Source organism: Streptomyces sp. NPDC020490 (genome assembly GCF_044335305.1).
GTDB lineage: Bacteria > Actinomycetota > Actinomycetes > Streptomycetales > Streptomycetaceae > Streptomyces.
The window spans coordinates 28,571-86,241 of sequence record NZ_JBIRUY010000014.1 but is presented as its reverse complement, the minus strand read 5'-3'; the positions used below and the strand labels follow the sequence as shown (position 1 = coordinate 86,241).

Below are 57,671 nucleotides of genomic sequence, written 5' to 3'. Positions count from 1 at the left end.
CGACATCGTCGGCCAGGTCACCGAGTCGGGCGCCCGCGGCAAGTCGAAGGGGGCCCTCTCCGGAGCGGCGGAGACCATATCCGGCGCCTTCAAGCAGGCCCGTGAGGAGAGCCAGAGCGAATCCAGGCCGCGCCGCAAGTCGACGGCCGCGCGCCGGAGGGAGGAAGAGGAGTGAGCACGTACGTCTACGGCATCACGGCCGCTTCCCACCCGTCGCTGCCCGACGGCATGGGCGGCGTCGGGGACCCGCCGCGGCCGGTGCGCATCCTCCGGGCCGGCGAGCTGGCGGCCGTCGTCAGCGACGCCCCCGAAGGGCTGCGGCCCAAGCGCAAGGACCTGCTCGCCCACCAGAACGTGCTGAGCGAGGCGGGCGCCGGCGGCTGCGTGCTGCCCATGCGGTTCGGCAGCATCGCGCAGGACGACGACACGGTCACGAGTGTGCTCGCCGAGCGCGCGGACCACTACAAGGAGCGCCTGCAGGCGCTGGACGGCAAGGTCGAGTACAACGTCAAGGCCGTCCACGACGAAGAGGCCGTGCTGCACCGGGTGATGTCCGAGAACGCGGAACTCCGTGGCATGGCCGAGGCCAACCGGCAGGCGGGCGGCGGAAGTTACGAGGACCGGCTGCGGCTCGGCGAGATGGTCGCGGACGCCGTCAAGGCCCGCGAGGGCGAGGACGCGGAAGCGGTCCGCAGCGCCCTGGAGCCGGTGGCCGACACGATCAGCGTGGGCCCGGAGTCCACCGGCTGGCTGGCCAACATCTCCTTCCTGGTGGAGCGGGGGTCCGCCGAGGACTTCCTCGCCGCGGTGGAGGAGGTCCGCCGGAGCCAGCCGCACCTGGACCTGCGCCTCAACGGCCCGCTGCCGCCGTACAGCTTCGTGGAGCCGGGGCCGGGCAAGCCCGCGGCCGCCGCGCTCGGCACGGAAAGCCAGGAGGAGTGAGTCCCCATGGGACTGATCTCAGAGGTCCTCCTGCTGCCGTTCGCCCCGGTGCGCGGCAGCGCGTGGGCGATCAAACAGGTGCTCAGCGAGGCGGAGCGCATCTACTACGACCCGGCCACGGTCCGGGCTGAACTCGCGCAGCTGGAGGCACGGCTGGAAGCGGGCGAGATGGACGAGGAGGAGTTCGACCGGATGGAGGACGAACTCCTCGACCGGCTGGAGATCGGCCTGCGCAACGGCGTGGGAAGTGGGGACGGGACGGCACGATGAACCGAGTAGGACTGGGCCTCGCGGTAGGGGCCGGATATCTCCTGGGACGCACGAAGAAACTCAAAATGGCGTTCGCCATCGGCTCGATCGTGGCCGGCAAGCGCATGAACATCACCCCGCGGGCGGTCGCGGACCTGGTCTCCCAGCAACTGCTGAAGAACCCGCAGTTCAAGGAGATCGGGGACCAACTGCGCACCGACCTGCGGGGCGTGGGCAAAGCGGCCTCGGGCGCGATGGTGGAGCGGCAGATCGACGCGCTCGCCGACCGACTGCACGGCCGTACCACGCAGGTCCGCGACCAGCTCGCGGGCGTGGTGCCGGGCGGCGGCCGGGGCGGCGAGGACGAGGAGCCGACGGACGAGGAGGAACCGGAGGCCGAGGAAGAACCGGAGGCCGAGGAGGGGCCGGAGGCCGAGGAGGAACCCGAGCCCGAGGAATCCGAGGAACACGAGGAACACGAGGAGCCGGAAGCCGAGGAGGAGTCCGAGGAGCCGGAAGCCGAGGAGGAGTTCGAGCCGAGCGGCAGGAAGGCACCGGCGAAGCGGGCACCGGCGAAGCAGGCCGCCAAGAGGGCGCCCGCGAAGAAGGCGCCCGCCAAGAAGACGCCCGCGAAGAAGATCGCGGCGAAGAAGACAGCCCCGGCCAAGAAGGCGGCGGCCAAGAAGACGGCAGCCGCCAAGAAGACCGCGGGGAAGAAGACGGCCGCGGCCAGGGGTGCCGCGCGCGGCGCCCGGGGCCGGATGCGGAAGGGCGGCGGTGACCGATGACCGAGACTCTCTCAGGCGCGGCGGGCAAGGCGGCCGGCAAGGCGGCCGGCAAGGCCACGGACAACCCGCTCACCGGCGTCGCCCGCAGTGAGGCCGCCGACCGGCTGAAAGCCGAGGTGCAGGAGTACCTGGCCGCGCAGGCCGAACGCCTGCTGGTCGGCGTCGGCCGCAAGCTGGGCGAGACCACCGGCAAGCTGAACGACATCGCCGAGGGCAACAGCCCGGGCTTCGCCAAGCTCGCCCTCGAAGGGGGGCGCAAGCTCGCCGAGGGCAAGGGGCCGCTGCGCTCCGCACTCGAACTCGGGGCCTCCCGTGCCAAGGACAACGTGATGGGCGCTCTGAAGAACCTCGGGGGCGGCAAGGGCAAGGGCAAGAAGAAGGGCGGCTCGGGCCAGAAGCCGACCGTCATCATCGAGAGCATCGATGTCGGCGTGCCGCTGCGCACCGCGTACGACCAGTGGACGAAGTACCAGGACTTCAGCACCTTCGCCAAGGGTGTCAAGAGCGCGAGCCGCGCCGACGACACGCACTCCGACTGGCAGTTGAAGGTCTGGTGGTCCAACCGCAGCTGGAAGGCGACGACCACCGAGCAGGTGCCGGACGACCGGATCGCCTGGACCTCGGAGGGCGCCAAGGGCACCACGAAGGGCGTCGTCTCCTTCCACCGGCTCGCCGACAGCCTCACCCGTGTCCTGCTGGTGATCGAGTACTACCCCTCGGGCCTGTTCGAGAAGACCGGCAACATCTGGCGCGCCCAGGGCCGCCGGGCCCGGCTCGACCTCAAGAACTACGTCCGCTTCATCACGCTCAAGGGCGAGGCCGAGGACGGCTGGCGCGGTGAGATCCGCGACGCCGAGGTCGTCCGCAGCCATGAGGACGCCCTTGCCGAGGAGGAGCGGGAAGAGCAGGAGGGCGAGGAGTCCTACGAGGGCGAGGAGGAGAACGGGGAGTACGAGGAGGGCGAGGAGCCCACCGGGGAGGAAGAGGAAGAAGAGGAAGAGGAAGAGGAGGAGCCGGAGGAGTACGACGAGGAGGAAGAGGGCGAGGAGCCCCGGGCGGAGGAGGAAGAAGAGGACGAGGAGCCTGAGGAGTACGACGAGGAGGAAGAGGAAGAAGAGCCCGAGTACGAGTACGCCGGCGGGAGCCGTCGATGACCATGTCCAGCCGGATGCCCGAACCCTACGCCGGAGGCGGCGGGTCCAACCTGGCCGACATCCTGGAGCGCGTGCTCGACAAGGGCGTCGTCATCGCCGGCGACATCCGGATCAACCTGCTCGACATCGAACTCCTCACCATCAAGCTCCGGTTGATCGTCGCGTCGGTCGACAAGGCGAAGGAGATGGGCATCGACTGGTGGGAGGACGACCCCGAGTTGTCCTCCCGCGCCCGCCGCAAGCAACTCGCTCGCGAGAACGCGGAGTTGCGTGAGCGGCTGGCTCAACTGGAGCTGTACGCAGAGCCCGTCGGGGAGGGCCGGGGGGTCGGGGAAGGCCGGGGAGAGGAAGAGAAGAAGAAGGAGGCACCGTGACCGGACTGCGGTACGTCTACGCCGTCTGCCGCCCCTTCGACACGCCCCTTCAGGCCCAGCTGACGGGCGTGGCGGACGACCCGCCCAGAGTGGTGCCTCACCACGGCCTGGTCGCCGTGGTGAGCCACGTGCCGGAGCGGGACTTCGCCGAGGAACCGCTCCGCAGGCATCTGGAGGACCTGGACTGGCTGACCGCCGTGGCCCGGGCCCACCAGGGAGTGATCGACGCGCTCACCGTCGTCACCACGCCGCTGCCGCTGAGGCTCGGCACCGTCTTCCGGGACGACAGCGGGGTCCGCGTGATGATCGAGGAGCGCGAGGAGGACTTCCGGCGCACCCTCGCACGGCTGGAGGGCCGCGTGGAGTGGGGCGTCAAGGTGTACGCCGAGATCGAGGCCCCCCGGCAGGCGCCCGCGCCCGCCGGGAAACCGGCGTCGGGCCGGGACTATCTGCGGCAGCGGCGGATGCGGGTGCAGTCGAACGAGGAGACGTGGCAGAAGTGCGAGGAGTTCGCGAGCCGCCTCCACGCGACGCTTTCCGCGCACGCCGAGGATTTCCGGCTGCATGCCCCGCAGAATCCGAAACTCTCCGGGGTCTCCGGGCGCAACGTCCTCAATGCCGCGTATCTGGTGCCACGCAGCAGTTCCGAGGAATTCGTGGAACTGGTGGACCGGACGAAGGACGAGAAGATGATGGTGGACGACGCCGGAATCAGGGTGGAACTCACCGGGCCGTGGGCGGCGTACTCCTTCGCCGGGGAGGAGCAGTGACCGTAGTCGAACGCCGTGAGGTGGCGCTGGTCGACCTGCTCGACCGGCTGCTGGCCGGCGGCGTGGTCATCACGGGGGACATCACCCTGCGCATCGCGGACGTCGACCTGGTACGCATCGACCTGAACGCACTGATCAGCTCCGTGAACGAGCAAGTACCTTCGCCTTGGGGAGAGCTGACGTGACCGCCCCCCGCCGCAACCGGCTGGACCTGGAGCCCGACACCGTAGAGCGCGACCTCGTCAAGCTCGTTCTGACCGTCGTGGAGCTGCTGCGGCAGCTCATGGAACGTCAGGCCCTGCGCCGGTTCGACACCGGCGACCTGAGCGAGGACCAGGAGGAGCGGATCGGGCTCACGCTGATGCTCCTCGACGACCGTATGACCGAGTTGCGGGAGCGCTACGGACTGCGGCCCGAGGACCTGAACCTGGACCTCGGGCCGCTGGGACCGCTGCTTCCCCGGGAATGAATCCCATCGGGACAACCCGGTTGTCACCTCACCACCGATACCAGCGCCCCCTGCCGCCGGTCGCCGTCGTGCTGCGCATCATGAATCCGAGAAGCCACACGACGAGAAGAGCGAGCGCTATCCACCACAGGGCCTTCACCGCGAATCCCGCGCCGAAAAGGATCAGCACCAGAAGCAGTACGAGCAGGATGGGAACCATAATGAACCTCCTGCTGGGCCGGGTTTCCCGAAAACCGTGTTTCAGGCGTCCTTGCGGCAGAGGATTTCTCCGTGCAGGACGCAGAACCAGCCGTCATCCCGGGCGCCCCACTCCCGCCACGCGTCCGCCGCGGCGCGCAGCTGCTCCGCGGTGGCGTGACCGCCCGCGGTGGCCTGCCCGGCGTACGCCGACGCCACCGTCCGGTCCGCCCACAGGCCGCTCCACCACGCCCGCTCCTCGGCGGTGGAGAACGTCCAGGTCGAGGAGGTCGCGGTGATGTCGGTCAGCCCCGCCCGCACCGCCCATGCCTTGAGCCGGCGTCCGGCGTCCGGCTCACCGCCGTTGGCGCGGGCCACCCGGTGGTAGAGGTCCAGCCAGTCGTCCATCCCGGCGGACGCCGGATACCAGGTCATGGCCGCGTAGTCGGAGTCGCGGACGGCGATGAAGCCACCCGGCCTGGTCACCCGCCGCATCTCCCGCAGCGCCCGCACCGGATCGCCCACGTGCTGCAGCACCTGGTGGGCGTGCACGACGCAGAACGTGTCGTCCGGGTAGTCCAGCGCGTGGACGTCGGCGACGGCGAAGTCGACGTTGCCCAGGCCGCGCCCGGCGGCCGTGGCGCGGGCCCGCTCCAGCACCTCCGGCGCCATGTCGACGCCGGTGACGTGCCCGTCCGGGACCAGTTCCGCCAGGTCGGCGGTGATGGTGCCGGGTCCGCAGCCGATGTCCAGGATCTTCATGTGAGGCTTGAGCGAGCCGAGGAGGTAGGCCGCGGAGTTGGCGGCGGTCCGCCAGGTGTGCGAGCGCAGCACGGACTCGTGGTGCCCGTGCGTGTAGACGGCGGTCTCCCGCGGCTTCGGCATGGCTGATCCCCTCTCGTCGTACGGCCCTCGGGGCTTCGGGCCCCGGCGGCCGGTGCCTGTCACGGTACGCGCGTATGCCGAATGATGAGACCCAGGTTTTGCCATGTGGACTGACGGCTCGTCAGCGCGGTTCGGGCACCGGCCGGGGCTGGTCCCGTGCGGGTACGCTGAGCAGGCCGTTGCCGCGCACGGCGGGCGGTGACCGACACGCGGAGGTCCCTGGATGCGTCTGCTCCTCATCCGGCACGGCCAGACCCCCACCAACGTCCGGGCGCTGCTGGACACCGCCGCCCCGGGCCCCGGCCTGACCGCGCTCGGCGAGCGGCAGGCCGCCGCGCTGCCGACGGCGCTCGCCGGCGAGGAGATCGACGTCCTGTACGCCTCCACCCTGGTCCGCACCCAGCTCACCGCCGCCCCGCTGGCCGCCGTGCGCGGCCTCGGCGTGGTCGTCCGGGAGGGCATCCGGGAGCTGTCCGCCGGCGACCTGGAGATGCTGCCCGGCGACTCCGAGCAGGGGGCGCTGTACCTGAGGACGGTGTTCGCCTGGGCGGCCGGGGAGACGCGGCTGCGGATGCCGGGCGGCGAGACCGGAGCCGATGCGCTCGCGCGGTACGACGCCGTCGTCGCGGAGGCCGCCCGCAGCGGGGCGGCCACGGTGGCCATGGTCAGCCACGGCGCGGCGATCCGGGTGTGGACCGCGGCCCGCGCGGGCAACGTCGACGTCTCCTTCGCCGCCGCCCGCCCCCTCGCCAACACGGGCGTCGTGGTCCTGGAGGGCTCCCCGTCCGACGGCTGGACGGCGCTGCGGTGGGCGGGCGCGACGGTGTCCCCGGCCGGCGAGGGCGGCCCGGCGGGACGGCCGGTCACCGAGGCCGGATGAGGGTGGGCCCGGATGAGGGTGGGCCCGGACAAGCCTGCGGCCGGACAAGCCTGCGGCCGGACAAGCCTGCGGCCGGACAAGCCTGCGGCCGGACAAGCGTGCGGCCGGACAAGCGTGCGGCCGGACATGGGTTTGCCCGGATAAGCGTTTGCCCCGGTGAGCGCACCACCCGCACAATGCCCTCCCATGGGACATCTGGAAGCCGCGCACCTCGAGTACCACCTCCCCGATGGCAGGACGCTGCTCGGTGACGTGTCCTTCCGGGTGGGCGAGGGGGCCGTCGTCGCCCTCGTCGGACCGAACGGCGCCGGCAAGACGACCCTGCTGCGGCTGATCTCCGGCGAGCTGAAGCCGCACGGCGGGAGCGTCACCGTCAGCGGCGGCCTCGGCGTGATGCGCCAGTTCGTGGGCTCCGTACGGGACGAGACAACCGTGCGCGACCTGCTGGTGTCGGTCGCGCCGCCCCGCGTCCGCGAAGCCGCGCGGGCCGTCGACGAGGCCGAGCACGCCATCATGACCGTCGACGACGAGGCCGCCCAGATGCGGTACGCGCAGGCCCTCGCCGACTGGGCCGAGGCCCGCGGGTACGAGGCGGAGACGCTGTGGGACATGTGCACCACGGCCGCGCTCGGCGTGCCGTACGAGAAGGCGCAGTGGCGGCTGGTGCGCACCCTCTCCGGCGGCGAGCAGAAACGGCTCGTGCTGGAGGCGCTGCTGCGCGGCACCGACGAGGTGCTGCTGCTCGACGAGCCCGACAACTACCTCGACGTGCCCGGCAAACGCTGGCTGGAGGAGCGGCTGGCGGAGACCCGCAAGACGGTTCTGTTCGTCTCCCACGACCGCGAACTCCTCGCCCGCGCCGCCCAGAAGATCGTGTCCGTGGAACCCGGCCCGGCGGGCGCCGACGCCTGTGTGCACGGCGGCGGCTTCGCCACCTACCACGAGGCCCGGCGCGAACGCTTCGCCCGTTTCGAGGAGTTGCGCAGGCGCTGGGACGAGAAGCACGCCCAGCTGAAGAAGCTCGTGCTGAACCTGCGTCAGGCGGCCACCGTCAGCCACGAGCTGGCGTCCCGCTACCAGGCGGCCCAGACCCGTCTGCGCAAGTTCGAGGAGGCCGGGCCGCCGCCGGAGCCGCCGCGCGAGCAGGACATCACCATGCGCCTGAAGGGCGGCCGCACCGGCATCCGCGCCGTCACCTGCGAGCAGCTCGAACTCACCGGCCTGATGAAACCCTTCGACCTGGAGGTCTTCTACGGCGAACGGGTGGCCGTCCTCGGCTCCAACGGCTCCGGCAAGTCGCACTTCCTGCGCCTGCTGGCCGGCGAGGACGTGGCGCACACCGGCCGCTGGAAGCTCGGGGCGCGCGTCGTGCCCGGCCACTTCGCGCAGACCCACGTCCACCCCGAGCTGCGGGGCCGTCCGCTGCTGGACATCCTGTGGCAGGAGCACTCGCAGGACCGCGGCGCCGCCATGTCGCGGCTGCGCCGCTACGAACTGACCGCCCAGGCCGAGCAGCCCTTCGACAAGCTCTCCGGCGGCCAGCAGGCCCGCTTCCAGATCCTGCTGCTGGAACTGGCGGGCGTCACCGCCCTGCTGCTCGACGAGCCGACCGACAACCTGGACCTGGAGTCCGCGGAGGCGCTCCAGGAGGGCCTGGAGGCCTTCGAGGGCACGGTCCTCGCGGTCACCCACGACCGCTGGTTCGCCCGCTCCTTCGACCGCTACCTGGTCTTCGGCAGCGACGGCCGGGTCCGGGAGACCCCGGAACCGGTGTGGGACGAACGGCGGGTCGAACGGGTGAGGTGACAGGCGGTGACGCGGCGGGCCGAGGGGTGAGGGGTGAGGTGACGGCCGACGGGCCGAGGAGGCCCGGTACCCGCCGACCGCCGTCTGCGGGGCTCGGAGCCCTAGGACCAGCGCAGCAGCGCGCCCAGGCCGCCCACCGGGGCCTCCTCCCGGGCCGCCCCGGCAGCCGGGGTGACCGACAGCGCGGGGGCTCCCGTGGCCACCGCGGACCGGATCAGCGCGTCGTCCGCACGCGCGGGCCAGGAGTGCTGCCCGCCGAGGATCCTCAGGTCCGTACGGCGCACCGCCAGCTGGTCCGGGTCCTCGCCGATCCACACCTCGCGGTGCGCGTCCGGACCGTCGGGGAGGATCAGCAGCTCGTCGATGCGGTGCTCGCGGGCGGCCTCGACCAGCGCCGGCACGCCCTCCACCGCCGAGCCGCGCCCCTCGGCGTCCGGGCGGCGGGCCGCGCGGAAGCGCTCCAGCTCGCGGGTGGCCCGCCGCCGGACGTGCTCGGCGCGCGCCTGCTCGACGTCCTCGTCCAGCAGCCGGCTGCCGATGCCGTGCGGGGCGTCGACGACCAGATCAGCGAGCCGCCCGGGCAGCCGCTCGCGCACGGCCCGCCGCGCCCGGTCGTCGCCCACCAGGATCAGCAGGTCGGCCAGCGTCTCCTCCTGCGCGACGGCGAGCGCGTCGGCGATCTCGCCCGCGTTGTGCTCCCAGGTGTTCTCCACCTTCAGCTGGAACTGCCGCTCCGACCAGTCGACCGTGCCCGTACGGCGCACCGGCCACTGGCGTCCGGAGACCGGACCGGCGTCCCGCCGGTCCAGCGCGCCGCGCAGCTCGAAGTCGGCGCCCTTGCGGTCGATGTACGCCACCACGCACACCGGGTCCTCGCCGGCCAGCTCCAGCAGCGGCGCGGTGTGCGGCAGCGGCGCCCAGTGGGCGCTGTCGCGCCGCGGGGGCCGGGCCAGCGGCGGGTCCAGGACCACCCTGCCCGCGCGTGCGAACAGGGCCCGCCCGGGCGGCTCCGGGAAGAGCCGGAGTTCCTCCAGCGCCTCCCGCACCGCCCGGCAGGTCGCATCGTCCGCCCCCTGTCCGGACAGCTCCCGGGACAGGGCCTCGGCCGTCAGCCGCCGCTCGTGGGAGGCGTCCTCCGGGTGCCGTGAGGTGTCGACGTACACGGAGGCCCAGGGCCCGGGATGTTCGTACAGTGGGTGCAGAAACGCGAGGTCCATGGCTCCCTCCCGGACATCGCTCGCGGGTAGTGCTCACCGGGCGGGTACCCGGACCTCATGGACGAACACGACGAGCGGGTGGCCACCATGACCGGAGTCGAACCCAGTCGGCTGGACGACCAGCAGCTCATGAAGGAGCTGGAGACGATCCACCGCACGCGTCACGACACCCTGCTGTACGGCTCGAACGACGCGCTGCGCACCCACAACGAACGCATGGCCCAGCTGGAGGGCGAGTACCTGCGCCGCAACCCGCGGCGTCCGGTCGCCGCCGGCCGCACGCGGGAAGGGGCCCGGGAACGCAAGGGCGGGGAGTCCGCGACTCCCCGCGCCTGAACAGCCGGCACCGCCGGACCCGGACGACAGCCCGGACACCCGGATCGCCGTCGGCCGGACACCCGATTCGCCGCCCGGCCGGACACCCGGATCGCCGCCGGCCGGGCAGCGGCCGACGGCGATCCGGGGCGGTTCGGGCTGTCGTCCGGGCCGGCCGGCGTCCAGGTGTCGTTCCTGGCCGGCGTCCGGGCCGTCCGTCAGCCCGCGCCTTCCGGGAACACCCGCAGGAACGCGTCGCAGAACGCCTTCAGGTCGCCCGGCTTACGGCTGGTGACCAGCTTGTTGGGGCCGTGGTCACAGATCTCGACCTGCTCGTCGACCCAGGTGCCGCCCGCGTTGCGGACGTCCGTCCGCAGGCTCGGCCAGGACGTCAGCACCCGGCCGCGCACGACGTCCGCCTCGATCAGCGTCCAGGGGGCGTGGCAGATCGCCGCGACCGGACGGCCCTGGTCGAAGAAGTCCCGGACGAACGCCACCGCCTTCCCGTCCATGCGCAGGAAGTCCGGGTTGGCGACGCCGCCCGGCAGCACGAGGGCGCCGAAGGAGCCGGCCGAGGTCTCACCCACCACCTCGTCCACGGGGAACGTGTCCGCCTTGTCGAGATGGTGGAACGCCCGCACCTTCCCGGACCTCGTCGACACGAGCACGGGCTCGTGGCCCGCGTCGCGCGCCGCCTGCCAAGGGTCGGTGAGCTCGATCTGCTCGACGCCCTCGGGTGCGGTCAGGAATGCGATGCGCATGGTGAATCAGGTTCCTTTCGTCGCGGGTCTCGTGCCCGTCAGGTGCCCGTCAGGCGGTTCCCCGGCCGTCCGGCTCGGCGCGGCTGATGTCGGCGAGGGCCGAACCGGGGTCCTCGGCCTCGGCCAGGTCGCCGAGGCTGATCACGCCCACCGGCAGCCCGTCCTCGACGACCGGCAGCCGCCGCACGGCATGCGCCCGCATCAGCGCGACGGCCGCCGACACGGGATCGTCCGGCCCGACCACCACCGGGTCCGGCGTGCACACGGACTGCGCGCTCACCGTCAGCGGGTCGGCGCCGTCGGCGACCGCCCGCACCGTGATGTCACGGTCGGTGAGGACACCGACCACGCGCTGCCCGTCGGCCACCAGGACGTCACCGATGTCCTGCGTGCGCATCAGCTGCGCCGCCTCGACGAGTGAGGCGTCGGGCCGGACAGCCACCGCGCCCGGCCGCATGACCTCCCTCACGAAATCAGCCATCTGGCCCTTTCCTCCGTTTCCCGGCCGTCGGGGTGGAGCGGCCGACTCCTGCACGACGCCGCCCTCGGTACCCCCGGCCCGGGTGCCTATGCGTTCTCCTCGCGCCCGCTCGAGACCACGGCCTCGGCCAGCTGCTGGACGGTGGTGAACCGCGCGGTGCGCGGCAGCCGTTCCACCGCCTCGACCACGGTCTCCGGCGCGTACACCCGGCGCAGCGCGCGGGCGAGCTTGTGGGCGTCCGCGGGGAACACCTGACGGCCCAGGAGGCGGGCCAGCTCCAGACGGACGGCGCTCAGGGAGGCCGTCGAGCCGCCGGGCACCACGGGCCCGCCCGCGACCTCCGGGTCGTCGTCGGCGGTCGGTTCGGGGTCCTGCCACTCCTCGGTCCGGGTGGGGCGCCCGGACCTGAGCAGACCCTGCAGTTCGTGCTTCATCTCGTCGTCGCGGTGGACGCTCAGCCGGTCACTGCCTCGTTGCATGGCTCCCTCCACATCTTCGGGGGTCAGCTCCGCGTACCCGCGCACCGGAGGCCGACACCGGGTTCCCGCGGCCGGTACCCGTTCGGCGCGGGTCCGCGCCGAACGGGTCGCACTACGGCGCCTCCGTCTCCGTCACGGCGGGGGAGCCAGGGAGGACGAGACGTGGCGCAGCTGGAGGAGCGGGCGCTGCAGCGAAGGATCGACGGAGGAGTGCAGGGTGATGCGGAACGCCCAGGCGCCGTCGTCCTCGGCCGGCTGCTCGCGCAGCCGCCAGGCGTCCAGCGCGGCGGTCAGGTCCGTGGGCGTCGCCGCCTCGTCGTAGGTGCCCAGGGTCGACTGCACGACCGGCAGGAGCGCGGTCAGCGGCGGCTCGCCGGGCACGAGCGTGTAGGCGTAGCGGGCGCCCACGGCGATCGGCCGGCCGGCCGGGTCGCCGTCGAAGAGGGCCTCGAACAGCGCGCCCAGCGGCTGCTCCGGCCAGGGGGCGATCGGCACGGTGTCGCTGATGTCGATGTAGGGCACGACCGGCTCGGGACAACCCGTCTCCGGGGTGCGGTACACGAAATCCGGCGCTGTCCCGGGCCACTCCTCGCCCAGGAGACCGGCGTTGCGCGTGACCCGGACACTGGCCGAGGCGTTCTGGTACCTCGCGATGTGCACGCGGGGAAACGTCAACTCCAGGGTGATCGGCCCCGAAGCGGGTACCTTCCGCGCCGGGATCGCGTAGGTACGGGCGGCCACGCCGTCGGCGGTGTCCGGGTCCGTTCCGCCCGCGGCCTCCCGTCGCAGGGGGATGCGCTCGCCGTCTCCGGTCACGCAGACCAGGTCGGGCCAGCCCACCTCGGCCGGGCCGGGTTCGGCCGGCCGGGTGAGCCGCAGGCCCGTGTACCAGCCCGCCTCGGCGGTCAGGCGCAGCGCGTACCGGTGCGTCTCGGTGGCCGGCGACGCCTCGGCCGTCGTGCGGGAAGCCGCCCCGGCGCGGTACCGGCCGCTCCAGTGGGTCTGCCAGGCGCCGGCGACCTCGGACGCGAGCCCGGCGAGCGTCCCGAGAGCCTCAGCCAGCACCGTCTCCTCGTCGGAGGGAGTGCCGTCGGGCGAGGGCTGCCAGTCCCGCAGGCCGGTGAGCAGGCCCAGCAGGGGCGCCGACACGGCGCTGTAGCGCGCCAGGGCGGTGAACAGCCCGTCGTCCGCCGCGGCGAGGGCCACGGTCGCCGTCCGGTTGAAGACCACCGTGAGGTCGATGGTGTCCTGTTCGGCCGGGTGGTGCCGCACCGCGCACCGGTACTGCCAGTGCAGCGCGTCCGCGAGGCCGGCGGCGGAGACGGGGACGAGTGCCTGGTGGTCGAGGAGGGTCGGCATCGCCGGATAGCCGCGCAGCGGGATCGGGACCCGCGGTGTGCCGAGATCGATGCTGATCCCAGCGGGGTCGTGGTCGGCCGGCGGGGAGAGGAAGGTGAGCCAGTCCGACCGCTCGTAGCCGTCGACGCCGGGCGCGATGCCGAACTCGATCTCCGGCAGCCGAAGGTGCGGCGCGAGGTCGACGACGGCGTGTTCGGCGGGGTCGGGCAGGGACAGCAGGAGGCTGAGCCGCCCGGGGCTCTCGCCGGGGTCACCGGAGTCGGCGAGCGAGATCTTCCCGCCCGACAGCGTGACCGACCCCGGGCCCGACGGGTCCACGCCTGCGCCGAGGACGGGAGAGGCGGTCAGCCGGGCGGAGGCGTCCGGCCAGACCGAGGTCACCCTGGTGTCGTACTGGAGGACGGCGGCGGTGTCGTAGCCGCGGGTGAGCGAGCGCAGCAGTTCCTGCCGCAGCGTTTCCACGGCCGCCGTCCGCGCGTCGGTGTCCTCGGCTCCGGGGACGTCGAGCACGGGGGCGAGGCCCTCGGCGACGGCCCCGGCCAGTCGCTCCTTGACGGCCACCAGGCCGTCCAGCGCGCCGGGGGCCAGCGCGTGGGCCGCGCGCACGTACGCGGGCGACAGGACGTCCTCGACGTCGGAGAGGAACGAGCGGGCCCACACCTCCGCGTCGGCTCCCTGGTAGTCGCGTTCCTCGTGCGTCGGAGTCGTTCCGCTCGCCGGGTCGAACACCGGCGTGCTCACCCGCGTCAGGCTGACGAGTGTCGTGGCCAGGGGCCGCAGGGCGAAGGTGCGGGGCTGCACGGTCCCGCGGATCGGCAGGGGTGCGCTGACCGCCACCGATCCGATGCCGCCCGTGCCGAACACCACCGCCCACACATCGGTGCCCGATGCCTGGCCGGTGGCCAGTCGGAGCGGCGGTACGGCGCTCTGCAGATCCTCGGCGAACGCCGCCGGCCCGCGGGCCCCGCCCTGCGCCGGGTCGGCGGTCCGGGAGGCCGGGACGGTGGTCCGGGCCCGGGTCGCCGACTCGGCGAGCGCCGGGTCGACCAGGGCGGGGTCGCGGGAGACCTCGACCGCCACGGTGACCGGGAAGACCGGCCCGGGGAAAGCCCAGCCCGCCGCACCGAGCCGCGCGGTCAGGCGGGCGGTGGCCGGGGGTACGAGCAGCAGGGCGCCAGGGCGTAGCACCGGGGCCGTGGCGTTGGCTTCGGCGACGGTGCCGAGGTCGGTGATGACGCCGCGGCGGTGCAGGCGTTCGACCACGGCGGTCAGCGTGTCGGACGGCGCGGTGACCTCGACGGGGTCGCTCCCGTCCGCTCCGGTCGTACCGGCGCGCAGCGGCCGGCCGGGCAGCAACAGGTCCGGTGTGCCCGCGTTGGCGGCCAGCAGTGCCGCCGCCGGGACGCCGAACGCGTCCGCGGCGGCCTCCGGGGTGACGCCGGTCTCCCCGGGCGACGCGGCGGGCACCACGCCGGGCGGGCAGATCAGCAGCGCACCGGGCGCCAGGACATGGGGGTCCTCGGCGAGCGCGGCGGCGAGCGCGTCCAGCGACACCGGCGGCGTGAACAGCGCGCGGACCTCGTCGAACGAGGCGGCCGCGGTCGTGGTCACCGAGGCGTCGCCGACGGTGACGGTGACCCCGGGCGCCACCGTTCCCGGCACGTCCGCGTTGACCCGTACCAGATCCGCGCCGGGGAACCGCTCGGCGAGGGCGGCGAGGGTGTCGTCCGCCCGCACCGTGTACGGCACCCGCAGCTCCTCCGGCGCGTCCGGCCAGGCCCACCGTCCGGGCACGACCGGCGCCGCGCCGGGCGGAAGCGGCGCGGACCCGTTGTGCCGCAGCAGCGCGCCCGGCGTGGTGCCGTGGGCCTCGGCGAAGCGGGCGAGCGTCTCGTCGGCCGGCAGGGGCGTGGGCTCGGTGGTGAGGAACACCGGGGTGCCGGGCGGGAACAGATCGGGTGTGCCGGTGTTCAGCGGCGCCAGGTCCGACGGCGTGCGGTGGGCGCCGTTGGCGGCCAGGGTGTCGCCGCTGACGGCCAGGTAGCCGTCGACGACGACGGAGGCGCCGGTGCGGAACATCCCCGGCCGGCCTGCGTTGAGCGCCACGATCTCCACCGCGGCGAGCGGCACGCCGTTGTCGTGGAAGACGCCGGTGACCCCGGCCAGGGTCGCCTCGCTCGCCGGGGGCTCGGTCGCGACGGCCACCTGGAGGCCGTCGACCTCGAACACGAAGCCGGGCGTGAGCAGCCCCGGCCGTGTCAGGTTGGCCGTGACCAGCCGGGCCACGGAGCAGCCGAGGGCGGCCGCCAGCACCGCCGCGGACGGGGAGCCGTCCGGCACGGTCTCCTCGTGCGGCGGCACGGTCAGTTCGGTGCCGGGGGCCAGCGGCAGGACGGTGTTGTCCTCGTCCAGCAGCACACCGACCGGGTCCGGCGGCGAGGGGAGCGCGGCGCACAGTGCCGTGACCGTGTCGCCGTGCCGGAAGGCGGCGGTCACCGGCACCGCCGCGCTGCCGCCGCCGACGAGCCGGCCCACCGGCGTGTCGGCGTTGGCGGCCGCCAGCGCGTCGAAGCCGGTCCCGTACCGCAGGCACACCTCGTCCGGAGTCGCGGCACCGGTCGCGACGGCGGAACCGACGGCGGCGAGGCAGCCGAGCAGCGTACCGGCCCCGGCGAGGTACCGGCGCAGCACCTCGACGTCGGCCGGCAGCGGGTCGGGGTCGGAGCCGGGGGACTGCTGCAGGGAGGTGAACAGCCGGGCGGTGACGTCCGGTTGCGCCAACTGCCAGTAGGCGGTGGCGAACCGCTCCCGGCCGTCGGCCGCCGCCGCGGCCGCGCTCGCGCCGGTGCCGGCGGGGCCGGGCTGATGGGCGACGGCCTGCAGGTCTACGGCGACCTCCAGGACGGCCCCTCCGTCACCGGCCTTCTGCACGGAATACCGGGTGGTCGTCGACGGCCACGCGCCGACGCCGAGGACCGGGTCGGTGTAGCGCACCGGCACGGACACCGGGCAGGGGTCGCCGGACCGGTTGCCGAACACGTCCCCGAACCACACCGCGAGCGTCGCCGGGGCGTCGGCGGTGACACCGGCGTACGGGTCGCCGTCGGCCGGCGGCACGCCCGGCACCCACCGGACGCGGGAGGCGGCGAAACGGCTGATGTCGACGGCCCGGGTGAACTCCCACACCGCCTCGGCGTCCTCCGTCGCCACCGGGAGCCCGAAGGCGTCGGCGGGGTCGGCGGGGCGTGGCGGGACCGGCCGACCCTCGCCGCTGCCGCGCAGGCCGGCCGTGGGCAGGACCTGGTAGCCCAGCAGCCCGTACAGGTGGCGCAACTGCCCCTGCGGGGTGGTGTCCTGGTCGTCCGGCCGGGCCAGTCGCGCGGTGAGACCGATCCGGCCGGGATCGACGCCGGCCGCCGACCGCGGTTCGGGTGGGTCCGAGCGCACCGACAGCGCCACCGTCGCCGGATCGACGCCGTCGCCGACGACGGCCACATTGGTGAAGGGCCGCAGATGCAGGTCGGGCGGTGACGCGTCCTGCGCGTCCTGCGCGGAGAGTCGCACGATCAGCGACAGCCCGGCGTTCCCGTCCTGGTCGAACAGCGCGTCGGGTACGTCGCCGGCCAGGTGCAGCCAGTACCCGCCGCCGCCCACCACGCTGCACTCCCACAGCAGGGTGAGGAACCCCTCGGCGTCACCGAGGGCGGCCGTGTGCCGCACGGTGCCGGCCCGAGCGGTGGCCGGGCCGCTGCGGGTCACGGTCGAGAGGTTGGTGCGGGCGAGGAACGTCGAGGTGGGGCTCAGCGGGGAGGAGGTCAGCCCGTCGGGCCGGCCGGGCGCCGGTGGCAGCCGCCAGGCCAGGGTGAGTTCCGCCCGCTGCCCGGTCGCGGGCGCGTGCAGGTGCTCCAGCAGCAGCGCGAGGAGCTGCCGGTCGGCGGTGTCGGCGCCCAGCACCTCCACCGTCCCGGGCAGGCCGGGAACGCGCCGGACGGCGAACGGCACCAGCGTCGCCCACGCGTAGGAGACGAGTGCGGTGTACGTGGCGTGCGTGCCGGACCGCGGAACCGTCTGCTCCAGCACGTACGGGCCGGCGGCCGGATCGGAGCCGGCGCGCGCGACGAGATCGGCGGGCAGCCGCCACAGGGACAGCGGGCCGGTGGCGGCCGGCTGCAGCGGCACGTCCGCCGTCGTGTGCCAGGCGGTCATCCAGGTCACGGGATGCCGCACGCCCACCTGCCGGGACGCGGGCAGCGCGGCGGGCGGCGAGATCACCTCCGGTGCCAGACCGGTGGCCGGGTAGTGGGTGCGCAGGTCGTCCGCGGTGAGGGAGACGACGGCGGTCGCGGCCTCGTCCGCCGGCAGGATCGCGCCGTCGCCGACGACCGCGTCGGCGAAGGCCAGCCAGTCGGCGGGCGCGCTCTTGGCCACGGTGAACGTCACCGCAGGCGGCTCCGGTGGCGCGTCGGCCGGCGGCTCCGGCGGGGGCACCGGGCCGGTGACCTGCTGGCCGATCAGCTCGTAGAGACCGGTCATCGGTCCGGTGGCGTGGTAGGCGCCCTCCTCGTCGGGGACCGGCTCGGGCAGGCGCAGCCCGTGCAGCATGAACCGGGCGACCTGGCCGCTGACGGCGGTCAGGGCTGCACCGTCGTGCAGGGCGGAGAGCAGGTGGTCAAGACCGACGGCGGGCACGTCGGGGACGATCAGCGGTCGGCCGGGGTCCGGGGCGAGCAGGCCGGGGACCTCCGCGACGCGCCCGGCCAGGTCGGCCAGGCCGAGTCCGTGGGCCTGGGCGAGCCCGAGCAGCGTCTGGTGGGCGCCGGTGATGCCGCCCACGTCGGGGATCTCCACCGTGGTCAGCGGGGTCAGGACGTCGGCCGCGGCGATCCGCGCGTCGAACTCGGCCGGGTCCAGCAGCAGGCGCCCGGCCAGCGTGGCGAGGGTGTCACCGGGCTGGACGACCGCGGTGGCGCCGTCGGGGAGCAGGACGCCGTCCTGGCCGCCGGGGTTGGCCGTCCGCACCGCCTGGAGCCACTGCTCGAACTCCGAGCCGGGGACCAGGTTCTGCGCCAGCGCGGCGCGGGCGGCGACATCGAGGAGCGTGTCGCCCGGCAGGGTGGGCCAGGGGACGGGGACGGACGTCGTGTCGTCCGCCTGGTAGTGGTCGGGCACCAGGACCGTGCCGGGCAGCGGCTGCGCCAGCGGACCGTTCAGCCGGACGATCGCCTGCTGGTACCAGTCCGCCAGCGGCACGTCCCGGGGCAGCGCGTACCGCAGCCGCAGGTACAGGGCCGCCGCGGCCTGGTCGACCTGGTCCACCGTCAGCCCGGGGAGGCGGGCGGTGGCTCCGGCCAGGTCCAGCGCCGCCCCGGCGCGCAGCAGCGGCACGGCATCGCGCAGGTGCGCCAGCAGCGCGGCGAGGTCCGCCCGGTGGTCCGCGGCCAGCCCGGCGAGCGTCCGGCCGGCGCCGATGACGACCGGGAGCGGGCCCAGCCGGTAGTCCACGCCCTCGGCGACGGCCCACTCCGGGTTGGCCAGGGCGATCGCGGCGGGCGTGACGGCGACCGTGACGTCGAGCGGAGCAGCCCTCCGGGGGGCCAGGCTGTCCGGCAGATCCGGGTTGAGCGCGGTCAGTTCGGCCGCCGAGACCCCCAGGCGGGACGCCGCCTCCTCGACCCCGTCGCCCGGTGCCGCGTCGAGCGTCACGGTGGCCGTCGGGAAGCCGCGGGCGACCGACCCCAGCGAGTCACCTGGGCCGACCTGGTACGGGTACGCCGCCAGCAGGTCCGCGGCGGCCTGCGCGGTGGCGCGGGCCAGCAGGCGGACGTAGTCCCGCAGCACGAAGGTGGCCATCGACTCGCCCGGCGCGGCGGCGGCCGCCGCCAGGCGGACCTCGGGGGAGGGGCGGTCGGACGCGGGGCGCGGGTCGAGGTCGGCGAAGTACGCCAGCGCCTCGGCCTCGTAGCCGGCGTCGACCATGCGGTGCACGGCGAAGTCGCGGGCGCCGTCGTGGTCCGGGTCGGGCAGGCCGGTCGCCGTCCAGCCGAGCACCGGCGGCATCGGGAACGGCACCCCGGTGATGTCCGGGGGCGGGCCGCCGGCCGGGGTGCCGTGTACGACCAGGCTCACGTTGCCCGTGAGGAACCCGGCGATGTTGGCCCAGGTGAGCCCGGACTCCGCCGTCTCGGGCAGCGCCAACTGCTCGACCAGCTCGGACAGTTCCGCGGCGGTGACGACCACGCCGTCGGCGGCGACGTCGACGCCGAGCGCGTGCAGGGACCAGCGCAGCACGGCCTCGGCGAGCGTGTTGAACGAGGTGTCGGCCGGTGTGTCGGCCAGCGCGTTCCGCGACACGTCCGGCCGCAGGGCCTCCGCGATGGTGGTCGCCCCGACCGGGACCGCGCCGTCCACGATCAGGGTGAGGACGAGGCGGTAACCGGGGGCCGGGTTCGCCGGCTGCGCCGTTCCCGTCCAGTCGACCGGGACGTCGGCGATCGTGTACGCGGGCACGAGCATCGCGTGCGCGGTCCTGGCCCGGCCGCCGGGGAAGACCCGGGCGTCCGGATCGAAGACGAGCCGGTACGGCGCCGCCACCGCGCCGATCGCCGGCCGCCCCGAGCCGATTGCCCGCCGGCCCGCGCCGATCGCCCGCCGGCCCGCGCCGATCGCCCGCCGGCCCGGGACGGCGCCGGAGGTCAGGCGGCGGGCGGCGCTCAGGCTGCGGGTGGCGGTGCCCGGCGCGACCCGCCAGGGCGGGGTGCTGTCGGCGCCGAGGGTGAAGGAGGCCGACAGGGTGAGGGAGAACGAGAAGGAGATCGTGACGAAGAGGATCCTGATTCTCGCGGAGGCCCGCACCGACACACTGAGGGAGACGGTCGCGGCGCGGTAGGCCTCCAGCTCGACGGTGGCCAGCGCGGTGATGCTCAGATCGATGTCGACGGCGATGACCTTGAAGTCGACCGATCCGTAGAGCCGTCCGGTGATGCCGACGGTGCCCTTGCACCAGTAGAACAGCTCGGTGTCCCGGCCGTCGTCGTCCGGGTGGAACCAGGCCAGCGCGCCCTCGACGATCAGCACGTTGGTCAGGTACAGCCCGGCCCGCAGCGGCCCCTGCTCGTAGGTGCGGCCGGTGCCGAAGGACAGGCCGATGCCCAGCTCGATCACCGGGCTGAAGGTGCCGTTGGTGATCTGCGGGACGCGGCTGGAGGTGGCGCCGCTGAGCAGGCCGAAGTAGAGACCGCCCCGCCCGATGTACGGACCGGCCTCGACGGCGAACGAGTCGCTGAAGTCGCCGCCTGCGGGGAAGCCCAGATCCACGCGGAAGTTGCCGTTGGTGTAGATGTCCACGGCGATGGCGCCGAGCGTCACCGAGAACAGCTCGAACTGCAACTGCCGCAGCGAGTAGGGGATCTCCAGGCGGGCGTGGAAGACGCCGATGCCGTCGGTGACCTTGCGGTAGAGCAGTTCGACGCTCAGCCCGGCCAGCGAGCCGGCCTGCGGACCGCTCAGCGTGACCAGCATGCCGAACAGGTCGGGGTCGTGCATCGCCAGTTGCAGGGCGACGGTGTCCATCACCTTCGCGTCGAGCGCCAGCAGCCATCCGCTCGCCGGGTCGAACGCCAGCACCACGGGGTCGACCGGCGGCTGTCCGGCCACGGGGTCCACCGGGCGCATCGACGCGACCAGCGCGTCCACGATCCGCGGGATGCTCGTGGTGAGCGGGGGCAGGTTCTTCGGCGTCACATGCTGGCCGAGCCCCAGGTAGCGCAGGGAGAACAGGCGCTCGCCCAGGCCGGGCGGCTGCGGCGGAGCCTGGTTGACCGGATCCCAGGACACCGGCTTGGCGGTGGTGTCGCCGAGCATCCGCGCCGAGAGCGTGATGGAGACCGCGGGGGTGCCCGAGGAGTTGTCGTAGCGCAGGCCGACGGAGTCGATGGCGACGAAGCCCAGGTCGAGTCGGAGGTCGTAGCTGACGGAGACGACGTGCTGGGTCGGGTCGATGATCAGGGAGAGCCCGCTGAGGTCGATGCTGCCGAGGAAGTCCCAGGGCGGGTCGAGCCGGAAGGTGGCGTTGGGGTTCACCAGTGCCACCAGGTAGGTGAGCAGGTCGCCGAGGGTGCCGGTGAGGCGGATGGTGAGGACCTGCCGGTCGGGATCGGTCAGCCTCGTGGTCACCGCGCGCAGCGAGGCGTCGCGGTAGGCGATGGAGAAGGTGAAGTCGGGTTCCGCACCGGTCACCGAGACCTCGGCGGTGACCCCGAACCCGTTGACGGCGAACGTCCCGGACAGGCTGCCGGTGATCAGCGCGTCGCCGTCCACCTGCGGGGTGCCGCGCAGCGCGACGGCCAGCGCGTCGTCCTCGGGCGTGGCGGGCAGGCGCCGCTCGACGTCCACCGCCACGGTCAACTGCACCCTGATCCCGAGCAGTTCCTGGCCGATCCGGACCGACAGGGTGCCGTGGGCGCTGAAGGGGTTGCCGGACGCGGTGCTGAACAGCACGCCGAGGTCCGCCAGTTCGACGGCGAACGCGTCCAGCCAGGCCGGCCGCGGCAGCCTCAGCAGCGCGGTGACCAGACGCGGCAGGTCCAGGGACCCGCGCATGATCGCCCCGAACTCCCACACGCCGGTGCCGGGATACGCGGCCCGCACCAGCAACTGGACCGGCTCGGCCGCCGGGTCGGGCAGCGCGATCCGCCCCCATGCCTGGAGTGCGCCGCCGATGGCGTTCTGGGAGACCTCGACCTGGAGTTCGAGACCGGTCAGGGACAAGGTGACCGCCCCGGCGGAGATGTCCCACTGTCCGCCGATCTTCAAGCCCGCGGTGAGTTCCTTGCGGGTCAGTGAGGCGAGGAACTCCATCGACTCGACGACGAGTCGGGGGAAGTCCACCGCCGTGTCGCCGAAGAACACCCGGAACGCCTCGGCGACGTCGAACGGTTCCTCGGTACCGGCCCAGAAGGCCAGGTCGGGCAGGGCCAGTTCGACCGCGACGACGATGTCGGACACCTCCGCCCGGGACGGCAGCCCGCGCGCGGCGCGCCGGGCGTACGGCGCCATCGCCCCGGTCGACGAGACGGTCTTCTCCCCGAACCGCATGGTGCCGTACACCGCGCCGGTGACGAGCGGGCCGTCGTCCCCGCCGAAGTGGAACGCCCAGCGCGTACCGACCTCGTCGATGGTCAGGAACGGCACGGGCGGGTCCCACGGCTCGCTCGACCGGAGGTCGACCATGACGTACGACAGGCCGGGGCCGCCGAGGCCGACCGGCACGATGCCGAACGCGGCCTCCTTCAGCCCGAACGCGTCGAGCGGCGTGATCCCGGGCGGCAGCGCGAAGTCGGACGGGTCGCCGCCGGTGATGGCGAGCAGCGCCTGGATGCCGCCCGCCAGGCCGAGGGGGACGGAGAAGTCGGCCTCCAGCGGCCAGACGTAGTCGCCGGCCAGCAGCGGACCGCTGACGGTGGCCACGGTGACCGGTACGGTCGGCAGCTCCACGTCGGCGAAGAGCAGCACGGCCGAGCACGGCGCGCCCTGCTCGGGCAACGGCGCCGGGTCCGGATACTCGGTCGTCAGGATCAGGCCGACGGCGGAGACGGCCAGGCGCGCGATCTCCAGGCTGACGCCCGGCGCGGGGGCCCGCAGGTTGATCGCGGGCGGTCCGGCGGGCCGGAACTCCACGGTGCCGTCGGCGTAGAGCCGGTCGCCGAGGAAGTCGGCGTACGGGGCGAGGAGGTCGCTGCCGGGCGTCGCCCCGCCACGCAGCGGCAGCGTGCCCGACAGCCGCGGCGGTGCGTCCGGCTCGTTCGTGGCGTGCACCGCGGGCTGTTCGAGGATGAGCGGGGCGAGCACACTGTCGCCCAGGATCAGCCCGCCGCCGCCGCTCGCGTCGGCGGGCCGCCGGCTCGGGGGAAGCGCGTCCCCGAAGGCCGCGCCGAACGTCCAGGGGGCCGGTGTCCCCGCGTAGGTGAGGTCCAGCACGAGCAGGGCGCGGTCGGTGCCCTCCTGGGGGGTGCCGGTCAGGGTCAGCGCCCATGCGGTGCCCAGGTACGTGGTGGTCCCGGTGAGCCACGCGCTGACGTCGTCGCTGTCCACCGCGCCGCCCTCTACGGCAAGCCCGCCGGGCGCCCCGAGCGACGCCAGCAGATCCCCCAGCCCCACAGGCGTGTCACCGCCGAGCGCGCGGGCCTGGACCGCCGCCTGGAACGCGGCGCGGATGTCGGCAAGGGACATGGGAACCTCCTACGGGGCGGGGGCCAGGAGCGGCGCGACTCCGGCGAGGCGGGCGCCCTGTTTTCCGCGTGGTTTGAACTCCATGACTTCTTCGGGCCGGACCACCCCGAGCGACGTGATGTTGAACCAGATGTCGCCGTATTCGAAGGGTTTTCCCTGGGAACGGGTCACGGGCCACGGAGCCGACCGGCTGAACCCCGAGACGGTGGTGTAGACGGCTCGCTCTGAAAGGCGCGTGTCCCACTCCCGGGATGTGAAGCCGTAGGAGACGTAGGTGTGTGACGGTGCGGGATGTGTGGTCCCGGTGAAGTGTTCAAGGACCTCTTCGAGCGGGTGGTGGAATGAGTTGTCGTGACCCGAACTGGCCCCGATGGCCTTCGGTTTCATGGTGAGTTCGGCGAAGGAGTAGAGGATGTTCCAGTTGAAGTCGCTCACCTTGCCCTTCGCGAGGTATCTCTCGACCGAGGTGCGCAGTGCGCCGTGGTGCGGGATCTCCATGCCCAGGACGCCGTGCGTCGGCAGGAGTCTGTCGAATCGCGCCAGGGCGTTGATCCACCGCATGGTCTCGTAGGTGGCGTCACCCGGCAGGATGACCGCGTCACGGCCGTTCTCCACGACCACGACAGCCGACGTCCCGTTCTTCACCAGGTCCGCTCGCCCGCTGAGAGGCAGGTTCGCGACGAGGACCCGGACGAAGACGTCGTCCGGACCGCCATCGCCGTAGCTGCTGAGAAAGCGAAGGCCCGAACGCTCGCTGACTCCCAGGTAGTCGCTGTGGCACGCCGCATTGAACTGGGCGCCTTCGAGGGCGAGCCCGAAGGTCGAGGCGAAATCTTTCACCGTCTTCTTGTTGCGGTCTCCCCAAAGGCGTCCGCCGAGGAAGACATCTCCCAGCGTCACCCCGCCGAGGCTGTCGAGTCTGGCCGCGAGCGGTGCCAACAACTCATTGTGGTCGTTGTCCTGATGAGAGATGACGATGAGGTCGAGTCTCTTGTTGCGGGAGGCCTGGACCTTGCCCGCGATGTACTCGATCGCTCCGCCGCCGTCGTCACCCCCGCAGTCGACCAGCGCCAGGTAGTCGGCGGGACCGTCGGCGTTCCCACTGTCATAGACCTCGACCAGTGTCGTCATTCCCTGGCCGCAATACAGCAGCTTGACGCGTGTCATCCGCGGCATGGTCAGCCTTCCTTCCTGGAACGCGTTTCCGCGCGGCGCTCCGTGATCTCGGCCCGGGTCGGCTGTGGGGCCGGGCGGGTGGGGTCGGTGTCGGAGGCGTAGGCCAGGTACCAGCCGACCTTGGCCGGGCCGCTCTGGTCGGGGTTGCCGAACAGCACCACGTCGTTGTGGCCCGGTGGGAACGCCAGTCCCAGCAGCCGTAGCGCGAAGTCGCGCAGCCGCAGCGTGTAGGAGCGCGGGCCGCCGGGTGGGTCGTCGGCGTGGAACTCCACCGACCGGAAGCCCATCTTGATCACGCCCTGCAACGGCAGACTGACCCCGAGCAGGCCGTCCGCGCCCGGCAGCCGCACACCCAGGTACAGGCCCGGTTCCCGCTCCCCGCCGCCCGGGCTCCACGCGGCGAGGACCTTCAGCGCCAGCGGTTCCGCGCCGGCGAGCGCGCCGAGGGTGCCCAGGTCGATCGTGAAGTCCAGGCCGTACCAGGGCTGCGTCAGCACGGACTGCTCCAGGGGAGCGCCGGCCGACACGTAGCCGAGGTCGGCCGGTGTCCGCGGAGCCGGCGGGGCGCCCTGGGCCAGTCGTGGGTCCGGGGTGGCGATCAGCCCGTCGAGACGGATCGGGAAGCGGTTGACCAGCGATTCCGGGCGGGCCTTGCTGTGCGCCGGGTCGAACGACAGGTCGCCGTCCCGCAGGGTGAAGACCGTGGACCCCGCCGGGTCGCCCAGCGTGAACGACATCTCGATGCCCAGGCCGTCGAACCGCAGATAGCCGTCCTCACCCGAGGCGCTCTGCTCCCCCCAGCAGAACGGGTCGAAGCCCTCCGGTTCGTGGAAGCGCAGATTGCCGCCGAGGAGGAACACCGCCCGGACCGTGGCGTCCTTCGCCGCGGGGTCGGCGGGCTTGGCGGTGACCAGCCGGGTGGACAGCAGTTGGACGCCGCCCAGGACGGGGCCGTCGAGCAGGAAGGCGTTCTCCCCGGTCGCCGCGAAGACGTAGGCGTCGTGTGCCGTGCCGTCGGGGAGCTGCTGGCGCTGGAGCGCGCCGTCGAGGACGACGTTGTTGCCGTGCGTGCTGGGCAGCAGCCGCGCCGGGGCGCCGAAGAGGCGGTTGACCAGCAGTTCGGCGCGACTGGTGAAGGTGGTGACGAGGGTGTTGCGCACCCCGACGGTGAGGCTGAGCACCCGGAACGCGTAGGCGATGTTCTCCGTGAAGTACTGGTCCTCGGGGTTGCGGTGGTCGATGAGTCCGAACATCGACGAGCGCTGGAAGACCAGTTGCCCGTCCGCCATGCGGAACGGTGTGAGGGACATCCCGACGTGGTGCGCGGCGAACGCCGTGGGGTCGATGCCGGCGGCCAGCATCTGGAGCTCGGCGGGCAGCCGCTCCAGCGGCACGTCGGCCGACAGCGCCAGGATCCCCGTCCACCGCGGGTCGTCGACGACCCTGACGAAGTCGCCGTAGGGCGAGTCGGCCGGCTCCCGGCGGGCCGCCTCGATCACCGCGCGGATCGCCGCCCGGGCGTCCGCCGCGTGCCCGGGGCCGGCCGCCGCCTCGGGCCACGCCCAGGACGGGATGTCCTCGACGAGTTCGCCGACGGCCCGGCCGAGGCCCAGTTTGACGATGAGGAAGGTGCCGTCGCGCCAGTTGTCCGGACTCAGCCGGAACGGCCAGCCGCCGACCACGGGCGTGAGCTGCCCGCCGTGGCGCAGGAAGACCTGGGTCTCCTCGGGGGTGATGTCCGGTGACGCGGCGGTCAGCGCCTCGGTGAACTCCGGCCGCGTCGCGTACTCCCGGTCGGCCAGCCGGCCGCGCACCGCGGCCAGCACCTCCGGCCGCACGCCGCCGCGGTCGGCGGTGACGGTGGCGATGATGTCCAGATCGGCGGTGGTCAGCAGGTAGGGGACCGAGCCGAAGCGGTGGAATTCGGCCGGGTCGCCCAGGACCAGGAACAGGTCGTTGGTCTGCATGGCCTGCCGGAAGGGGCCCGTCACGGAGGTGAACCGCAGGTCCGGCAGGGCGGCCGACGCATCACCGCTGTGGCCGATGCCGAGCCAGTTCCAGCTCTGGTCCGCGGCCAGACCGACGGCGAGCCCCTGCGGGGTGACGGCGATGGTCTCGTCGCCCGAGTCAGCCGAGTCACGCGAGCCACCCGTGTCAGCCGAGTCACGCGAGTCACTCGAGTCAGCCGAGTCAGCCGAGTCGTCCGAGTCGCCCATGCCACCCGACTCGCCTGCGTCGTCCTCGCCGACGCCCGTCGCCCCGGCCGGCAGCAGCGCCGCGCGGCGGGCGGGCGCGACCGCGCCGCGCTCCACCTCGAGCGCCGACGCGACCGACTCCGGGGCGAGGGCGCGGAACGGGGCCATCGGGAAGGCCGCCCGGCTCGCGTCGGCCGCCGGCACCTCGTGGTAGCCGAGCAGCCGGACACCGCCGTCCGCCTCGGCGCCGCCGACGGGGTCGGTGTGCAGGGGCGCGTCCTCCGGCTGGCTGTAGTAGGTGAGGCCCGCGGTGCCGGGCGGCGGCGCGACGCGCACCCAGGACGTGGTGCCCAGCGAGGTGAGCGGACCGCCCGCCGCCGCGTCCCGCGGCGCGTATGCCGGATGACCGGGCTCGTACGTCAGCACGCACCCCTCGGCGGGGACGCCCAGGTACTCCAGCGCCGAGGCGCCGCACATGACCCGCCCGCCGTCCGGCCCGGCGTCGACGGCGAACGGACCGGACGGGACCAGATACAGGCCGGCGTTCACCGGCTCGCCGACCAGGTAGGGCGCGACGGCGAACACCAGCCCCGGCGGGCCGCCCGCGTCCGGGGCGAGCGGGCGCAGGGTGACGTCGTGTCCCAGCACGGTGGCGTGGCCCGACGGCAGCGCGCCGGGCACGTCGCCGCCCGGCGACCACGGCAGCAGGCCGAGCCGGGTGCGCTCGCCGTCCAGCGGCCGCAGCGGATCGATCTGCGCGTACAGGGCGAGGCCGGCGTCGGCCGCCTGGCGCAGCACGGGGAAGCGCACGGTCTCCGCCTGGCCGTCGGCGCCCGGCAGGAAGAACCGGATCTCCGCGCCGAGCCGGGCGAACGCGTCGCTGCCGGCCGGGGAGTCGGTGACCAGCCGCCAGGTGCCGGTGCGGCCGGCGTCCATGCTCAGCAGCGTGGTGCCCGGCCGCGCGGGGAACAGGTCGGTCGGCGAGTACAGCGCGGCGGCGGGCCAGGTCGCGGTGTCGGCGACGGAGAACCCCCAGCCGGCGGCGGTCTCGGCCGGTGCCACCGTGCTGCCGCCGGACACGGTGAGCTGGTACTCGGCCAGCTGGAACGTCGCGCCGTGGCCGGTCCAGGCGGAGCCGGGCCCGGGCTGCCCGGTCATGGCCGTCGCCGCCCACGCGGTCGGCGGCGCGTCCGGGTCGGGGAGCCAGACGAAGCGCGGCGCGGCCGTCGGCGGGAAGAAGCCCAGCCAGGTCGTCAGCGCGGCGGCCAGTGCGGTGGCGTCGGCGGCCGGCGCGCCGAGGAAGACGTAGCAGCCGCCGGTGTCCTGCCAGGTGCGGGTGAGGGTCGCCGTCGCGCCGAGCGCGTCGGGGTCGGAGGCGCGGAACGCGGCCACCGGGTCGGCGGGGTCGGCCCAGTACAGGCGCGTCGTGCCGGCGCGGGTGAAGACCGGCTCGGTCATGGCAGGTCTCCCGCCACGGTGTCGACGCGGTCGCCGTGCAGCAGCGGCAGGTCGAGCGCGGCCGGGGCGACATCCGGCCAGCCGAGGACGACCCGCCAGTCGTCCGCCGGTCCGTCCGCCGGTCCGTCCGCCGCAACCGCTGCGGCACGCGGCCGGCGCAGCGTCACCGGCCCCGGCGGCAGCGTGAACGCGGGGGGCCGCCGGGCGGCGCCCGCCAGCACGTCGCCCAGGGTGGTGCCCAGCGGCACCTCGCGGGGTGCGCCGTCCACCGTGACGCGGACCAGGGCGCGGACCGTGGCACGGCCGCGGAAGTAGGCCGCGGCCGCGCCGGGACCCGGCGGATTGCGGTGCCGGACGTTCTCGGTGGCCGCGTCCAGCGCGTCCGGCGTGGCGGCCGCCAGGAGCACCGGGTGCTGCTGCGGGAACAGCGAGCCGGGCGACGTGGCCGGCAGCACGGTCGGCGGGTAGACCAGGCGCGTGAACGGCTGCTGCAGCGTCGGCGCGAACAGGTCGAGGACCCCGCCGCCGCCGTACAGCTGGCCGGGCACCGGCCCGGTGGGATCGGGTACCACGACGCCCTGCCGGGTGAGTGCGGCGAGGAACGCGTCCAGGCCGCTCGTCCACCTGCCCGAGCGGTCGTGGGCGGTGACCTCGTAGTCGGCGGAGGCGGTGGTGACGTACCCGGACAGCGCGGTGCCCTGGGAGCCGGACACCACCTGGAAGCCCTCGTACTCCACGCGCAGGATCACGCCGGGCCGCAGGTCCAGGCAGCCGTTGTCGAAGCGCAGGCCGTAGGCCAGGTAGAGGGTCTCGGGGAAGGTCTGCGGCAGGGAGCGCGACACCGCCTCCGACAGCGCGGCCACCCCGTACGGGGTGATGCCCAGGGTCTGGAGGCGCGCCAGCAGCGCCGGCCACTGCGTCACCAGGTCCGGCCGGTGGGTGAAGTCCCACACCGGGCTGTTCGCCGGGACCCGCAGCGTGCAGGGGTGTGGCGTGGACGGGCTGGGGGCGAGGGTGAGCCCCAGCGGCAGGGCGACGGCCGAGGTCAGCGGGGTGGCGAACAGTTCCGGCAGCGCGAGCGTGATGTCCGCGGGCGCCAGCGCCGGGCCCGGCTGCGGCGCGATGCGTGCCGCGCCGGCGAACAGCGCCCGCTCGAACACCGCGACGGGAGCGCTGGGCAGGCCGCGCGCGATGCCGCCGGCCATGGCCGCGACGGTCACCACCGCCTCGGTGGGCAGCGCGGCGGCCGGCGCGTAGGTGACACGGGCGCGGGGTTCGGCGGTGGTCACCAGGACCTCCGGCTCGCCCGGGGCGGTGACGGACACGGCGTACCGGTCGACCAGCGGGTTGCGGGCCGGGTCCCAGGCCGCCGTCACGACCGCCCCGTCGTACGACACCCGCAGCCCGGTGGGGGCGACGGTCAGCAGGGCGACGGAGTTGCCCGACGGACTGGTGCCGGTGAGGGTGAGGCCGCGCAGTGCGACGCTGGCGGAGTTGGGGATGTCGTCCGGCAGGGTGAGCACGATGGGGTTGGTCGTCGGCCGCTGCGTGTCGAGCGTGACCTCGGCGCCGTCCCACCGGACCACCGGCTGCACACCGGTCATCAGCGGCAGCCCGGAGACCGTCCACGCCAGGGTGACGCGGCGGTTCGCGTCGACTGCGGCCCGCACGATCTGCGGGGCCGAGGTGACCAGGGCGACGGCGGTGGGCGGCCCGGTGGCCACGCCCGACACCTCGGCGACGGTGGCCGCGTCGGCGGTGGCGGGCAGTTCGGCGCTCTGGCCCCGGGTCACGACGGCGGTGTCGCCCACGGTGACGCGGTACGTCGCGTCCGGCGCACCTGTCCACGCCAGGCGGACCCGGCCGCCGTCGGCCTGGGCGAGCGTGAACCGCACCGGCGCGGTGGGAACGGTGACCGGCGCCGACCAGGGACCGGTGGCGACGCCGTCGACCGCGCGGACCGCGACGGTGGCCGGACCGGGGCCGTCGGGGAGCGGGAAGTCGACCGTGCCGTCGGCGCCCACCCGCCGAGGACGCTCCTCCGCGCCGTCGGCGCGGAGCACCGCCTCCACCCGGGCGCCCTGCGGCAGTCCGCTCGCCGAAGCGGTGACGACCAGCCGCTCGCCGCAGGTGACGGCGGTGATCGACGGAGCGGCCGGCACGACCGGCGCCGTCGTCGCCGGTCCGGTCGACCGCCCGGACCGGGCGCGTACCGAGACCGTGTACGCCGCCCCCGGCGCCGGCGGCTGCGGAACGGGCAGCGACAGGCGGGCCGCGGCGGTGAGGGACGCGCTGTGCACCGGTGTGCCGTCACGGGACAGGGTCACGTCGTAGGCGGTCGGCGCCAGCCCCGGCGGTGGCACGACACCGACCGTCAGGAGCGTCCCGTCCGAGCGGACCGCCGTCACCCTCGGGGCCACGTGCAGCACCGGAAGAGGAAGGGACGGCGGGCCGGAGCCGACGGCGGTGAACGCCTGCACGACGACCGAGCAGTCCATCTCGTCGCTGATACCGGGGATCGCGTGGAACGTCGTCGTCGACGCCGGGACCCGGGACTCGTAGGTCACCCGCCCGCGGTGCAGCACGCTGACCCGGTAGCCGTCGGCCGCGGGCACGGCGGTCCAGGTGGTGGACAGGGTGCCGGCGGCGAACTTGGCGGCGAGCACGTCGGGGCGCCGCGTCGGCAGCACCACGGCGGGACCGTAGGGACCGATGCTCAGCGCGTCGCCGCGGCGGCGGACGCGGGCGGTCGCGGCGGTCGCGGCGGCACCGGGCGGCAGGGGGTCCAGGACCGTGGAACGGCCGGTGGCGACGGACTCCGGTTCGCGGGGGGTGCCGTTCAGCGTGACCCGGATCCGGAACTCGTCCGTCTCGGCCGCCTGCCACGACAGGGTCAGCGCGCCGGTCGCCGGATCGGTCTCCGCCCGCTCCACGGTGACCACGTCGGCGGTGACCGGCACCGGCGCCGACCACAGGGGCGGTGCGCCCTCTGCGGACATCCGCACGGTCACTTCGTACTCCCGGCCCGGAGCCAACTCGATCGGCAGGCGCGCGGAGTTGCCCGGCCCGGTGGACACCTCGGCGACCGGGAGCGCGTCACCGAGCACCTTCACGCGGTACGTCGCCGCCGGGTGGTGACCGGCGGCCCAGAAGACGGTCAGGAAGTCGTTGTCGTACTGAACGCGCGCGATGACCGGATGACCGGGTGACGGTGCTGCGCCGGGTTCTGCGCCGGGTTCTGCGCTCATCGATCTCTCTCCAGACGCGGACGGGACCCCGATGCCCGCGATCTCCGGCATCCCCGGCCGCACGGGCCGGGACGTCGGGAATGCCGGCGGGAATCCGGTGAACTCGTGAGAGGCAACAGGGCGGGTGAGAGCCTGTTGCGCGGAGTGGCCTCGGCGAATGGCCGCCGGTCGGCTTTCTCCGTGTGATGACTCCTGTCATCTCACCGAGCCGGGGACCCGGGAAAGGCGCAGCCTGCTAGTTCATCCGATGGGGGTGTTCAGCCGAGCGGGCGTTTGAAGAGCGGCGCGACGGGAACCGGCTACCGGCGGCAATCGCGGGCGGGCGGGCACGTCAGCGGGCGGTCCACGGCGCCACCGGCCCCCGCCGGTGTTCTCCGCGCCGCTGAACCGCCCGCTGCCGTACGGCAGTTGCCAGCCGTCCCTGCCTTTTCCCTATTTCTTGGCCTTCTCTCCCTGCTTCTTGTCCTGCCTCTTCTCACGGCCCGGCAGGAACTCCTGCACCTTCGCCTTGAAGCCCTGCTTCACCATGGAGCCGCGGTCCGTGTCGCCCTTGAGGATCGACGCGGCCGTCGCCTCCATCTGCTCCCAGGTCGCGTGCGGCGGGATCGGCGGCACCGCCGGGTCGGTGAGGAACTCGATCACCGCGGGGCCGTCGGCCTCCAGCGCGGCCCGCCAGCCCGCCTCGACGTCCTCGGGCTTCTCCACCCGGACGCCGGTCAGGCCCAGGGAGCGGGCGAACGCCGCGTACCGCACGTCGGGCAGCTCCTGCGAGGGCAGGAAGGACGGGGAGCCCTCCATGGCCCGCATCTCCCAGGTGACCTGATTGAGGTCGTGGTTGTTCCACACCGCCACCACCAGCCGCGGATCGTCCCACAGCTCGCGGTACTTGGCCGCCGTGATCAGCTCCGCCATGCCGTTCATCTGCATCGCGCCGTCCCCGACCAGCGCGATCGCCGGCCGGTCCGGGTGGGCGAACTTCGCGCCGATCGCGTACGGCACTCCGCAGCCCATCGTCGCGAGCGTGCCGGACAGCGAGCCCCGCATGCCGGGCCGCATCGTCAGGTGACGCGCGTACCAGTTGGCCGTCGAGCCCGAGTCGGAGCTGACGATGGCGTTCTCCGGCAGCAGCGGGTCCAGGGCGCGGGCCACGTACTCCGGGTTGATCGGGTCGGCCGACAGGCCCGCCCGCCGCTCCATCACCTCGTGCCACCGTGCGACGTTCGCGCACACGGTGTCGTACCAGTCGCGCGAACGGCCCTCGTCGACCAGCGGGATGAGCCGCTCCAGGGTCGCCTTCGCGTCGCCGACCAGGTTCACCTCGTACGGGTAGCGCATGCCGACCATGTGCGGGTCGATGTCGATCTGCACCCCGCGCGCCTTGCCGAACTCCGGCAGGAACTGCGTGTAGGGGAAGGACGATCCGACGGTCAGCAGGGTGTCGCAGTCCCGCATCAGCTCGTACGACGGGCGGGTGCCCAGCAGCCCGATCGCGCCGGTGACGAAGGGGAGTTCGTCGCCGATGACGTCCTTGCCCAGCAGCGCCTTGGCCACCCCGGCCCCCAGCAGGCCGGCGATCCGCTCCACCTCGGCGCGCGCCCCGGCCGCGCCCTGGCCGACCAGGATCGCCACCTTCTCGCCGGAGTTGAGGATCTCCGCCGCCCGCAGCAGCGGCTCCTCCGCGGGGACCGCCGTCCAGGCGCTGCGGCCCAGACTGGACGGCACCATCTTGAACTCGTGCGTGGGCGGCGAGTAGTCGAGCTCCTGCACGTCGCCGGGGATGATGACCGCCGTCGGGCAGCGCCGGGCGTACGCGGTGCGGATCGCCCGGTCCAGCACGTTCGGCAGCTGCTCGGGGACCGTCACCGTCTCCACGAACTCCGAGGCGACGTCCTTGTACAGGCTGTGCAGGTCCACCTCCTGCTGGTACGAGCCGCCCATCGCCGTGCGGTGCGTCTGGCCGACGATCGCGAGCACCGGCACATGGTCGAGCTTGGCGTCGTACAGGCCGTTGAGCAGGTGGATCGCACCCGGTCCCGAGGTGGCCGCGCAGACGCCGAGACGGCCGCTGAACTTGGCGTAGCCGACGGCCTGGAACGCGGACATCTCCTCGTGCCGTGACTGGATGAAACGGGGCTGGTTCCCGGCCCGGCCCCACGCCGCGAGCAAGCCGTTGATGCCGTCCCCCGGGTAACCGAAGACGTGCTCCACACCCCACTCCCGCAGCCGTTGCAGGACGTGGTCGGAGACCTTGGTGCTCATGTGCGGACCTCCCGGGCTCGACATGGTTACGGACAGCGTTCACCGCGTTCGGCTGCGTCCCGAGTCACCCCGTCGGGGCGCGGAAAACCCGTGGGCACGCGGAAAACCCGACGCGGGTGTTTGCGGCGCGAAGGCGTGGGCAGTCGAACCTGATGTGCTTCGGACAGGAGGCACGTCCGTGGGAACGGCGATCCGCCGACCCGGCCGGACGGGCCCTGTCCCGGTCCCGGCCGCGCTCCCCCGGTGACCGTCCAACCGAGAGCACTGACCAGGGAGTTGCTACGCAACATGCCCATTCGAGTGAGCGCGAAGCACCACCCGCACGACGACGCCCCCGACACCGCCGAGGACTTCCGCAGGCTGCGCGCGCTGCCCGCGGGCGCGCGGCGCGACGCCCTCCGCGGGGAGATCGTCGAGGCCTGGCTGTCGATGGCCGAACGGCTCGCGGGACGGTTCCGCAGCCGCGGCGAGAGCTACGAGGACCTGCGGCAGGTCGCGGCCCTCGGCCTGGTCAAGGCCGTCGACCGCTACGACCCCGACCGCGGCCACGCCTTCGAGAGCTACGCCGTGCCCACCATCACCGGTGAGATCAAGCGGCACTTCCGGGACCACATGTGGACCCTGCACGTGCCGCGCCGCGTCCAGGACCTGCGCAACCGCGTCCGCGCCGCCTCCCAGGACCTGTCGCAGACGCTCCCGGGCCGCCCGCCCACCGCCGCCGAGATCGCCGAGCACGCCTGCATGAGCGAGGAGGACGTGCTGGTCGGCATGGAGGCGCTGGACAGCTTCACCGCGCTCTCCCTCGACGCGGAACTGCCCGGCAGCGAGGACGGCTACTCCCTCGGCGACGCCCTCGGCTCGTACGATCCCGCGCTGGACACGGTGATCGACCGCGAGGCCGTCAAGCCCCGGCTGGCCGCGCTGCCCGAGCGGGAGCGGGCCATCCTCTACATGCGGTTCTTCGGCGACATGACGCAGAGCAGCATCGCCGAGCAGCTGGGGATCTCCCAGATGCACGTGTCGCGGCTGATCAGCCGGTGCTGCAACCGGATGCGGGAGCAGATCATGCGCGAGACGGCCGCGTAGGCCGCACCGGCACGGGCCGTCACCCGCACGGCCCCTGCCGTCCCGCGAATGGTGCCCGGCCGCGCGCGCCGGGCCGCCGGGCGGGCTGTGATGGCTGCGGGGCACCGACCGGCGTGCCCTCACCGCAGTCGTCGCTCGAAGGAGCCCGTCCCATGCGCCGCACCGCCCATGTCCTGTCCGTCGCCGCGCTGACCGGCGCCACGCTGGGCGCCGCCGCCTCGACCGCCCTCGCCGATCCGACGGCACAGGTCAGCCCGAGCACCGTCTCGCCGGGCGGCAGCGTCACCGTCTCGGTCTCCTGCGACCCCACCGGCGGGATCGCGCCCGCCACCCTCGACGCCGTCTCGCAGGCGTTCGCCGAGCGCAGGGTCCAGCTGCACCGGGTTCCCGGCACCGGCACCGGAAAGTCCGGCCCCGTCTACCGCGGAGTCGCCCGCATCGCGTCCGCTGAGCAACTCCGGGACCGGGACCCGCACGCCACGGCGGAGGACCCGTCGCACGAGGGCTCCGCGGGCAGGGACCCGGGGGAGGCGGAGCCGGGGAAGAAGGAGCCGGGGGAGCAGGAGCCGGGGAAGAAGGAGCCGGGGGAGAAGGATCCGGGGGAGAAGGATCCGGTCGGTAAGGACCCGGCGGGGAAGGACCCGGCCGGTCAAGACCCGGCTGGTCAAGACCCGGCTGGTCAAGACCCGGCGGGCGCGGACCCGGCGGGTAAGGGCCCGGCGACGGGCGAGGACTCCTCCGGGGCCCTCGGCGGCCAGCGCTCCACGGACCAGAAGGCCCCCTCCACCGCCGGCCGGACGGCCGAAGCCGACGTGGAGCCCCCCACGACCGCCGACGTCCCGGACGCGTCGCCGGACGGGGACGTGCCGGACGGGGACGTGCCGGACGACGGTGGCGCGGACGAGGACGTCACGGGCGAGGACGTCACGGGCGAGGACGTTCCGGAGACGGCCGCGGCCGCAGGCCCTGAGGCACCCGCAGGCGAGGCCGCGTCCCGCACCTCCCGCGCCCAGGACCCCGCGGAGGGGGATGCCACGGCCCAGGACCCGGCCGCCCAGAACCAGTCGGTCCAGGACCCCGCAGCGAGGGAGCCCGCCGCGAAGGAGCCCGGGGCGAAGGAACCCTCAGCCCAGGAGCCCACGGACGGGGATCCGGGCGACGGGCACTCCGCCGCGGGGCGCCCCGAGGAGGAGCGCCCTTCCTCGGCCGACGGCGGTCCGGGCGGGGGAGAGCACGGCTCCACGTGGGCCGTCGAGGGCACCTGTCCGGCGCGGCCCGGCGGGAAGGGCGCGGCGTGGAGCGCGACGTTCCGGGTGATCGGCGACGGCAGCCGTCGCCCGGGGTCCTGGGGCGGTGTGCAGGCCGGCGAGGGCGGCGCCTTCAGCGGATCCGTGCCCGTTTTGGTCGCCGGCGGTGTCCTGATCGCGGGCGCGCTCGGCGCCGCCGCGCACCGGCTGCTGTTCCGGCGTTCCGCGACGAAGGGCTGACCCGCCCGGTGCCCCGCCCGGTGCCCAGCCCGGTCCACGCCAGGTGCCCCGGAGGCTCGTGTGACGGGCGCCATCCGCGCCGACGGCCATGGTCCGGCGCCACCCTGGGTACTCACAGCCCGAGGGCACGACTCGTACCGCAGGAGCAGCACGCGGGCACCCGTGGCACGGGCACGGCCCGAAAGACCGGTCCGACGGCCATGGACACGGCACCGGACACGGCACCGGACACGGCGCCAGGACTGCGCGGAGGCACGCATGCGGTGGACGGACGGGGAAGGCCACGGCCCCGTCCGGTACGGGCCGCGGCTTCCCGAGGACGGACTGCCCGTGCCGCCCGAGCTCACCGCCGTACTCGCCGCCGCCGCCGAACGCGCCGACGAGGAACCGGTCGGCGGCGGCCCGGAACTCCTGCGGTCCGCCTGCGACTACTGGGAGCGGCGCGGACTGCCCGTCGAGCCCGGACGGGTCGCCGCAGGACCCGGCGCCCCCGCCCTGCTGCTCGCGCTGACCGCCGCGCTGGGCGGCGACGTCCTGGTGCCCCGGCCCTGCGCGGCCTGGTGGGCGCCGTACGCGCGCCTGCTGGGCAGAGGCGTCTTCCACGTGGCGACGCCCGCCGAGAGCGGCGGCGTGCCCGATCCGTACGCCCTGCTGGAGACCGTCCGCAGGGTGCGCGCCGAGGGCGGTGACCCGCGGCTGCTGGTGCTGTCCGTCGCCGACGACCCCACGGCGACGGTGGCACCGCCCGAACTGCTGCACCAGTGCGCCGAGGCGGCCGCGGCCGAGGGCCTGCACCTGGTCAGCGACGAGACCTGGCGCGACACGCTGCACGCCCCGCACGACACCGTCGTGCTCAGTCCGGCGGAGATGCTTCCCGAACGGGTCACCGTCGTCGCCGACCTGGCCGGTGCCCTGCTCCCGCCGGCCTGGCCCGCCGCGATCGCCCGCTTCCCGGCCGGCGCGGACGGGCACGGCCTGCACGCGCGCGTGCTCGACGTGCTGACCGCGCTCGGCGCCCGCGTCGCCGGACCCGTCGCCGCCCCGGCCGCCTACGCGCTGCGGGAGCCCGAGCCCGTCGCCGCGCACATGGCAGCCGCCGTAGGGCTGCACGCGCGCGTGGCCGCCGCCCTGCACGCGGCGGTCGTGGCCGCGGGCGCCCTGGCCCGGCCCCCGCAGGCCGGCCGGTACCTGTACGCCGACCTCGGCCCGCTGCGCTCCGCGCTCGCCGCCCGCGGAGTCGGCGACGCACAGGAGTTGGAGGACTTCCTCACCGCCCGGCTAGCCATGCCCGCCCCGGGCGGCCACCGCTTCGGCGACGAACTCGACGAACTGCGCGTCCGCTTGTCCACCGGTCCCCTGCTGGGGGGCACTCAGGCGGAGCGCGCGGAATGCCTCAGCTCACCCACGCCGTTGGAACTGCCACACGTGCAACGCGCGTTGAACCGAGTGGAATCGGTCCTCGACGATCTCCGCGACGACGCTCAGCGATGGGAGCCTCCTCGATGACGCAACAGTCCGAGTCGACCACCACCACCAGTACGCCCGGCCGGGAGGACGACGATCCGGCGTCGCCCCACCCCTCGCCCCACCCCTTGACCCGCTCCACGGCCCTCTCTCCGACCCACTCCTCCGCCCTCTCTCCCTCCCGGTCCCCGGCTCTCGCTCCGCCCCGGTCCCCGTCGCTCCCCACGCCCCCTCTCGCGGCGCCCTCCCCGCCGCTCGCCGAACCCCGGCCGCTGGCCGAGCGCCGCGTGTGGCCGCGGACGTTCCACGACCGTCTGACCGCCCCGCTGCCCGGCCTGAAGGCCATGGCCCGCTTCGCCCGCGAGGGTGCGATACGGCCCACGCGCGAGAGCCTCGTCGACATCCCGCTCATCCCCGTCGAACCCGCCCCGCTGCCCCGCGTCGACGCCCGCACGGTCGCCGTGTCCTGGGCGGGGCACGCCAGTTGGGTGGTGCGGATCGGCGGGCTGACCGTCCTGACCGACCCGGTGTGGTCCCGCCGCATCCTGGGCACCCCGGCCCGTATCACCCCCGTGGGCATCCCCTGGAGCGAACTGCCGCGCGTCGACGCGGTCGTCATCAGCCACAACCACTACGACCACCTGGACGCCCCCACCCTGCGCCGGCTCCCGCGCGACACCCCGGTGTTCGTGCCGGCCGGACTCGGCGGCTGGTTCCACCGCCGCCGGTTCACCGCCGTCACCGAGCTGGACTGGTGGGAGGCGGCCGAACTGGACGGGGTGCGCTTCGACTTCGTGCCGGCCCACCACTGGTCCAAGCGCACCCTGACCGACACCTGCCGCAGCCTGTGGGGCGGCTGGGTCCTCACCGCCTCCGACGGACAGCGCGTGTACTTCGCCGGCGACACCGGGTACGGCCACTGGTTCTCCCGGATCGGACAGCGCTACCCCGGCATCGATCTCGCCCTGCTGCCCATCGGCGCCTACGACCCGCGCTGGTGGCTCAGCGACGTCCACTGCGCCCCGGAGGAGGCGGTACGGGCCGCCCGGGACCTGGGCGCCCGCCGGATGGCGCCGATGCACTGGGGCACGTTCGTGCTGTCGGCGGAACCGGTGCTGGAACCGCTCACGCGCGTGCTCGCGGCCTGGGAGAAGGCGGGCCTGGACCGCGCGGACCTGTGGGACCTGCCCGTGGGCGGTTCACGGGTGCTGCCCTGATCGAGCAGGTCGGGCGAGGTCCGCGGCTCCGGGCCGTCCGGCGGCGGTCGCCGAAGAAGGAGACGGAGGGCGGAGGGCGGTCGCCGGGTGACGTCAGGTCCGCGTCTTCCGGGCGCTGCCGCGCACCCGCCTCCACACGCTCGGCACCACACTGAGTATCACCGTCAGCGCGACCGCCGCGAGCACGCCCTGCCACGGCTCGTTGAACAGCGACCCGCCCAGGACGCCGATCAGCTGGTAGGTCGCCGCCCAGGCCAGGCAGGCCGGCGCGTTGCCGCGGGCGAAACGGCGCACCGGCCAGCGCGCCATCAGACAGGCCAGCATCACCGGGATACGGCCGGCCGGCACCAGCCGCGACAGCACGAGCACGGCCACGTTGTGGTCGGCCAGTTTCGCCTGCGACTGTTCCAGCCGGTCCTGCGGCGCCCGCGACCGGATCGCCTCCAGCCAGCGCGAGCCGTTCCTCGACGTCATGCCGCGCCGGCCCAGCCAGTACAGCGTCATGTCCCCGAGGAACGCGGCCAGCGACGCCGTCGCGAACACCAGCGCCATCGTGAACGGCGCGGTGTGGTGGAAGGCCACCACGGCCGCCGAGCTCACCAGCGCGCCCGTCGGCACGACCGGCACCAGCGCCCCGATCAGCACCAGCAGGAACAGTGACGGATACCCGATCGCCTGCTGCGTCGACTCGGGCGGTACGACCGTCGCGGGGGCCGCCGCCAGCCAGATCACCGGGAGACCTCCGGACGGGCGCTCTCCCCGTGCCCGAGCCGGTGCACGGTCACGCCGGGCGCGCGCTGGGCCGCCCGGCGCACGAACTCGTCACCGGGCGTGTGGAACTCGTGCGGGCGCACGGCGTCCATGCCGATCGGCCAGTAGGTGCCGTAGTGCACGGGCACCGCGCTGCGCGGCGCGAGGCGGGCCAGCGCCTCGGCCGCCCGCCCGGCGTCCAGGTGCCCATCGCCGAGATTCGGTCCCCAGCCGCCGACCGGCAGCAGCGCCACGTCGACCGGGCCGACCTCCTTCGCCATCGTGTCGAACAGGCCGGTGTCACCGGCGAAGTACGTGCGTGCCTCGCCCTCCAGGACGTAGCCGAGAGCGGGGGAGCGGTGCGGGCCCACCGGCAGCCGCCGCCCGTCGTGCCGCGCGGGCACCGCACGCACGTTCAGGTCGTGGACCCGCACGACGTCGCCGGGCGCGACCTCGGTGACGTGCAGCCGGACGAGCCGGCGCAGCGCCGGCACCGCCCGTCGTGCGCCCCGGGGCACGAGCAGGCGCGTGCCCGGCGCGAGCCGCTCCAGCGAGGGAACGTGCAGATGGTCGGCGTGCAGATGCGACACGAGCGCCACGTCCGCGCGCCAGGCGCCCGGCGGCGGCAGCGCGCCCCGGCGGCGCCGGAGATGGGCGAGCCGGCGGGCGAACAGGGGATCGGTCAGCACCCGTACGCCCGAGTCCTCGACCGTGCAGGTGGCATGACCCCACCAGGTGACCTCCACCGGCACCTCTTTGCCTCCTTCGCGCGACTCCCCGAAGCCTACGGGCAGGAGTAGGGTCGGCGGCGAAACCCGGAGGTGAGGGGAACACCATGGGACCGGTGCGGGTCACGGCGATCGCGAGTCTGACGCCGCTCGAGGAGCTGGACGCCGATCCCTTCCTGGTGGACTCCCGCAGCCAGCACGCGATGTGCGCGCGCTGGGCTGCCGAGCGGGGCTACGTCGTCGCCCGCGAACTGCTGGTACGGGGGCTCAGGCCGGACCACAGCGTGCTGTGGGACGGGGTCCGCCCGGAGACCGACCTGTTCGTCGCGCCGAGCCGGCGGGTACTGGAGAGCGCGCTGTCGTCCGTGGAGGAGTTCACCGCGGAGTGCGCGCGGCGCGGGGTACGGGTGGAGACCGTCGGCTCGGCGGAGCCCCGCTACGACGCCCAGATGAAGGCCCGCGTGCACCGCCGCCTCTCCATGCCGACAGCCGGCTACGACGGCCGCTGACCCCGCGACCCCACTACCGCCACCGCACCCCGCGACCGGCAGCGGGGCCCGCGGCCCGGAAGCCGAGCCGCACGGCTCGGCGGCGGGCCCCGGGGTCCGGTCAGGGCCTACGGCCCGACAGCCGAGCCCGCCGAGCCTGCCGAGCCCCGCGGCTCGGTGGCCGCACCCGCCGGCGGTGCCGGAACACGGCGGCCCACCGCCGTGTCCGCGTGCGGTGCCGAGTCCGGGCCAGTGCCGGGCCGGTGTGAATGCCCATGCCCACGTCCCAGCGTCCGTCGAGCCCGTGCCAGGGGCGGTGGGGCTCGGAGGGGGTGTGACAGGGTAGGAGGGGTGGGGGCCCGCTGCGGGGGCGGGCCGGGACGTGAGGTGGGCAGGCGTGCGTGGCGGGCGTTGGCGGCGGATCGCCAGTCAGGTGGGGCGGAGCGTCGCGGTCTGGGTCGTCTCCACCGTCACCATGCTCGTGCTCGCCGGGATCCTGCCGGACTTCCAGCTCCAGTCCGCGACCGGCGACAGCGGCACCCGGATCGCCGTCACGGCCGCGCTCGGCGCCGGCGCGTTCGGTCTGCTGTCCGCGCTGGTGTGGCCGCTCCTGGTCCGGGCCCTGCTGCTGGTGCCGGCGCTCGTGCTGGGGCTGCTGGTCTTCTTCCTCAACGGCTCGCTGCTGCTGCTCGCCCTGCGCATCAACCCCTCCGGCGACAGCGAGGCCGCGCCCGAGACCGCCGTCATCGTCGCCGCGGTGATGTCCGCCGTCGCCTCCGCCACCGGCGGCGCACTGGCCGTCCGCGACGACGACGCCTACCGGCGCCGCCTCTACCGCCTCGCCCACCGCCGCGGAAGACGCCGGCCGCCCGGCCCGTCCAGCCCCGGCACCGTCTTCCTGCAACTCGACGGCGTCGGCCACGACGTGCTGCTGGACGCCGTCGGCAAGGGACTGGCGCCCACCGTCGCCAGATGGCTGGACGGCACCCACCGGCTCACCCCCTGGCGCACCGACTGGTCCAGTCAGACCGGCGCCAGCCAGCTCGGCATCCTGCACGGCTCCAACCACGACGTCCCGGCGTTCCGCTGGTACGAGAAGGACAGCCGGGAGGTGATGGTCTGCAACCGCCCGACCAGCGCCGCCGAGCTCCAGCGCCGCGCCGTGGCGCGCACCGGCGACACCGGCCTGCTCACCGCCGACGGCGCGAGCCGCGGCAACCTCTTCAGCGGCGGCGCGGACGAGCAGGCCCTCGTACTGTCCATAGCCACCCGCCGCCGCGGCCGGGAGAACCGGTCCCGCGCGGGCTACTTCGCGTACTTCTCCGACCCGGCCAACGCCGTGCGCACCGCCATGTCGTTCGTCGCCGAGGCCGGCCGGGAGATCGGCCAGTCCACCCGGGCCCGCCTGCGCAAGCAGCGCCCACGGGTCTCGCGCGGCGGCCTCTACCCCTTCGTCCGCGCCTTCGCGACCGTCGTGGAACGCGACGTCGTGGTCTCCGCCGTGATGGGCGACATGCTCGCCGGGCGCACCGCGATCTACGCCGACCTGGTGGCCTACGACGAGGTGGCGCACCACTCCGGCCCGCTCAGCCGGGACGCCGAGAAGGTCCTCGGACGCCTGGACCGGGCGCTCGCGCTGATCGAGAAGGTCTCCGAGCACGCCCCGCGGCCGTACCGCATCGTCGTCCTGTCCGACCACGGCCAGAGCCCCGGCGAGACCTTCCGCGCCCGCTACGGCCTCGGCCTCGGCGAGCTGGTGCGGGCCGGCTGCGGGCTGCCCGTGCCGCGCAAGGCGCAGCGTACGCACAGCGGCGCCGAGGCCCGTGCCGCAGTGCGGGCAGCGCTGCGCCGGCCCGTCGAGGAGGGCGGCGAGCAGCACCGGCTCTCGGGGCGCCGCTCGGAGCCGATCGTGCTGGCCTCCGGCAACCTCGGCCTGGTGTCCTTCCCGGACGTGCCGCACCGGATGACCAAGGAGGAGATCGACGCCCGTCACCCGGCGCTGCTGACCACGCTCGCCAACCACCCCGGGATCGGCTTCCTGCTGGTGCGCAGCGAGGAGCACGGCGGGGTGGTGCTGGGCGCGTACGGCGCGGAGCTTCCGCTCGAATCGCTGGAACACGATCCGGGTCCGCTGGCCGCGTTCGGGCCCGGCGCCGCCGACGCCGTGCGCCGCACCCACTCCTTCCCGCACGCCGCCGACATCATGGTCAACTCCTTCCACGACCCGGCCGACGGCGAGGTCCTCGCCTTCGAGGAGCAGATCGGCTCGCACGGCGGGCTCGGCGGGGCGCAGGGCAGGCCGTTCCTGCTGTCGCCGCTCGTCTTCTCCGCGCCGGCCGGGGAGGGGTGCGAGCTGGTGGGCGCCGAGCAGGTGCACCACGTGCTGCGGCGCTGGCTGCGCGAGGCGGACGGCCCCCAGGTGCCCCTCACCGGCAACGGGGAGCAGGAGCGGGCCGCCTGAGAACCACCGGCCGCCCGCGTGGGTTCCGTGACGCGGCCCCGCCCCGCCCCGCCCCGCACGACGCCGGCTGCGGTTCACCGCCCGTGGGCCGGTCTTCCGGGTGCGGCGACCGGGAATGTGATCGGATGGTGTCCCAAGCAACAGCCGGAATGGCAACAGCAGGAATTCGGAAGGATTCACCGTGGCAACCACGCGCTCCGCACACACCGTCTGGGAAGGCAACCTGCTCGAGGGCAACGGAGTCGTCACCTTCGACTCCTCCGGCATCGGCGAGCAGCCGGTGTCGTGGCCGTCGCGCGCCGAGCAGGCGAACGGCAAGACCAGCCCCGAGGAGCTGATCGCCGCCGCCCACTCCAGCTGCTTCTCCATGGCGCTGTCGCACGGCCTGGCCGGTGCCGGCACCCCGCCCACCAAGCTCGTCACCTCCGCCGACGTCACCTTCCAGCCGGGTGAGGGCATCACCGGCATCCACCTGACCGTCGAGGGCACGGTCGAGGGCATCGACAACGACGCGTTCGTCGCCGCCGCGGAGAACGCCAAGGCCAACTGCCCGGTCAGCCAGGCCCTCGCGGGCACGACGATCACGCTGTCGGCGAAGCTCGCCTGAGCCCCGCGGACCCGCTTCCGCTCCGGTGCCGCGCCTCCCCGCGATCGGGAGGCGCGGCACCGGCGTTCCCGGGGTACTCGGCGGCATGTGGCATTGACAACGGCCCACTCAAGTTTTGTGCTTGAAATGTGGCAGTGCCCTCGCGGAAGGGGACGGAGATGGCACGTGCGGTCGGGATCGATCTCGGTACCACGAACTCGGTGGTGGCCGTCCTGGAAGGCGGCGAGCCCACCGTCGTCGCGAACGCGGAGGGGGCCAGGACCACACCGTCGGTCGTGGCCTTCGCGAAGAACGGGGAGGTGCTCGTCGGCGAGGTCGCGAAACGGCAGGCCGTGACGAACGTGGAGCGCACGGCCCGTTCGGTCAAGCGGCACATGGGCGACGCCCACTGGCGTTTCCCGGAGCACGGCTCCGTCGACGGCACCCGCTACCAGGCGCAGGAGCTGTCGGCGCGGGTGCTGCAGAAGCTGAAGCGGGACGCGGAGTCCTACCTGGGCGAGGACGTCACGGAAGCGGTGATCACCGTCCCCGCCTACTTCGACGACTCCCAGCGGCAGGCGACCAAGGAGGCCGGGGAGATCGCGGGCCTGAAGGTCCTCAGGATCATCAACGAGCCGACCGCCGCGGCCCTCGCCTACGGCCTCGACCGGGGCGAGGAGCAGACGGTGCTCGTCTTCGACCTGGGCGGCGGCACCTTCGACGTGTCGCTGCTGGAGATGGGCGAGGGGGTCATCGAGGTCAAGGCGACCAACGGCGACACCCACCTCGGCGGCGACGACTGGGACCAGCGGATCGTCGAGTACCTGGTCAAGCGGTTCAAGGGCCAGTACGGCATCGACCTCGGCAAGGACAAGATGGCGTTGCAGCGGCTGCGCGAGGGCGCCGAGAAGGCCAAGATCGAGCTGTCCGCGTCGTCCGAGACGACGATCAACCTGCCCTACATCACCGCCTCCGCCGAGGGCCCCCTGCACCTCGACGAGAAGCTGACCCGCGCCCAGTTCCAGGAGCTCACCGCGGACCTGCTCGACCGCTGCAAGACCCCCTTCCACCAGGCGGTCAAGGACGCGGGCGTGCAGCTGTCCGCGGTCGACCACGTCATCCTCGTCGGCGGCTCGACGCGGATGCCCGCGGTGACCGACCTGGTCAAGGAGCTCACCGGCAAGGAGCCGCACAAGGGCGTCAACCCGGACGAGGTCGTGGCGGTCGGCGCGGCCCTGCAGGCGGGCGTCATCCGCGGCGACGTCAAGGACGTGCTGCTGCTCGACGTCACCCCGCTGTCCCTCGGCATCGAGACCAAGGGCGGCATCATGACGAAGCTGATCGAGCGCAACACCACGATCCCGACCCGGCGTTCGGAGATCTTCACCACCGCCACCGACAACCAGCCCTCGGTCGGCATCCAGGTCTACCAGGGCGAACGCGAGATCGCCGCCTACAACAAGAAGCTCGGCGTCTTCGACCTCACCGGCCTGCCGCCCGCCCCGCGCGGCGTGCCGCAGATCGAGGTGGCCTTCGACATCGACGCCAACGGGATCATGCACGTCTCCGCCAAGGACCTCGCGACGGGCCGCGAGCAGAAGATGACCGTCACCGGCGGCTCGGCCCTGCCCAAGGAGGACATCGACCGCATGATGCGGGAGGCCGAGCAGTACGCCGAGGAGGACCGGGGGCGCCGGGAGGCCGCCGAGACCCGCAACCAGGCCGAGCAACTCGTCTACCAGACCGAGAAGTTCCTCCGCGACAACGAGGACCGCATCCCGGCGGAGACGAAGTCCGAGGTCGAGTCCGCGACCGGCGAGCTGAAGACCCTGCTGAAGGAGAACGCCGAGACGGGCGCCCTGCGCACCGGCGTCGAGAAACTCGCCACCGTCAGCCAGAAGATGGGCCAGGCCATGTACGAGCGGGCCGGGCAGCAGTCGGCCGCGGCGGACGCGGGCACGGGCGGAGGCGCGGGCACGGGCACGGGCGCGGGCGCGGGCACGGAGCACACCGGGCCGCACGACGACGGCGTGGTCGACGCGGAGATCGTCGACGACGACACGGAACACAAGGGAGGAGCGGCTTGAGAGCGGCTTGAGGACCGCCGGGCTCCTCGGTGACGAGCGGTGTCACAATGACGCCCTCAGCAGGCGAGGGGATGGGGACAGGCGGCTGTGCCGGACAACCGATCACAAATACCTTCGGCGGAAGAGACGGTAGCGACCGAAGAAGCCCAAGAGGTCGGAGAGGCCCAAGAGACCCAAGAGGCCGAAGAGGCCGAAGAGGCCGAAGAGGCCGAAGAGGCCGAAGAGGCCGAAGAGGCCCAAGAGGCGGCGGAGCGGAGCGCGCGGGCCGGCGGGCCGGCGGCCGTCACCATCGCGTACATCGCCGAGTCCGCGGGCGTCTCGGTCCCCACCGTGTCGAAGGTGCTCAACGGCCGGCCCGGCGTGTCGGACGGCACTCGGGCCCGCGTCGAGGAACTCATCCACCGGTACGGGTACCGCAAGCCGCCGAAGAACCGCAGCAACCTCGTGGAGCTGGTGTTCCGCGAGCTGGAGAGCATGTGGGCGGTGGAGATCATCCGTGGCGTCGAGCGGGTGGCCCGCAGGAACAAGGTCAGTGTCCTCGTGTCGGAGTTCGGCCTCAAGGACGCGCCCGCCAGGACCATGGACGACACCGTGGGGCGGCGCCCGCAGTGCGTCCTGTCGGTGGCGCAGCTGTCCGAGGCGGAGCGGGAACAACTGACCGCGAAGGGCATCCCGTTCGTCGTCTTCGACCCCAACGAGGAACTCCCCGACGACGTGCCGTTCGTCGGCGCCACCAACTGGAGGGGCGGTCAGCCGGCGACCCGGCACCTGACCGGACTGGGACACCGGCGCATCGCCATGATCAACGGCCCCGATCACCCGTTCTGCCGTGCGCGTCAGGCGGGTTACGCCTCGGCGCTCGCCGAGGCGGGCCTGCCCGTGGAGCCGGACCTGGTGGTCAAGACCTTCCTCACCCGGGAGGACGGCTACCTGGCGGCACGCGATCTGCTCTCCCGGCCCGATCGCCCCACCGCCGTCTTCACCGCCAACGACATGCAGGCGCTCGGCGTGTACCAGGCGGCGCGCGAGCTCGGGCTGCGCATCCCCGAGGACGTCAGCGTGGTGGGCTTCGACGACGTACCGGCCGTCGCCTGGGTGGACCCGCCCCTGACCACGGTCCACCAGCCGCTGGCCGAGATGGCGGTGGCCGCCACCGAGCTGGCGCTGGCCCTCGGCCGTGGCGAGGCCGTGCCCCAGGCCGGACTGGAGATCGCGACCACGCTCACCGTCCGGGAGAGCACGGCCCCGCCCAAGGACTGAGCGGGCAGGGAAGAGCCCCGGGTGCCGGGGCGGCACCCGGGGCTCGGACGGTCAGGAGGCCGTGCCGGTCACCGAGCTTCCGGACTTCGTCACCTGGTACGTCACGGTGGCTCCGCTCCAGAAGTGGAAGGTGAGCGTCACCGGCGCACCGTCGTGCAGCGCGTTGAGGAAGTCCGGGGTGAGCAGGAGTGCGTTGCCCGGATAGTCGGGGGAGAAGGCCGCGTTGAACTCCTGGTACGGAGTCCAGTTGGTCTGGCCGGCGTTGCTGCCGTCGGCGTACTTCGCCTCCATGGTCGCCAGCAGGTCGCCGCGGAACTGCGTGGGTATGGTGAGACCACCGGTGGTGCCGGTCGCGTTCGTGAGGACCGGCGTGTCGTACGTGGTCACGTAGATCTTCCAGGGCAGACCCTTGGAGAACCGGGCCTCGACGGTCGCGTTGGTCCCGTAGGCGCGGTCGCCGGTCAGCCGGGTGAGGGCGGTGGCCGTGAGGGTGAGCTGGTTGCCGGAGACGGTGTAGTCCCGGCCCGAGGTGAGCTTGGTGCCGCCCTGCCACAGCCCCTTGAAGGTGATGCCGTTCGGGTTCAGCGTCAGCGTCTTCGCCGTGATCGCACCGGACTTGGGCACGAAGACCCGGTCCGAGGAGGCGGTGCCGGAGCGGGTGGTCCAGCTCGACTTGATCTGCGCGATCAGGGCGGGGTCACGCCACTGCAGCGTGTCGCGGTTCAGGAACGAGTAGGGATCCCACAGGGCGGTGGTCACCCCGGCGGTACGGGCCGCGTAGCCGAACTGCTCGAAGTACTTGAGCGCCTCGCCCTGTTCGACGCGGGAGGGGTGGGTGTGGTCGGGGTAGCCCAGCAGGCCGTACTCGCCGATGTAGACGGGGATTCCCTTGGCGACGAGGGTGTCGCGGATCCTGGTGAAGGTGTCGGTCATGTCCTTCTGCGCGGTCTCGTCGTACCGCGTGCCGCCGGCGACGTTCACGCTGAACGGGTACCAGCCGTAGTAGTGCACGGTGGCCACGAGGTTGGTGTCGTTCAGCGCCGTCATCTTGCTGACCAGGGCGTCCATGTAGGTCTGGCCGGCGTTGCAGAAGAGGGTGGGCAGCATCAGCAGCCGGGTCGCGTTGTTGCCGCCGGAGGCGCGCACGATGCCGTGGAACGAGGTGTCCAGCTCGTCGAGGTACTGGATGCTCTGCGCGTCGCCGACGTTCTTGAACTGCGGCTCGTTGACGCTCTCGAAGAGCAGTGTCTGCGGGGAGTCCCTGAACTCCGCGGCGACCTGCTTCCAGATGGCGTTGAAGCGGGCCAGGACGTTGTCGTGGTCGGTGGGCATGGCGGAGATCCACTGCCACGAGTCGTGATGGACGTTGATCACGACGTAGAGGCCGTCGGACAGGGCCCAGTCGACCACCTGCTTGACGCGGTTCATGAACGTCGCGTCGATCGTGTAGGGGGCGGTGGCGGACTGGTGGTCGGTCCAGGTGACGGGGATCCGCACGCTGCGGAAGCCCTCGGCCTTGATGGTGTCGAACAGGGCCTTGGTGACCAGCGGGTTGCCCCAGGACGTCTCGTCCGGGATGGCGTCCAGCGTGTTGCCCAGGTTCCAGCTGGGCTGCATCGCAGCCACCGCGCTCACGGGGCTGAGCGTCCGGGTCCTCAGCCCCGCCGACGCCTCCTCGTGGTTCGGTGCTGCTAAGGCGCTGGTGCTGGTCAGCCCGATCGCGGCGACCAGCGCCAGCAGCAGGCCGAGCACCCGTCCGGCACCGCGTCCGCGGTGGCCGCCGGGGCGTTGTGTTCCCTTCATCTCTGACCTTTCTTCGTTGGCCGAGCGGGGGGTTCCGCCCGTGGGGGGTCGGTGAAGGCAGGGGGCGAGGGGGAGGCGGGCCGGCCCGGGACGGCGAGGGCGGCCGTCACCGCGTGGCCGGTTCAGGGGGCGAGCGGCTCGTAGTCGAACCAGTCGAAGTGGACCGTGCCGGCCGAGGCGTACATGCCGATGACCCTGCCGGTGAAGCCGCCCGCGACCTCGGTCGACAGATAGCGGCCGTCCAGCGTGCCGAGCACGGTGAACGTCCCGTCCGGCTCCTCGACGCCGAGCGTGAGGGTGTCGGGCCCCGTGCGGGCGTCCCGCGGAGGGGTGTCGCTCACACGGAGGCCGAGGACCACGGGCCCCGGGGGCACGGGCCGGGACCCGACGACGGTACGCAGCGGCCCGACGCGGGCGAGCACGCGCACCTCCCCCTCGGACGCCTCGATCTCGTAGTGGTGCTCCTCGTCCAGCCGGACGGCGAGACCTCCGCGGCCCTGCGCCGGATCGATCCGGGTCCGCACCCGGCAGGTCAGGTGCTGCTGGCGGCGGCCGACGAAGACGACGTCCGGATCGTCCAGGCCGTCGCCCCGGGCGCGGAGCGTCAGCCAGCCGGTCCGCTCCTCGGTGGTGCAGTGGGCCTCCGGGCGGTTGCGCACGGAGATCCAGTACGGCCGCAGATCCGCGAGGTCGAAGTCGTCCCGGCCGGACTCGACCGGCCCGGGGACGAGCGGCCAGGGCGGGGCGGGCAGGCCGGGCGCCACCTCGCCGACGACGGGCCAGCCGTCCGCCCAGGTCACCGGCGCGAGGAAGGTCTCACGCCCGAGCACGTGCCAGCCCGGCGTGCCACCGCGCGGCCGGACGCCCAGCAGCACCATCCACCACGAACCGTCGGGACCCTGCACCAGGTCCGCGTGGCCGGTGTTCTGGACGGGACGATCCGTACTGCGGTGCGTCAGGATCGGGTTGGCCGGGCACGGCTCGAACGGACCGTCGGGGGTGCGCCCGCGGGCGATCGACACGCCGTGGCCGCGCTCGGTGCCGCCCTCCGCGATGAGCAGGTACCAGTACTCGCCGATGCGGTACAGGTGAGGCGCTTCCGGGGCCAGGGCGCCGGGGGTGCCGGACCACAGCCGCCGGGGCGCTTCCAGGGTCTCCCCGGTGTACGGGTCGATCCGGACCTGCGAGACCCCGGCGACCGTGCACCAGCAGGTGCCGTCCTCGTCCCAGGCGAGGTCCGGGTCGATGCCCTTGACGCCGGGCAGACGGACCGGGTCGGACCAGGGCCCCGCGGGGTCGGTGGCGGTGAACAGCATGTTGCCCTCGCCCTCGGCCACGTTCGTGACGATGAGCCAGAAGCGGCCGTCGTGGTGGCGCAGGGTGGGGGCGTAGATGCCACCGGACGACGCGGTGCCGACGGTGAGGCGGAGCTGGCCCGGCCGGTCGAGGGCGTTGCCGATCTGCGTCCAGTGCACCAGGTCGCGGCTGTGGAAGACGGGGATGCCGGGGAAGTACTCGAAGCTGGAGCAGACGAGGTAGTAGTCGTCGCCCACGCGGCAGACGCTGGGATCGGGGTGGAAACCGGGAATCACGGGATTGGTCACGGTGGCGTCCGCCGGCCGCTCCTCCGGTATGCCGTCAGGTCCCTGTGACTGCTGGCTGGTTGTCGTTGTCACGGCTGGTTCGTCCCTTGTTCCCTCAGAGCGTCGAAGCGCTTCACCCGGCGGCGAACGCTAATGGCATGTATCTGCCGAAACAAGGGGGAGAACGCAGCGAAACTTTCTTCACCTCGGGCTATTGACAGCCCTCCGGGCTCAATGTCAGCGTCGAAGCGCTTCGACGATATGCTCTTCGCATCAGTCTTCTCTAGGGGTTTGCCACGTGGGATCTCCGTCCCTGCCCGCCACCGGCGGGGTTCCGTTCCGTGATCCCGCGCTGCCGACCGGCGAGCGCGTCGACGACCTGCTCGGCCGGCTCACCCTCGACGAGCGGATCGCGCTGCTGCACCAGTACGCACCGGCCGTCCCGCGGCTGGGCGTCGCCGCGTTCCGCACCGGCACGGAGGCGCTGCACGGCGTCGCCTGGCTCGGCACGGCGACGGTCTTCCCGCAGGCCGTGGGCCTGGGCGCGACCTGGGACGAGGATCTGGTCCGCGAGGTCGCCGAAGCCGTCTCGGCCGAACTGCGCGCCTTCCACCACCACCGCCCCCCGGTGGACGGCATCGGCACCCCCGGCCTCCAGGTGTGGGCGCCCGTCGTCAACCTGCTGCGCGACCCGCGGTGGGGCCGCAACGAGGAGGGCTACTCCGAGGACCCGGTGCACACCGCGCGCCTCGGCACGGCCTACTGCCGGGGCCTGGCCGGCGGCCATCCGGCCTACCTGCGCACGGCTCCGGTGCTCAAGCACTTCCTCGCCTACAACAACGAGCACGACCGCAGCGTCACCTCCTCCGGCCTGCGCCCCCGCGTACTGCAGGAATACGACCTGGCCGCCTTCCGGCCCGTCGTCGCCTCGGGCGCGGCGACCGGCGCGATGGCCGCGTACAACCTGGTCAACGGCCGTCCCTGCCACGTCAGTCCGCTCCTGGAGACGGAACTGCGCAGCTGGGCCGCGCCGACCGGACACGAGCTGTTCTGCGTCAGCGACGCCGAGGCGCCGGCCAACCTGGTCGACCCGGAGCACTACTTCGACGACCACGCGGAGGCCCACGCCGCGGCGCTGAAAGCCGGCATCGACAGTTTCACCGACCTGGACCAGGACGGCTCGACCACGGCCGGCCGGCTGCGCGAGGCCCTGGCACGCGGCCTGCTCGACGAGGCCGACATCGACCGCGCGGCCCGGCGCCACCTCCAACTGCGTTTCCGGCTCGGCGAGTTCGACCCGGACCTGGATCCGTACTCCGCGATCGGGGCGGACGTGATCGACTCCCCCGAGCACCGGGCCCTCGCGCTGCGCGCCGCGACCGCGTCGGTGGTGCTGCTCAAGAACGACGGCCTGCTCCCCCTCCGGGCGGACCGCGCACCGCGCATCGCCGTCATCGGCCCGCACGCCGACACCCTGTACGAGGACTGGTACAGCGGCACCCTGCCCTACCAGGTCGGCATCGCGTCCGGGCTGCGGGCGGCGCTCGGCGCGGGCGGCGGCGACGTCGTCACCGAGGAGGGCGCCGACCGGATCGCGCTGCGCTCCCGCACCACCGGCGACCTCCTGGCGGGCACCACGTTCGACGTCGCCGAGTGGGGCGACGGTGTGCTGACCCTGCGCGACGCCGGGACCGGCCGCCACCTCGGCCGCAAGGACGACGACTCGCTCGCCGTGGACCGCCGGGTGATCAAGACCTGGTACGTCGACGAGACGTTCACCCTGGAACCGGAACCGCTCGGCGAGCCCGGCACCGTGCTCCTGCGCCACGTCCGCACCGGCCGCTACGCGGCGGTCGACCCCGCCGACGGCCGGGTCCGCGTCACCGCCGACACCCCGCGGACCGCCGAACGCTGGCAGCGCGAACTGCTGCGGGACGGCACGGCCGAGGCACGCCGGGCCGCCGCGGCGGCCGACGCGGCGATCGTGGTCCTCGGCAACCACCCGCTCATCAACGGCCGCGAGACCGAGGACCGTTCGGGCACCGCACTGCCCGGCACGCAGGAGGCCCTGCTGCGCGCGGTCGCCGAGGTCCGCCCGCGCACGGCGCTGGTCGTCATGAGCAGCGGCCCCTTCGCCGTCGACTGGGCCGACGAGCACCTGCCCGCCGTGGTGTGGACCTCCCACGGCGGGCAGGAGACGGGCCGCGCCCTGGCCGCCGTACTGCTCGGCGAGGCCGACCCGGCCGGCCGGCTGCCGCAGACCTGGTACCGCGGTGACGACGAGCTCCCGCACCCCCTCGACTACGACGTCATCAAGGCGGGCTGGACCTACCAGTACCACCGGACCGCGCCCCTGTACGCCTTCGGGCACGGCCTGTCCTACACCGGCTTCGCCTACCGCGACCTGCGGCTGTCGGCCCCGACGACGGCCCAGGACGGTGCGCTGGACGTCTCGGTGACGCTGTCCAACACCGGGCTCCGGCCCGGAAGCGAGGTGGTGCAGCTCTACGTCCGGGCCCTGGACGCACGCTACGAGGCGCCCCGGCTGCGGCTCGCCGACTTCCGCAAGGTACGGCTCGGACCCGGCGAGAGCCGGGAGGTGGCCTTCCGGCTGCCCGCCGAACGGCTCGCCCACTGGGACGTCGCCACCGGCACCTTCACCGTGGACCCCGGCGCCTACGAGGTCCTCGTCGCCCGCTCCGCGGAACACGTCGTCCTGACCGCCCCGCTGACCGTGACCGGCCCCGCCCCCGCACCCCGCGCGGTCGCCGGCCGGCGCACCCGGGCCGCCGACTTCGACGACCACACGGACATCACCCTCGTCGACGCCACCCGCGCCGCCGGCGACGCGGTCACCCCGGCCGGTTCCGGGCGGCCCACGACGCTGCTGTTCCGCTCGGCCGACCTGCCGGGCGTCACCCGCTTCGAGGCGGAGGTGGCCCGCGAGGACACCGGGCCGGGCGGGGCGGTGCTGGAGGTCCGGGCCGGCGACCGGCTCATCGCCGCCACCGCCGTCCCGGTGACCGGCGGCCGCCACACCTGGACGACGGTGACCACCGCGACCACGTCCCCCGTCGACGGCGTCCACGACCTGCGGCTCACCCTGCACGGCGACTTCCGCCTCGCCTCCTTCCGCTTCGACTCCCCGAAGGTTCACAACGCATGACCGATCAGGTCTTCCCGGTACTGCCCGCCGGCTTCCGCTTCGGCGCCGCCACCGCCGCCTACCAGATCGAGGGCGCCCACGACGAGGACGGCCGCGGGCCCTCCGTCTGGGACACCTTCAGCCACACACCCGGCCGTACGCTCGGCGGCGCCACCGGCGACACGGCCGCCGACCACTACCACCGCTACCGCGAGGACGTCGCCCTGCTGCGCGACCTCGGCGTCGACGGCTACCGCTTCTCGATCTCCTGGCCCCGCCTGCTGCCCGCGGGCACCGGCCCGGCGAACCCCAAGGGCCTGGACTTCTACGACCGCCTGATCGACGAACTGCTCGCCGCCGGCATCGAGCCCTGCGTCACCCTGTACCACTGGGACCTCCCGCAGGCCCTCGAGGACCGCGGCGGCTGGCGCGTGCGGGAGACGGCGGAGGCGTTCGCGGCGTACACGGCCCTCGCCGCCGAGCGCTACGGCGACCGGGTACGGCGCTGGATCACGCTCAACGAGCCCTACTGCTCCGCCTTCGTCGGCCACGCCGAGGGACGCCACGCGCCCGGCACCCGGGAGGGCCGGGGCGCCCTGGCCGCGGCCCACCACCTCCTGGTCGGCCACGGTCTGGCGGTGCGCGCCCTGCGCGCGAGCGGTGACCACGAAGTCGGCATCACCCTCAACCTCGACCGGATCCACGCCGCCTCGGACCGGCCCGAGGACCTCGCGGCCCTCCGCCGCGCCGAGACCCTGCACAACGACGTCTGGACCGAGCCGCTGTTCGCCGGACGCTACCCCGAGCACGAGGCCGAGACGTGGGCCGGGCAGGCGGACGGCCCCTGGCGGCTCCCGGACGACCTGCGCCTGATCGGCACGCCACTGGACTTCGTCGGCCTGAACTACTACCGGCCCATCTGCGTGGCCGCGGCGCCGCACCAGGCCGACGACCCCGCCGGACGCACCGCGGTGGACATCGGCGTGGCCGAGGTGGACCCGTACGGCACCCGGCACACCACCATGGGCTGGCCCGTCGTCCCGTCCGCGTTCACCGAACTGCTCCGCGACCTGCACGCCCGCCATCCGCGGCTGCCTCCCGTCTGGATCACCGAGAACGGCTCCGCCGAGGCCGACACCGTCGCCCCCGACGGCCAGGTCCACGACACCGACCGGATCGGCTACCTCGCCGACCACCTGCGCGCCGTGGCCGACGCCATCGCCGCCGGGGTGGACGTGCGCGGCTACTACGTCTGGTCGCTGCTGGACAACTTCGAATGGGCACGCGGCTACGAGCAGCGTTTCGGCCTGATCCGCGTCGACTACGACACCCAGACCCGCACCCCCAAGGACAGCTACCGCTGGTACCGGGACCTGATCACCGCGCACCGCGCCCGTACTGAGGAAACCCGATGAAGTTCACGGACGGCTACTGGCTCATGCGTCCGGGCTGCACCGCCCACTTCGCCGCCGAGATCACCGACGTGCGCGCCGACGGGCACCGGATGACCCTCTACGCGCCGGTGAAGCAGGTCACCCGCCGCGGGGGCACCCTCAACAGCCCGCTGCTCACTGTCGAGTGCTGGTCCCCGGCCGAGGGCGTGATCGGGGTGCGCACCACCCACCACGCCGGATCCGCGCGCCGCGGACCGGACTTCGCGCTGCCCGGCGCCGGCGAGGACGCGGGCAAGGTCGGCCGCGAGGGCCCGCTGCTCACCCTCACCTCCGGCGGGCTGACCCTGCGCGTCGACACCTCCCGCCCGTGGCGGCTGGAGTTCGTCGCGGACGGGCGCGTGCTGACCTCCGCGGGGGAGCGGGGCAACGGATTCGTCACCGACGCCGAGGGCCGCCACCACATGGTCGGACAACTCGCCCTCGGCGTCGGCGAGTCGGTGTACGGCCTGGGCGAGCGGTTCACCCCGTTCGTCAAGAACGGCCAGACGGTGGACATCTGGCAGGCCGACGGCGGCACCAGCAGCGAACAGGCTTACAAGAACGTCCCGTTCCACCTCACCAACCGCGGCTACGGCGTCTTCGTCAACCACCCCGGCAAGGTCGGCTACGAGGTCGGCTCGGAGTCGGTCGGCCAGGTGCAGTTCAGCGTCGAGGACCAGTCGCTGGAGTACTTCGTCGTCCACGGCCCCACCCCGAAGGAGATCCTCCAGCGCTACACCGCGCTGACCGGCCGCCCGGCCCTGCCCCCGGCCTGGGCCCTGGGCCTGTGGCTGACCACGTCCTTCACCACCGACTACGACGAGGCCACCGTGGGCGGCTTCATCGACGGCATGGCCGAGCGCGGCATCCCGCTGAGCGTCTTCCACTTCGACTGCTTCTGGATGCGCGCCTACCAGTGGTGCGACTTCGACTGGGACTCCGAGACCTTCCCCGATCCCGAGGGCATGCTGGCCCGGCTCAGGGAACGCGGCCTGAAGATCTCCGCCTGGATCAACCCGTACATCGCCCAGAAGTCCCCGCTGTTCGAGGAGGGCATGCGCGAGGGCCACCTGGTGCGCCGGGCGGACGGCAGCGTGTGGCAGTGGGACCTGTGGCAGGCCGGAATGGCGCTGGTCGACTTCACCTCCCCGGCCGCCCGCGACTGGTACACCGGCAAGCTGCGCACCCTGCTCGCCCAGGGCGTGGACTGCTTCAAGACCGACTTCGGCGAACGCGTCCCCACCGACGTCGTCTGGCACGACGGCTCCGACCCGGAGCGGATGCACAACTACTACACCCACCTGTACAACCAGGCCGTCTTCGAACTGCTGCGGGAGGAACGTGGCGAGGGCGAGGCCCTGCTCTTCGCCCGCTCGGCCACCGCCGGCGGCCAGCAGTACCCCGTGCACTGGGGCGGCGACTGCGACTCCCACTTCGGCGCCATGGCCGAGTCACTGCGCGGCGGCCTCTCCCTCGGCCTGTCCGGCTTCGGCTTCTGGAGCCACGACATCGGCGGCTTCGAGGGCACCCCCACCCCGGCCGTCTTCAAGCGCTGGGTGCAGTTCGGCCTGCTCTCCTCGCACAGCCGCCTGCACGGCAGCAACTCCTACCGCGTCCCGTGGGACTACGGCGACGAAGCCGTCGAGGTCACCCGCGAGTTCACCCTCCTCAAGCACCGCCTCGCCCCCTACCTCCAGCGCGCCGCGCAGCAGGCGCACACCACCGGCGTCCCGGTGATGCGCGCGATGCTGCTGGAGTTCCCCGACGACCCCACCGCCGCCCTGCTCGACCGCCAGTACATGCTCGGCGACGACCTGCTCGTCGCCCCCGTCTTCTCCGACGACGGCACCGTCGAGTACTACGTGCCCGAGGGGACCTGGACCAACATCCTGACCGGCGCCCGGGTCACCGGCCCGCGCTGGGTGACCGAGCGGCACGGCTTCCACACCCTGCCGCTGCTCGCCCGCCCCCAGTCGGTGATCCCGCTGGCCGCCGACGACCAGCGGCCGGTCTCGGCGTGGGCGGAGGACGTCGAGCTGCGCGTGCACGCCTTCGCCGACGGGGCCGAGCGCACGGTCGTGATCCCGCGCACCGACGGCACCGGCGAGACGGCCCGCTTCCAGGTCCGCCGCGAGGGCGACCGGCTCCGCGTGACGACCGACAGCCCGCACCCCTGGCGGCTGCGGACCGGCGGCCCGGGCGGCGCCGTGCACACGGTCACCGGGGGAGCCGCGGTGACCGAGGTCCCCTACGAGGACTGAGGCGTCCGGCGCGCCGGCCAGGCGCCCGGACCATCCCGCCGCGGGGGGGGGCGGGGGGGCCCCCCGGGGGGGGGGGGGCGGGCCGGGGGGGGGGGGGGGGGGGGGGGGGGGGCCGCCCCCCGGGGCCGGCACAGGGGCGCACGCGGGGGGCGGGGGGGGGCCC

The 57,671-nt window shown here is 73.6% G+C and carries 39 protein-coding genes (1 of these 39 cut by a window edge); 24 read left to right on the top strand and 15 right to left on the bottom strand.

Translation table 11 applies throughout. From position 1 onward, the window contains the following. The 9 genes in view from ACH4ZX_RS16985 to ACH4ZX_RS16945 are tightly spaced (at most 6 nt apart) and all read left to right on the top strand, a layout consistent with a single transcriptional unit that may run on beyond the window. Positions 1–175 carry the end of a gas vesicle structural protein GvpA gene (locus ACH4ZX_RS16985; protein ID WP_360755287.1) on the top strand. The gene continues 248 nt to the left of window position 1, outside the view, so only the last 175 of its 423 coding nucleotides appear in the window; its start codon lies beyond the left edge, outside the window; its stop codon occupies positions 173–175. Then, entirely contained in the window at positions 172–942 is a 771-nt protein-coding gene (locus ACH4ZX_RS16980; RefSeq protein ID WP_398272828.1) for a GvpL/GvpF family gas vesicle protein, read from the top strand. The genes ACH4ZX_RS16985 and ACH4ZX_RS16980 overlap by 4 nt, the downstream gene beginning before the upstream one ends. Positions 943–948: 6 nt before the next feature. Beyond that, positions 949–1,212, top strand: a complete 264-nt coding sequence (locus ACH4ZX_RS16975) for a gas vesicle protein GvpG (RefSeq protein ID WP_324788034.1) — start codon at positions 949–951, stop codon at positions 1,210–1,212. Further along, positions 1,209–1,979, top strand: a complete 771-nt coding sequence (locus ACH4ZX_RS16970; protein WP_398272826.1) for a DNA primase — start codon at positions 1,209–1,211, stop codon at positions 1,977–1,979. The genes ACH4ZX_RS16975 and ACH4ZX_RS16970 overlap by 4 nt, the downstream gene beginning before the upstream one ends. Further along, positions 1,976–3,133 carry an SRPBCC family protein gene (locus ACH4ZX_RS16965; protein ID WP_398272825.1) on the top strand — a complete coding sequence of 386 codons (1,158 nt, stop codon included), beginning with the start codon at positions 1,976–1,978 and terminating at the stop codon, positions 3,131–3,133. Before ACH4ZX_RS16970 ends, ACH4ZX_RS16965 begins: the two co-directional genes overlap by 4 nt. After that, positions 3,130–3,507 (top strand): gas vesicle protein, encoded by a 378-nt coding sequence (locus tag ACH4ZX_RS16960; protein WP_398272824.1) that lies wholly within the window; start codon positions 3,130–3,132, stop codon positions 3,505–3,507. Before ACH4ZX_RS16965 ends, ACH4ZX_RS16960 begins: the two co-directional genes overlap by 4 nt. Continuing rightward, on the top strand, positions 3,504–4,277 hold the full coding sequence (locus tag ACH4ZX_RS16955) for a GvpL/GvpF family gas vesicle protein (RefSeq protein ID WP_398272823.1): 774 nt from the start codon (positions 3,504–3,506) through the stop codon (positions 4,275–4,277). Before ACH4ZX_RS16960 ends, ACH4ZX_RS16955 begins: the two co-directional genes overlap by 4 nt. Beyond that, a complete protein-coding gene (locus ACH4ZX_RS16950; RefSeq protein WP_006376647.1) occupies positions 4,274–4,462 on the top strand; it encodes a gas vesicle protein in 189 nt (62 codons plus the stop codon). Before ACH4ZX_RS16955 ends, ACH4ZX_RS16950 begins: the two co-directional genes overlap by 4 nt. Next, positions 4,459–4,746 (top strand): gas vesicle protein K, encoded by a 288-nt coding sequence (locus tag ACH4ZX_RS16945; protein ID WP_360755307.1) that lies wholly within the window; start codon positions 4,459–4,461, stop codon positions 4,744–4,746. Before ACH4ZX_RS16950 ends, ACH4ZX_RS16945 begins: the two co-directional genes overlap by 4 nt. A 28-nt stretch (positions 4,747–4,774) precedes the next feature. Here ACH4ZX_RS16945 and ACH4ZX_RS16940 read toward each other — a convergent pair whose 3' ends face one another. Continuing rightward, positions 4,775–4,945, bottom strand: a complete 171-nt coding sequence (locus tag ACH4ZX_RS16940; RefSeq protein ID WP_398272822.1) for a hydrophobic protein — start codon at positions 4,943–4,945, stop codon at positions 4,775–4,777. A gap of 41 nt (positions 4,946–4,986) precedes the next feature. Further along, a complete protein-coding gene (locus ACH4ZX_RS16935; RefSeq protein ID WP_398272820.1) occupies positions 4,987–5,808 on the bottom strand; it encodes a class I SAM-dependent methyltransferase in 822 nt (273 codons plus the stop codon). 223 nt (positions 5,809–6,031) lie between these two features. Between ACH4ZX_RS16935 and ACH4ZX_RS16930 the strand changes: the two genes are divergently transcribed. Together ACH4ZX_RS16930 and ACH4ZX_RS16925 are read left to right on the top strand one after the other, a co-directional pair. Continuing rightward, positions 6,032–6,688 (top strand): histidine phosphatase family protein, encoded by a 657-nt coding sequence (locus ACH4ZX_RS16930; RefSeq protein ID WP_398272819.1) that lies wholly within the window; start codon positions 6,032–6,034, stop codon positions 6,686–6,688. A 186-nt stretch (positions 6,689–6,874) separates the two neighbouring features. Beyond that, positions 6,875–8,494 carry an ABC-F family ATP-binding cassette domain-containing protein gene (locus ACH4ZX_RS16925; protein WP_398272818.1) on the top strand — a complete coding sequence of 540 codons (1,620 nt, stop codon included), beginning with the start codon at positions 6,875–6,877 and terminating at the stop codon, positions 8,492–8,494. 101 nt (positions 8,495–8,595) lie between these two features. On the opposite strand, the gene ACH4ZX_RS16920 is transcribed toward ACH4ZX_RS16925, so the two are convergent. After that, positions 8,596–9,711 carry a Vms1/Ankzf1 family peptidyl-tRNA hydrolase gene (locus ACH4ZX_RS16920; protein ID WP_398272816.1) on the bottom strand — a complete coding sequence of 372 codons (1,116 nt, stop codon included), beginning with the start codon at positions 9,709–9,711 and terminating at the stop codon, positions 8,596–8,598. Positions 9,712–9,768: 57 nt separating this feature from the next. On the opposite strand from ACH4ZX_RS16920, the gene ACH4ZX_RS16915 reads away from it, so the two are divergent. Further along, entirely contained in the window at positions 9,769–10,047 is a 279-nt protein-coding gene (locus tag ACH4ZX_RS16915) for a DUF6158 family protein (protein ID WP_360755323.1), read from the top strand. A 197-nt stretch (positions 10,048–10,244) separates the two neighbouring features. Here ACH4ZX_RS16915 and ACH4ZX_RS16910 read toward each other — a convergent pair whose 3' ends face one another. The 8 genes from ACH4ZX_RS16910 to ACH4ZX_RS16875 form a co-directional block, all read right to left on the bottom strand. Further along, a complete protein-coding gene (locus ACH4ZX_RS16910) occupies positions 10,245–10,787 on the bottom strand; it encodes a type 1 glutamine amidotransferase domain-containing protein (protein WP_398272814.1) in 543 nt (180 codons plus the stop codon). 49 nt (positions 10,788–10,836) lie between these two features. Continuing rightward, positions 10,837–11,268 (bottom strand): CBS domain-containing protein, encoded by a 432-nt coding sequence (locus tag ACH4ZX_RS16905; RefSeq protein WP_398272812.1) that lies wholly within the window; start codon positions 11,266–11,268, stop codon positions 10,837–10,839. An 86-nt stretch (positions 11,269–11,354) separates the two neighbouring features. Beyond that, positions 11,355–11,747 (bottom strand): DUF2795 domain-containing protein, encoded by a 393-nt coding sequence (locus tag ACH4ZX_RS16900; RefSeq protein ID WP_398272811.1) that lies wholly within the window; start codon positions 11,745–11,747, stop codon positions 11,355–11,357. 132 nt (positions 11,748–11,879) lie between these two features. Further along, the gene (locus tag ACH4ZX_RS16895; RefSeq protein WP_398272809.1) at positions 11,880–23,333 is read right to left on the bottom strand and encodes a hypothetical protein; all 11,454 of its coding nucleotides are present in this window, start codon (positions 23,331–23,333) and stop codon (positions 11,880–11,882) included. A gap of 9 nt (positions 23,334–23,342) precedes the next feature. Continuing rightward, positions 23,343–24,500 carry a hypothetical protein gene (locus ACH4ZX_RS16890; protein ID WP_398272807.1) on the bottom strand — a complete coding sequence of 386 codons (1,158 nt, stop codon included), beginning with the start codon at positions 24,498–24,500 and terminating at the stop codon, positions 23,343–23,345. 11 nt (positions 24,501–24,511) lie between these two features. Beyond that, positions 24,512–28,162, bottom strand: coding sequence for a hypothetical protein (locus tag ACH4ZX_RS16885; RefSeq protein ID WP_398272806.1), 3,651 nt, complete (start codon positions 28,160–28,162; stop codon positions 24,512–24,514). Next, positions 28,159–31,410, bottom strand: a complete 3,252-nt coding sequence (locus ACH4ZX_RS16880) for a hypothetical protein (protein ID WP_398272804.1) — start codon at positions 31,408–31,410, stop codon at positions 28,159–28,161. The genes ACH4ZX_RS16885 and ACH4ZX_RS16880 overlap by 4 nt, the downstream gene beginning before the upstream one ends. Positions 31,411–31,842: 432 nt before the next feature. Beyond that, positions 31,843–33,669, bottom strand: a complete 1,827-nt coding sequence (locus tag ACH4ZX_RS16875) for a thiamine pyrophosphate-requiring protein (protein WP_398272802.1) — start codon at positions 33,667–33,669, stop codon at positions 31,843–31,845. Between the two features lie 288 nt (positions 33,670–33,957). Between ACH4ZX_RS16875 and ACH4ZX_RS16870 the strand changes: the two genes are divergently transcribed. The 4 genes from ACH4ZX_RS16870 to ACH4ZX_RS16855 all read left to right on the top strand — a co-directional run bounded on the left by ACH4ZX_RS16870 (position 33,958) and on the right by ACH4ZX_RS16855 (position 38,923). Continuing rightward, positions 33,958–34,755 carry an RNA polymerase sigma factor SigF gene (locus tag ACH4ZX_RS16870; RefSeq protein WP_398272800.1) on the top strand — a complete coding sequence of 266 codons (798 nt, stop codon included), beginning with the start codon at positions 33,958–33,960 and terminating at the stop codon, positions 34,753–34,755. Between the two features lie 152 nt (positions 34,756–34,907). After that, a complete protein-coding gene (locus tag ACH4ZX_RS16865; protein ID WP_398272798.1) occupies positions 34,908–36,242 on the top strand; it encodes a hypothetical protein in 1,335 nt (444 codons plus the stop codon). 258 nt (positions 36,243–36,500) lie between these two features. Then, positions 36,501–37,748: an aminotransferase class I/II-fold pyridoxal phosphate-dependent enzyme gene (locus ACH4ZX_RS16860; protein WP_398272797.1), complete on the top strand. Its 1,248-nt coding sequence runs from the start codon at positions 36,501–36,503 to the stop codon at positions 37,746–37,748. Further along, on the top strand, positions 37,745–38,923 hold the full coding sequence (locus ACH4ZX_RS16855; RefSeq protein WP_398272796.1) for an MBL fold metallo-hydrolase: 1,179 nt from the start codon (positions 37,745–37,747) through the stop codon (positions 38,921–38,923). Before ACH4ZX_RS16860 ends, ACH4ZX_RS16855 begins: the two co-directional genes overlap by 4 nt. Positions 38,924–39,016: 93 nt before the next feature. Here the strand turns inward: ACH4ZX_RS16855 and ACH4ZX_RS16850 are convergent, their stop codons facing one another. Together ACH4ZX_RS16850 and ACH4ZX_RS16845 are read right to left on the bottom strand one after the other, a co-directional pair. Next, positions 39,017–39,655, bottom strand: coding sequence for a DedA family protein (locus ACH4ZX_RS16850; protein WP_398272794.1), 639 nt, complete (start codon positions 39,653–39,655; stop codon positions 39,017–39,019). Beyond that, positions 39,652–40,425 (bottom strand): MBL fold metallo-hydrolase, encoded by a 774-nt coding sequence (locus ACH4ZX_RS16845; RefSeq protein WP_398272792.1) that lies wholly within the window; start codon positions 40,423–40,425, stop codon positions 39,652–39,654. Before ACH4ZX_RS16845 ends, ACH4ZX_RS16850 begins: the two co-directional genes overlap by 4 nt. Positions 40,426–40,508: 83 nt before the next feature. Here ACH4ZX_RS16845 and ACH4ZX_RS16840 point away from each other — a divergent pair, with 83 nt between their 5' ends. The 5 genes from ACH4ZX_RS16840 to ACH4ZX_RS16820 all read left to right on the top strand — a co-directional run bounded on the left by ACH4ZX_RS16840 (position 40,509) and on the right by ACH4ZX_RS16820 (position 47,283). After that, complete coding sequence (locus tag ACH4ZX_RS16840; protein ID WP_398272790.1) at positions 40,509–40,910, top strand: hypothetical protein; 402 nt, start codon at positions 40,509–40,511, stop codon at positions 40,908–40,910. A 376-nt stretch (positions 40,911–41,286) separates the two neighbouring features. Further along, a complete protein-coding gene (locus ACH4ZX_RS16835; protein WP_398272788.1) occupies positions 41,287–43,350 on the top strand; it encodes a phage holin family protein in 2,064 nt (687 codons plus the stop codon). 181 nt (positions 43,351–43,531) lie between these two features. Continuing rightward, the gene (locus ACH4ZX_RS16830) at positions 43,532–43,957 is read left to right on the top strand and encodes an OsmC family protein (protein WP_360755366.1); all 426 of its coding nucleotides are present in this window, start codon (positions 43,532–43,534) and stop codon (positions 43,955–43,957) included. A gap of 158 nt (positions 43,958–44,115) precedes the next feature. Next, positions 44,116–46,023 carry a molecular chaperone DnaK gene (gene dnaK, locus ACH4ZX_RS16825; protein WP_398272786.1) on the top strand — a complete coding sequence of 636 codons (1,908 nt, stop codon included), beginning with the start codon at positions 44,116–44,118 and terminating at the stop codon, positions 46,021–46,023. 288 nt (positions 46,024–46,311) lie between these two features. Continuing rightward, positions 46,312–47,283: a LacI family DNA-binding transcriptional regulator gene (locus ACH4ZX_RS16820; RefSeq protein WP_398272977.1), complete on the top strand. Its 972-nt coding sequence runs from the start codon at positions 46,312–46,314 to the stop codon at positions 47,281–47,283. A 51-nt stretch (positions 47,284–47,334) separates the two neighbouring features. On the opposite strand, the gene ACH4ZX_RS16815 is transcribed toward ACH4ZX_RS16820, so the two are convergent. Further along, positions 47,335–49,086, bottom strand: a complete 1,752-nt coding sequence (locus ACH4ZX_RS16815) for a cellulase family glycosylhydrolase (RefSeq protein ID WP_398272784.1) — start codon at positions 49,084–49,086, stop codon at positions 47,335–47,337. A 122-nt stretch (positions 49,087–49,208) separates the two neighbouring features. Further along, positions 49,209–50,690 (bottom strand): glycoside hydrolase family 43 protein, encoded by a 1,482-nt coding sequence (locus tag ACH4ZX_RS16810; protein ID WP_398272782.1) that lies wholly within the window; start codon positions 50,688–50,690, stop codon positions 49,209–49,211. A gap of 277 nt (positions 50,691–50,967) precedes the next feature. Here ACH4ZX_RS16810 and ACH4ZX_RS16805 point away from each other — a divergent pair, with 277 nt between their 5' ends. From ACH4ZX_RS16805 to yicI, 3 genes are read left to right on the top strand one after another with little or no spacing between them, the layout of a single operon-like run. Beyond that, positions 50,968–53,835 (top strand): glycoside hydrolase family 3 C-terminal domain-containing protein, encoded by a 2,868-nt coding sequence (locus tag ACH4ZX_RS16805; RefSeq protein ID WP_398272780.1) that lies wholly within the window; start codon positions 50,968–50,970, stop codon positions 53,833–53,835. Continuing rightward, positions 53,832–55,229 carry a GH1 family beta-glucosidase gene (locus ACH4ZX_RS16800; protein WP_398272778.1) on the top strand — a complete coding sequence of 466 codons (1,398 nt, stop codon included), beginning with the start codon at positions 53,832–53,834 and terminating at the stop codon, positions 55,227–55,229. Before ACH4ZX_RS16805 ends, ACH4ZX_RS16800 begins: the two co-directional genes overlap by 4 nt. Continuing rightward, entirely contained in the window at positions 55,226–57,508 is a 2,283-nt protein-coding gene (gene yicI, locus ACH4ZX_RS16795) for an alpha-xylosidase (protein WP_398272776.1), read from the top strand. The genes ACH4ZX_RS16800 and yicI overlap by 4 nt, the downstream gene beginning before the upstream one ends. Positions 57,509–57,671: the final 163 nt, after the last annotated feature.

What these genes read in the sequence shown, in the direction of transcription:
- ACH4ZX_RS16975 (WP_324788034.1), top strand. Translation starts at nt 949, where the DNA reads ATGGGACTGATCTCAGAGGTCCTCCTGCTGCCGTTCGCCCCGGTGCGC.
- ACH4ZX_RS16970 (WP_398272826.1), top strand. Translation starts at nt 1,209, where the DNA reads ATGAACCGAGTAGGACTGGGCCTCGCGGTAGGGGCCGGATATCTCCTG.
- ACH4ZX_RS16965 (WP_398272825.1), top strand. Translation starts at nt 1,976, where the DNA reads ATGACCGAGACTCTCTCAGGCGCGGCGGGCAAGGCGGCCGGCAAGGCG.
- ACH4ZX_RS16960 (WP_398272824.1), top strand. Translation starts at nt 3,130, where the DNA reads ATGACCATGTCCAGCCGGATGCCCGAACCCTACGCCGGAGGCGGCGGG.
- ACH4ZX_RS16940 (WP_398272822.1), bottom strand. Translation starts at nt 4,945, where the DNA reads ATGGTTCCCATCCTGCTCGTACTGCTTCTGGTGCTGATCCTTTTCGGC.
- ACH4ZX_RS16935 (WP_398272820.1), bottom strand. Translation starts at nt 5,808, where the DNA reads ATGCCGAAGCCGCGGGAGACCGCCGTCTACACGCACGGGCACCACGAG.
- ACH4ZX_RS16930 (WP_398272819.1), top strand. Translation starts at nt 6,032, where the DNA reads ATGCGTCTGCTCCTCATCCGGCACGGCCAGACCCCCACCAACGTCCGG.
- ACH4ZX_RS16925 (WP_398272818.1), top strand. Translation starts at nt 6,875, where the DNA reads ATGGGACATCTGGAAGCCGCGCACCTCGAGTACCACCTCCCCGATGGC.
- ACH4ZX_RS16920 (WP_398272816.1), bottom strand. Translation starts at nt 9,711, where the DNA reads ATGGACCTCGCGTTTCTGCACCCACTGTACGAACATCCCGGGCCCTGG.
- ACH4ZX_RS16915 (WP_360755323.1), top strand. Translation starts at nt 9,769, where the DNA reads ATGGACGAACACGACGAGCGGGTGGCCACCATGACCGGAGTCGAACCC.
- ACH4ZX_RS16910 (WP_398272814.1), bottom strand. Translation starts at nt 10,787, where the DNA reads ATGCGCATCGCATTCCTGACCGCACCCGAGGGCGTCGAGCAGATCGAG.
- ACH4ZX_RS16905 (WP_398272812.1), bottom strand. Translation starts at nt 11,268, where the DNA reads ATGGCTGATTTCGTGAGGGAGGTCATGCGGCCGGGCGCGGTGGCTGTC.
- ACH4ZX_RS16900 (WP_398272811.1), bottom strand. Translation starts at nt 11,747, where the DNA reads ATGCAACGAGGCAGTGACCGGCTGAGCGTCCACCGCGACGACGAGATG.
- ACH4ZX_RS16895 (WP_398272809.1), bottom strand. Translation starts at nt 23,333, where the DNA reads ATGTCCCTTGCCGACATCCGCGCCGCGTTCCAGGCGGCGGTCCAGGCC.
- ACH4ZX_RS16890 (WP_398272807.1), bottom strand. Translation starts at nt 24,500, where the DNA reads ATGACACGCGTCAAGCTGCTGTATTGCGGCCAGGGAATGACGACACTG.
- ACH4ZX_RS16885 (WP_398272806.1), bottom strand. Translation starts at nt 28,162, where the DNA reads ATGACCGAGCCGGTCTTCACCCGCGCCGGCACGACGCGCCTGTACTGG.
- ACH4ZX_RS16880 (WP_398272804.1), bottom strand. Translation starts at nt 31,410, where the DNA reads ATGAGCGCAGAACCCGGCGCAGAACCCGGCGCAGCACCGTCACCCGGT.
- ACH4ZX_RS16875 (WP_398272802.1), bottom strand. Translation starts at nt 33,669, where the DNA reads ATGAGCACCAAGGTCTCCGACCACGTCCTGCAACGGCTGCGGGAGTGG.
- ACH4ZX_RS16870 (WP_398272800.1), top strand. Translation starts at nt 33,958, where the DNA reads ATGCCCATTCGAGTGAGCGCGAAGCACCACCCGCACGACGACGCCCCC.
- ACH4ZX_RS16865 (WP_398272798.1), top strand. Translation starts at nt 34,908, where the DNA reads ATGCGCCGCACCGCCCATGTCCTGTCCGTCGCCGCGCTGACCGGCGCC.
- ACH4ZX_RS16860 (WP_398272797.1), top strand. Translation starts at nt 36,501, where the DNA reads ATGCGGTGGACGGACGGGGAAGGCCACGGCCCCGTCCGGTACGGGCCG.
- ACH4ZX_RS16855 (WP_398272796.1), top strand. Translation starts at nt 37,745, where the DNA reads ATGACGCAACAGTCCGAGTCGACCACCACCACCAGTACGCCCGGCCGG.
- ACH4ZX_RS16840 (WP_398272790.1), top strand. Translation starts at nt 40,509, where the DNA reads ATGGGACCGGTGCGGGTCACGGCGATCGCGAGTCTGACGCCGCTCGAG.
- dnaK (WP_398272786.1), top strand. Translation starts at nt 44,116, where the DNA reads ATGGCACGTGCGGTCGGGATCGATCTCGGTACCACGAACTCGGTGGTG.
- ACH4ZX_RS16815 (WP_398272784.1), bottom strand. Translation starts at nt 49,086, where the DNA reads ATGAAGGGAACACAACGCCCCGGCGGCCACCGCGGACGCGGTGCCGGA.
- ACH4ZX_RS16800 (WP_398272778.1), top strand. Translation starts at nt 53,832, where the DNA reads ATGACCGATCAGGTCTTCCCGGTACTGCCCGCCGGCTTCCGCTTCGGC.
- yicI (WP_398272776.1), top strand. Translation starts at nt 55,226, where the DNA reads ATGAAGTTCACGGACGGCTACTGGCTCATGCGTCCGGGCTGCACCGCC.